At 70.1% G+C, this 55,543-nt stretch carries 55 protein-coding genes (2 of these 55 only partly in view); 15 read left to right on the forward strand and 40 right to left on the reverse strand.

Annotated features, from left to right (window positions below):
* Positions 1-874: the 3' portion of a RimK family alpha-L-glutamate ligase gene (locus C1N74_RS15525; protein ID WP_137750870.1), read on the forward strand. Its footprint begins 83 nt before the window's first position; the window shows 874 of its 957 coding nt (coding positions 84-957); its start codon lies beyond the left edge, outside the window; the stop codon is at positions 872-874.
* A 64-nt stretch (positions 875-938) separates the two neighbouring features.
* Here the strand turns inward: C1N74_RS15525 and C1N74_RS15530 are convergent, their stop codons facing one another.
* A complete protein-coding gene (locus C1N74_RS15530; protein WP_052007666.1) occupies positions 939-1,478 on the reverse strand; it encodes a hypothetical protein in 540 nt (179 codons plus the stop codon).
* 171 nt (positions 1,479-1,649) lie between these two features.
* Here C1N74_RS15530 and C1N74_RS15535 point away from each other — a divergent pair, with 171 nt between their 5' ends.
* The 7 genes from C1N74_RS15535 (at position 1,650) to C1N74_RS15565 (ending at position 9,601) form a co-directional block, all read left to right on the forward strand.
* The gene (locus C1N74_RS15535) at positions 1,650-3,206 is read left to right on the forward strand and encodes a cryptochrome/photolyase family protein (protein WP_219994746.1); all 1,557 of its coding nucleotides are present in this window, start codon (positions 1,650-1,652) and stop codon (positions 3,204-3,206) included.
* Positions 3,203-3,955 (forward strand): SDR family NAD(P)-dependent oxidoreductase, encoded by a 753-nt coding sequence (locus C1N74_RS15540; RefSeq protein ID WP_064955813.1) that lies wholly within the window; start codon positions 3,203-3,205, stop codon positions 3,953-3,955. Before C1N74_RS15535 ends, C1N74_RS15540 begins: the two co-directional genes overlap by 4 nt.
* Positions 3,956-3,981: 26 nt before the next feature.
* Positions 3,982-4,911: a hypothetical protein gene (locus tag C1N74_RS15545; protein ID WP_137750872.1), complete on the forward strand. Its 930-nt coding sequence runs from the start codon at positions 3,982-3,984 to the stop codon at positions 4,909-4,911.
* Between the two features lie 66 nt (positions 4,912-4,977).
* A complete protein-coding gene (locus C1N74_RS15550) occupies positions 4,978-5,826 on the forward strand; it encodes a UbiA family prenyltransferase (protein ID WP_137750873.1) in 849 nt (282 codons plus the stop codon).
* Complete coding sequence (locus C1N74_RS15555) at positions 5,823-7,235, forward strand: NAD(P)/FAD-dependent oxidoreductase (RefSeq protein ID WP_137750874.1); 1,413 nt, start codon at positions 5,823-5,825, stop codon at positions 7,233-7,235. Before C1N74_RS15550 ends, C1N74_RS15555 begins: the two co-directional genes overlap by 4 nt.
* Before the next feature lie 129 nt (positions 7,236-7,364).
* Positions 7,365-8,855 (forward strand): ABC transporter permease, encoded by a 1,491-nt coding sequence (locus tag C1N74_RS15560; protein ID WP_137750875.1) that lies wholly within the window; start codon positions 7,365-7,367, stop codon positions 8,853-8,855.
* A 35-nt stretch (positions 8,856-8,890) separates the two neighbouring features.
* Positions 8,891-9,601 (forward strand): ABC transporter ATP-binding protein, encoded by a 711-nt coding sequence (locus C1N74_RS15565; protein ID WP_023953559.1) that lies wholly within the window; start codon positions 8,891-8,893, stop codon positions 9,599-9,601.
* Between the two features lie 47 nt (positions 9,602-9,648).
* Here the strand turns inward: C1N74_RS15565 and C1N74_RS15570 are convergent, their stop codons facing one another.
* Both C1N74_RS15570 and C1N74_RS15575 read right to left on the reverse strand, forming a co-directional pair.
* Positions 9,649-9,840 (reverse strand): hypothetical protein, encoded by a 192-nt coding sequence (locus C1N74_RS15570; protein WP_137750876.1) that lies wholly within the window; start codon positions 9,838-9,840, stop codon positions 9,649-9,651.
* Between the two features lie 82 nt (positions 9,841-9,922).
* Entirely contained in the window at positions 9,923-11,263 is a 1,341-nt protein-coding gene (locus C1N74_RS15575) for an APC family permease (protein WP_137750877.1), read from the reverse strand.
* Positions 11,264-11,351: 88 nt separating this feature from the next.
* Here C1N74_RS15575 and C1N74_RS15580 point away from each other — a divergent pair, with 88 nt between their 5' ends.
* Positions 11,352-12,455 (forward strand): epoxide hydrolase family protein, encoded by a 1,104-nt coding sequence (locus tag C1N74_RS15580; RefSeq protein ID WP_023953556.1) that lies wholly within the window; start codon positions 11,352-11,354, stop codon positions 12,453-12,455.
* A 1-nt stretch (position 12,456) separates the two neighbouring features.
* Here the strand turns inward: C1N74_RS15580 and C1N74_RS15585 are convergent, their stop codons facing one another.
* The 4 genes from C1N74_RS15585 to dnaB all read right to left on the reverse strand — a co-directional run bounded on the left by C1N74_RS15585 (position 12,457) and on the right by dnaB (position 15,534).
* On the reverse strand, positions 12,457-12,750 hold the full coding sequence (locus C1N74_RS15585; protein WP_023953555.1) for a hypothetical protein: 294 nt from the start codon (positions 12,748-12,750) through the stop codon (positions 12,457-12,459).
* 93 nt (positions 12,751-12,843) lie between these two features.
* Positions 12,844-13,746 (reverse strand): ATP-grasp fold amidoligase family protein, encoded by a 903-nt coding sequence (locus C1N74_RS15590; RefSeq protein ID WP_258317947.1) that lies wholly within the window; start codon positions 13,744-13,746, stop codon positions 12,844-12,846.
* Positions 13,743-14,090 carry a hypothetical protein gene (locus tag C1N74_RS15595; RefSeq protein WP_137750878.1) on the reverse strand — a complete coding sequence of 116 codons (348 nt, stop codon included), beginning with the start codon at positions 14,088-14,090 and terminating at the stop codon, positions 13,743-13,745. Before C1N74_RS15595 ends, C1N74_RS15590 begins: the two co-directional genes overlap by 4 nt.
* A 73-nt stretch (positions 14,091-14,163) precedes the next feature.
* Positions 14,164-15,534 (reverse strand): replicative DNA helicase, encoded by a 1,371-nt coding sequence (dnaB, locus tag C1N74_RS15600; protein ID WP_036304736.1) that lies wholly within the window; start codon positions 15,532-15,534, stop codon positions 14,164-14,166.
* Between the two features lie 463 nt (positions 15,535-15,997).
* Between dnaB and C1N74_RS15605 the strand changes: the two genes are divergently transcribed.
* Positions 15,998-17,116, forward strand: a complete 1,119-nt coding sequence (locus tag C1N74_RS15605; protein ID WP_137750879.1) for a hypothetical protein — start codon at positions 15,998-16,000, stop codon at positions 17,114-17,116.
* Positions 17,117-17,196: 80 nt separating this feature from the next.
* On the forward strand, positions 17,197-18,987 hold the full coding sequence (locus tag C1N74_RS15610; protein WP_137750880.1) for a chaplin family protein: 1,791 nt from the start codon (positions 17,197-17,199) through the stop codon (positions 18,985-18,987).
* A gap of 261 nt (positions 18,988-19,248) precedes the next feature.
* On the opposite strand, the gene rplI is transcribed toward C1N74_RS15610, so the two are convergent.
* From rplI to rpsF, 4 genes are read right to left on the reverse strand one after another with little or no spacing between them, the layout of a single operon-like run.
* Positions 19,249-19,701: a 50S ribosomal protein L9 gene (rplI, locus tag C1N74_RS15615; protein WP_137750881.1), complete on the reverse strand. Its 453-nt coding sequence runs from the start codon at positions 19,699-19,701 to the stop codon at positions 19,249-19,251.
* Between the two features lie 11 nt (positions 19,702-19,712).
* Positions 19,713-19,967, reverse strand: coding sequence for a 30S ribosomal protein S18 (rpsR, locus tag C1N74_RS15620; protein ID WP_023953545.1), 255 nt, complete (start codon positions 19,965-19,967; stop codon positions 19,713-19,715).
* A gap of 59 nt (positions 19,968-20,026) precedes the next feature.
* On the reverse strand, positions 20,027-20,557 hold the full coding sequence (locus C1N74_RS15625; protein ID WP_023953543.1) for a single-stranded DNA-binding protein: 531 nt from the start codon (positions 20,555-20,557) through the stop codon (positions 20,027-20,029).
* 5 nt (positions 20,558-20,562) lie between these two features.
* Positions 20,563-20,919: a 30S ribosomal protein S6 gene (gene rpsF / locus C1N74_RS15630; protein WP_036305492.1), complete on the reverse strand. Its 357-nt coding sequence runs from the start codon at positions 20,917-20,919 to the stop codon at positions 20,563-20,565.
* Between the two features lie 175 nt (positions 20,920-21,094).
* On the opposite strand from rpsF, the gene C1N74_RS15635 reads away from it, so the two are divergent.
* Together C1N74_RS15635 and C1N74_RS15640 are read left to right on the forward strand one after the other, a co-directional pair.
* Positions 21,095-22,081, forward strand: coding sequence for a hypothetical protein (locus C1N74_RS15635; protein ID WP_137750882.1), 987 nt, complete (start codon positions 21,095-21,097; stop codon positions 22,079-22,081).
* A complete protein-coding gene (locus tag C1N74_RS15640) occupies positions 22,078-23,301 on the forward strand; it encodes a hypothetical protein (protein ID WP_137750883.1) in 1,224 nt (407 codons plus the stop codon). The genes C1N74_RS15635 and C1N74_RS15640 overlap by 4 nt, the downstream gene beginning before the upstream one ends.
* Positions 23,302-23,413: 112 nt before the next feature.
* Here C1N74_RS15640 and C1N74_RS15645 read toward each other — a convergent pair whose 3' ends face one another.
* Genes C1N74_RS15645 through C1N74_RS15690 form a run of 11 tightly spaced genes read right to left on the reverse strand, consistent with a single transcriptional unit; the run spans position 23,414 to position 34,671 of the window.
* Positions 23,414-24,538 carry a hypothetical protein gene (locus tag C1N74_RS15645; RefSeq protein WP_137750884.1) on the reverse strand — a complete coding sequence of 375 codons (1,125 nt, stop codon included), beginning with the start codon at positions 24,536-24,538 and terminating at the stop codon, positions 23,414-23,416.
* Positions 24,535-25,968, reverse strand: coding sequence for an MFS transporter (locus C1N74_RS15650; RefSeq protein WP_181405555.1), 1,434 nt, complete (start codon positions 25,966-25,968; stop codon positions 24,535-24,537). The genes C1N74_RS15645 and C1N74_RS15650 overlap by 4 nt, the downstream gene beginning before the upstream one ends.
* Entirely contained in the window at positions 25,965-26,888 is a 924-nt protein-coding gene (locus C1N74_RS16475; protein ID WP_181405556.1) for a hypothetical protein, read from the reverse strand. Before C1N74_RS16475 ends, C1N74_RS15650 begins: the two co-directional genes overlap by 4 nt.
* Positions 26,885-27,838, reverse strand: coding sequence for a polysaccharide deacetylase family protein (locus tag C1N74_RS15655; protein WP_023953536.1), 954 nt, complete (start codon positions 27,836-27,838; stop codon positions 26,885-26,887). The genes C1N74_RS16475 and C1N74_RS15655 overlap by 4 nt, the downstream gene beginning before the upstream one ends.
* Positions 27,835-28,524, reverse strand: coding sequence for a cysteine hydrolase family protein (locus tag C1N74_RS15660; protein WP_064955322.1), 690 nt, complete (start codon positions 28,522-28,524; stop codon positions 27,835-27,837). The genes C1N74_RS15655 and C1N74_RS15660 overlap by 4 nt, the downstream gene beginning before the upstream one ends.
* Positions 28,521-29,891, reverse strand: coding sequence for an MmgE/PrpD family protein (locus tag C1N74_RS15665; protein WP_137750886.1), 1,371 nt, complete (start codon positions 29,889-29,891; stop codon positions 28,521-28,523). Before C1N74_RS15665 ends, C1N74_RS15660 begins: the two co-directional genes overlap by 4 nt.
* A 2-nt stretch (positions 29,892-29,893) precedes the next feature.
* Positions 29,894-30,595, reverse strand: a complete 702-nt coding sequence (locus C1N74_RS15670) for an ABC transporter ATP-binding protein (RefSeq protein ID WP_023953530.1) — start codon at positions 30,593-30,595, stop codon at positions 29,894-29,896.
* On the reverse strand, positions 30,585-31,319 hold the full coding sequence (locus C1N74_RS15675) for an ABC transporter ATP-binding protein (protein ID WP_114598291.1): 735 nt from the start codon (positions 31,317-31,319) through the stop codon (positions 30,585-30,587). Before C1N74_RS15675 ends, C1N74_RS15670 begins: the two co-directional genes overlap by 11 nt.
* Positions 31,316-32,395, reverse strand: a complete 1,080-nt coding sequence (locus tag C1N74_RS15680; RefSeq protein WP_084670373.1) for a branched-chain amino acid ABC transporter permease — start codon at positions 32,393-32,395, stop codon at positions 31,316-31,318. Before C1N74_RS15680 ends, C1N74_RS15675 begins: the two co-directional genes overlap by 4 nt.
* Positions 32,392-33,402, reverse strand: coding sequence for a branched-chain amino acid ABC transporter permease (locus tag C1N74_RS15685; RefSeq protein WP_064955319.1), 1,011 nt, complete (start codon positions 33,400-33,402; stop codon positions 32,392-32,394). The genes C1N74_RS15680 and C1N74_RS15685 overlap by 4 nt, the downstream gene beginning before the upstream one ends.
* A gap of 18 nt (positions 33,403-33,420) precedes the next feature.
* On the reverse strand, positions 33,421-34,671 hold the full coding sequence (locus C1N74_RS15690) for an ABC transporter substrate-binding protein (RefSeq protein WP_064955318.1): 1,251 nt from the start codon (positions 34,669-34,671) through the stop codon (positions 33,421-33,423).
* Between the two features lie 244 nt (positions 34,672-34,915).
* Here C1N74_RS15690 and C1N74_RS15695 point away from each other — a divergent pair, with 244 nt between their 5' ends.
* The gene (locus C1N74_RS15695; protein WP_023953521.1) at positions 34,916-35,668 is read left to right on the forward strand and encodes an IclR family transcriptional regulator; all 753 of its coding nucleotides are present in this window, start codon (positions 34,916-34,918) and stop codon (positions 35,666-35,668) included.
* 81 nt (positions 35,669-35,749) lie between these two features.
* Here C1N74_RS15695 and C1N74_RS15700 read toward each other — a convergent pair whose 3' ends face one another.
* The 13 genes from C1N74_RS15700 to C1N74_RS15760 form a co-directional block, all read right to left on the reverse strand.
* Entirely contained in the window at positions 35,750-36,460 is a 711-nt protein-coding gene (locus C1N74_RS15700; RefSeq protein WP_137750887.1) for a DUF1028 domain-containing protein, read from the reverse strand.
* A gap of 22 nt (positions 36,461-36,482) precedes the next feature.
* On the reverse strand, positions 36,483-37,304 hold the full coding sequence (locus C1N74_RS15705) for an ABC transporter permease (RefSeq protein ID WP_023953517.1): 822 nt from the start codon (positions 37,302-37,304) through the stop codon (positions 36,483-36,485).
* Positions 37,301-38,059 (reverse strand): ABC transporter ATP-binding protein, encoded by a 759-nt coding sequence (locus tag C1N74_RS15710; RefSeq protein ID WP_064955316.1) that lies wholly within the window; start codon positions 38,057-38,059, stop codon positions 37,301-37,303. The genes C1N74_RS15705 and C1N74_RS15710 overlap by 4 nt, the downstream gene beginning before the upstream one ends.
* Positions 38,056-39,393 (reverse strand): amidohydrolase family protein, encoded by a 1,338-nt coding sequence (locus C1N74_RS15715; protein ID WP_137750888.1) that lies wholly within the window; start codon positions 39,391-39,393, stop codon positions 38,056-38,058. The genes C1N74_RS15710 and C1N74_RS15715 overlap by 4 nt, the downstream gene beginning before the upstream one ends.
* Positions 39,390-40,481, reverse strand: coding sequence for an ABC transporter substrate-binding protein (locus C1N74_RS15720; protein ID WP_181405557.1), 1,092 nt, complete (start codon positions 40,479-40,481; stop codon positions 39,390-39,392). Before C1N74_RS15720 ends, C1N74_RS15715 begins: the two co-directional genes overlap by 4 nt.
* A 161-nt stretch (positions 40,482-40,642) precedes the next feature.
* Positions 40,643-41,209 (reverse strand): helix-turn-helix domain-containing protein, encoded by a 567-nt coding sequence (locus C1N74_RS15725; protein WP_064955313.1) that lies wholly within the window; start codon positions 41,207-41,209, stop codon positions 40,643-40,645.
* A gap of 190 nt (positions 41,210-41,399) precedes the next feature.
* Complete coding sequence (locus tag C1N74_RS15730) at positions 41,400-42,137, reverse strand: SDR family oxidoreductase (RefSeq protein WP_137750891.1); 738 nt, start codon at positions 42,135-42,137, stop codon at positions 41,400-41,402.
* Positions 42,134-42,928, reverse strand: coding sequence for an SDR family NAD(P)-dependent oxidoreductase (locus C1N74_RS15735; protein ID WP_137750892.1), 795 nt, complete (start codon positions 42,926-42,928; stop codon positions 42,134-42,136). The genes C1N74_RS15730 and C1N74_RS15735 overlap by 4 nt, the downstream gene beginning before the upstream one ends.
* A 27-nt stretch (positions 42,929-42,955) precedes the next feature.
* The gene (locus tag C1N74_RS15740; protein ID WP_103841862.1) at positions 42,956-43,579 is read right to left on the reverse strand and encodes a hypothetical protein; all 624 of its coding nucleotides are present in this window, start codon (positions 43,577-43,579) and stop codon (positions 42,956-42,958) included.
* Positions 43,576-44,499 (reverse strand): carbohydrate ABC transporter permease, encoded by a 924-nt coding sequence (locus C1N74_RS15745; protein ID WP_023953506.1) that lies wholly within the window; start codon positions 44,497-44,499, stop codon positions 43,576-43,578. Before C1N74_RS15745 ends, C1N74_RS15740 begins: the two co-directional genes overlap by 4 nt.
* A complete protein-coding gene (locus C1N74_RS15750) occupies positions 44,496-45,434 on the reverse strand; it encodes a carbohydrate ABC transporter permease (protein WP_023953505.1) in 939 nt (312 codons plus the stop codon). The genes C1N74_RS15745 and C1N74_RS15750 overlap by 4 nt, the downstream gene beginning before the upstream one ends.
* Before the next feature lie 61 nt (positions 45,435-45,495).
* Entirely contained in the window at positions 45,496-46,806 is a 1,311-nt protein-coding gene (locus C1N74_RS15755) for an ABC transporter substrate-binding protein (protein WP_023953503.1), read from the reverse strand.
* Between the two features lie 71 nt (positions 46,807-46,877).
* The gene (locus C1N74_RS15760; RefSeq protein WP_137750893.1) at positions 46,878-48,761 is read right to left on the reverse strand and encodes a glycoside hydrolase family 2 protein; all 1,884 of its coding nucleotides are present in this window, start codon (positions 48,759-48,761) and stop codon (positions 46,878-46,880) included.
* Between the two features lie 133 nt (positions 48,762-48,894).
* Between C1N74_RS15760 and C1N74_RS15765 the strand changes: the two genes are divergently transcribed.
* Positions 48,895-49,887 carry a LacI family DNA-binding transcriptional regulator gene (locus C1N74_RS15765; protein ID WP_071918861.1) on the forward strand — a complete coding sequence of 331 codons (993 nt, stop codon included), beginning with the start codon at positions 48,895-48,897 and terminating at the stop codon, positions 49,885-49,887.
* Positions 49,888-49,992: 105 nt separating this feature from the next.
* Here C1N74_RS15765 and C1N74_RS15770 read toward each other — a convergent pair whose 3' ends face one another.
* The 5 genes in view from C1N74_RS15770 to C1N74_RS15790 are tightly spaced (each overlapping or abutting the next) and all read right to left on the reverse strand, a layout consistent with a single transcriptional unit that may run on beyond the window.
* Complete coding sequence (locus tag C1N74_RS15770) at positions 49,993-50,835, reverse strand: CoA ester lyase (RefSeq protein ID WP_137750894.1); 843 nt, start codon at positions 50,833-50,835, stop codon at positions 49,993-49,995.
* Positions 50,832-52,019: a CaiB/BaiF CoA-transferase family protein gene (locus tag C1N74_RS15775; protein ID WP_181405558.1), complete on the reverse strand. Its 1,188-nt coding sequence runs from the start codon at positions 52,017-52,019 to the stop codon at positions 50,832-50,834. Before C1N74_RS15775 ends, C1N74_RS15770 begins: the two co-directional genes overlap by 4 nt.
* On the reverse strand, positions 52,016-53,971 hold the full coding sequence (locus C1N74_RS15780) for an SUMF1/EgtB/PvdO family nonheme iron enzyme (RefSeq protein ID WP_137750895.1): 1,956 nt from the start codon (positions 53,969-53,971) through the stop codon (positions 52,016-52,018). Before C1N74_RS15780 ends, C1N74_RS15775 begins: the two co-directional genes overlap by 4 nt.
* Positions 53,968-54,900, reverse strand: coding sequence for a ribokinase (locus C1N74_RS15785; RefSeq protein WP_137750896.1), 933 nt, complete (start codon positions 54,898-54,900; stop codon positions 53,968-53,970). The genes C1N74_RS15780 and C1N74_RS15785 overlap by 4 nt, the downstream gene beginning before the upstream one ends.
* On the reverse strand, positions 54,897-55,543 hold the 3' end of the coding sequence (locus tag C1N74_RS15790; protein WP_137750897.1) for an ADP-ribosylglycohydrolase family protein. 724 nt of this gene lie beyond the right edge of the window; only the last 647 of its 1,371 coding nucleotides appear in the window; the start codon falls outside the window, past its right edge; it ends in the stop codon at positions 54,897-54,899. Before C1N74_RS15790 ends, C1N74_RS15785 begins: the two co-directional genes overlap by 4 nt.

Raw genomic sequence — 55,543 nt, forward strand, 5'->3', positions numbered from 1 at the left:
CGTGCCCGCCGAGCAGTGGCTGCTCACCGACGGCTCGATCGACCTGTCGGCCGAACCGCCGCAGGGCGTGTTCTGGTCGCGACTGTCGGCATCGGCGCACACGCGCGACCACGCGCAGTCGAAGGAGTACGGCCGGGCGGTGCTGCGGTGGCTCGAGTCGTGGGGCCGCACGGTGATCGGCGGCAGCCACGTCCTCGAGTTCGAGGTCAGCAAGGTCGCCCAGCACGCCGCCCTGCGGGCGAGCGGCATCGACGTCCCGCACACCGTCGCCGTCTTCGGTACCGGTGACCTGAAGGAGCGCGCGCGCGAGTTCCCGGTGCCGTTCATCAGCAAGCACAACCAGGGCGGCAAGGGTCTCGGCGTCCGCCGCTGGGACTCCCACGACGAGTTCGACGCCTGGGTCGACGGGCCCGACTTCGAGGCATCCCCCGACGGCATCACGCTCATCCAGGAGTTCCTGTTCGCACGCGAACCGTTCGTCACGCGCGCCGAGTACGTGGCGGGCGAGTTCGTCTACGCGGTGCGTGTCGACACGAGCGCGGGCAGCTTCGAGCTGTGCCCCGCCGACGCGTGCGTCGTCGACCCCGCCGCGGGAACGGGCGCTACCCCGGCCTATCCGCCCTTCGCGCTGCGCGACGAGATCACCGCCGACCACCCCCTGGTCGTGCAGCACCGCGACTTCCTCCGCGCCGTCGACGTCCGCATCGCCGGGATCGAGTTCGTCGAGACGATCGACGGGCGACTCGTCACCTACGACCTCAACACGAACACGAACTACAACCCCGACGTCGAGGCCTCGGCTCACGCATCCGGACCCGGTGAGATCGCCCGGTTCCTCGGCGGACTGCTCTCGTCGTCCTCCTCCGCGGCCTGAGCCGCCGCGATCATCGCGTCGTAGCGCGCGCATCGGCTCGCCCACAAGACGGTCGCGTAGACCATCACTCCACGCCCCCGGCGTTCAGACCCTTTGCGAGAGTCGGATGGGGGCGCACGTCGCCGACCGACAGGGCACCAGGACAGGGCACGGCGATGACATCACCGCAGCCCGTATCGGCGGGCAGGACGACCGCGACCCCCGGCAGCCGTTCGCCGTCGGCCCCGCAGACGGCGAACCGGTGATCGTGGGCGCTCGAGACGCGGGCAAGCAGCCGGGCCTCGCTCCACACCGCGTACGCCGCCGCAACGAGGTCGGCGTCGACGGCGAGCGCCGTCCCGCCGTCGACGCCTCCAGCCGCCATCACGCGCAGAAGCAGCACGGTCGTCGTGGCTGTCGATGACGACATCCCGCCCGACACCGGAATGACCGCCGGTGCCGTCATGACCGCCGGCAGCCCGCAGAGCTCGACGAAGCGGTTCACGGAGATACCGCCGACGACGATGTCGTCACACGTGACGACGGTGCGCGCTGGCCACACATCCCGCGAGTGGGGCGACGGGATGCTGCGACGCAGGGTCGGGAGGATGGAGGTGAGAGTCATGGCTCAGGTCTACGCTCGACGCACCCTCCCGGCGATGTCCCCTCACGCCATCCATACGACGGACGGATGGATACTCACGGCTTCGGCGTCGCGTCGACGCACGCGACTAGCGCAGCCCGGGCTCACGCACAAGCGATAGGACGCACCCGGGGCCGTTCCTACGCTGACACCGTGCTCCGAAACCTCGTGATCGTCCTGGGCGACCAGCTCGACCCCGACGCGAGCGCCTTCGACGACTTCGACCCGGCGCAGGATGCCGTCTGGATGGCCGAGGTCACCGAAGAGTCCACCCACGTCTGGAGCTCGAAGCCGCGCACCGCGGTGTTCCTCGCGGCGATGCGCCACTTCGCCGCCGATCAGCGCGACGCCGGACACACCCTGCATTACACGGAGCTCGATGCGCGGGGGAACAAGGGCACTCTCGCCGACCAGCTCGCCGCCGACCTGGAGAAGCTGAAGCCCGAGGCGCTCGCGATGACCGAGCCCGGCGAGTGGCGCGTGCGCGAAGCGCTGCAGCAGACCGCGGATGCCACCGGCATCCCTCTCGACATCCGCGTCGACCGGCACTTCTTCTCGACCGTCGCCGAGTTCGCCGCGCACGCCGAAGGCCGGGCGTCGCTTCGAATGGAGTACTTCTACCGCGAGATGCGCAAGCGGCACAGCATCCTCATGACCACCCGAGGACAGCCCGTCGGCGGCCAGTGGAACTACGACGCCGACAACCGCAAGCCGTTCCCCAAGCAGGGACCCGGGCTCGTCCCGCCACGGGCGACCTTTCCGCCCGATGAGATCACGCGTGAGGTGATCGAGCTTGTCGAGAAGGAGTTCGGCGAGCACCCCGGTTCGCTCGACTCGTTCGCCTGGCCGGTCACCCGTGCGCAAGCGCTCGAGGCGCTCGACCTCTTCATCGACGAACGACTGCCCGGCTTCGGCGACGCTCAGGATGCGATGTGGCCGGGCGAACCCTGGCTGTGGCACGCGCACCTGTCGTCGTCGATGAACCTCAAGCTGCTGCATCCGCGTGAGGTCGTGGCCGCCGCCGAGGAGGCGTACCGCTCGAAGCGCGCGCCCCTGTCGGCAGTCGAGGGATTCATCCGGCAGATCCTCGGCTGGCGCGAGTACGTGCGCGGGATCTACTGGACGCAGATGCCCGGCTACGTCCAGCGGAACGCTTTCGAGGCGTTCGAGCCGCTGCCCGACTGGTACTGGACGGGCGACACCCCGATGGCATGCCTGAAGGATGCCGTCGGCACGACGCTCGAGAACGGGTACGCGCACCACATCCAGCGCCTCATGGTCACGGGTCTCTACGCGATGCTGCTCGGCGTCGACCCGCGCGAGGTGCACGCCTGGTACCTCGCCGTGTACGTCGACGCGGTCGAGTGGGCCGAGCTGCCGAACACCCTCGGCATGAGTCAGTACGCCGACGGCGGGCTCATGGGAAGCAAGCCCTACGCAGCGACGGGCAAGTACATCGACCGGATGAGCCCGTACTGCAAGACGTGCCCGTTCGACCCGGCGAAGCGGGTCGGCGAGGACGCTTGCCCCTTCACGACCCTGTACTGGGACTACCTCATCCGGCACGAGCAGCCCCTCGCCGAGAACCACCGCATGGCGCTGCAGGTGAAGAACCTCGACCGCCTCGACGATGACGAGATCGCCGCGATCCGGGGCCGCGCCGACGCCATCCGGCGCGGCGACGTGACCGCACCGGAAGGAGCCCGATGACCGACGGCAACGCCGCACAGAACGACATCGCGCTCGTCACCGGCGCCCGGGGCGGGGTGGGCCGAGCGCTCGTCGCACGCCTGCGCGCTCGCGGCGTGCGTGTCGCCGCCGTCGGCCGGGACGCCGCATCGCTCGCGGACGTCGACGCCGACGCGCACATCGAAACCGACGTCACGACGCCCGACGGCGCAGCGACCGCGTTCGCGGAGTGCCGCACCGCGCTCGGCGGCCCGCCCGCGCTGCTCGCTCACGCGGTGGGCAGCACGCTCATCACGCCACTGCACCGCACGAAGACCGACGAGGCTCGCGACGTGCTGCGCGTCAATCTCGAGAGCAGCCTCTGGATCCTGCACGCCTGGCTCGACGCGACGGGCAAGGCGCCGGGCGCCGCGGTCTTCGCGAGCTCGGTCGTCGCCCGTATCGGCGTCGCGAACCACGAGGTGATCGCCGCGGCGAAGGGCGGTGTCGAGGCTCTCGTGCGCAGCGCCGCCGCGACCTACGCCGCGCGCGGCATCCGGGTGAACGCGGTCGCTCCCGGCATGACCGACACACCTCTGACCGCGGGCATGCTCGCCGCACCCATGCTGCGCGAGAGTGCCGAGAAGCAGTATCCGCTCGGCGGTGTGCAGTCCGCCGACGAGGTCGCCGTGGTCATGGACTGGCTGCTCTCCCCCGACGCCTCCCGCATCACCGGCCAGGTGATCCCGGTCGACGGCGGATTCACGACCATCCGGCCATCGGTGAAGTAGCCGTCCGGTGTCGATAGTCTGCGCGGGTGAGCAGCATCCACCGCCCCCCTTTGTCCGGCGCCGTCTGGGTCCTCGTCGGGGCCGGGAGCGCGGTCGCGGGTCTGCTGCCCTGGCTGATCACCGGCGCGCGGCTCCCCCTGCAGAATCTCGCCGCAGATCAGACCGACCTGACGACGCCGTTCTCCCTGCTGCCGTTCAGCCAGTACTTCCTCACGACGATCGTCTCACTGCTCGTCGTCGGGGGCGCCGTCGCGGGCCTCTCGGCACGCACGCTGCGCCACCGCCGCCCCCGCCACGCGACAGGCCTGCTCGTGCTCGGGGTAGCCGTGATCCAGGTCATCGCGGTCGTGCAGTCGTCGGTCGTGACGGTATCGATGCTCGAGGACTCGAGCCGCCGCGTCCTCTATGCGGCGGCCGTGATCGCGGTCATGGTCGTCTCGCTGCTGATGAGCATGCTCGTGCTGCTTCTCACCGCGCGAGGCCCCGTCCCCGGCGCCGCGATCGCTCTGTCGCTCACGGCGATCACCGTCCCCGGGTGGATCGGACTGCCGTTGCAGAGCTATCTCTCGCTCACGAACGACCCGGCTACCTCGGCTGTTCTGTTGCTGCTGCGGTGGCTTCCTGCCGTTCTCGTCGGCGCCGTCATCGCATGGTGCGGGTTCCGCACGGCCGGGCGGGTCGCGGCCGTCGTCGTCAGCCTGGCCGCGTTGTGGGTCGGACCGGCCTTCTTCACCGCCGTCTCGTCCGCCGCGGGGACGCGCGTGCTGGCGCCCTACCCGGCGGAGATGGCCGACTATGGCATCGGGGTCTTCGTGATGGCGCTGACCGCCGTCGATCTCGCCGTGCCGCCGCTGATCATGGCGGCGTGCATCGGCGCAGTCGGCGCGCTGATCTCAACCGCTCTTCGTCGCCGAACCCGCGTCGAGAGCAGCGGAGCTGCGCCCCTTCGTCGCTGAGGTACCGTGAGACGTGAGCATCCGCGTGAACGATGACATGCCGCGTCTGGATCGGACGGACCTCGGATGACCACGATCGCGCGCCTCGTCCACATCTCGCGGCCCGTTCTGTGGATCAACACGATCGGCACGGGCGCGCTCGGCATGTGGCTGACCGGTCAGCTCATCGACGTCGCCGCGATTCCGCTGCTGATCTGGCTGACGCTGCCGTTCAACCTGCTGATCTATGGCGTGAACGACATCTTCGATCAGGACACGGATGCGCTGAACCCGCGCAAGGGGTCGATCGAGGGTGCGCGAATCGAGCCCCGCGAGGTGAAGCTGATCGCATGGGCAGTGGCCATCACCAACGTCCCGTTCCTCGTCTACTTCGTCATCGCGCTGCCCATCGCGGCGGTCGGTCTGATTCTGCTCTACGCGGGCGTGTTCGTCTTCTACTCTGCTCCGCCGCTGCGGTTCAAGGCGCGACCGTTCCTCGACTCGCTGAGCAACGCCGCATACGGCCTGCCGTTGCTGATCATGCCGGTCGCTCTCGAGGCGCCGCCGGTCTGGCCCGCCGTCGTCGGACTGCTGGCCTGGAGCGTCGCGAAGCACGCCTACGACGCCGTGCAGGACATCGACGAAGACCGCGAGGCCGGCATCACCACGACCGCCGTCCTGCTCGGCCCGCGTGGGACGGCCCTGTGGAGCGGGGCGTGGTGGCTGGTCTCGACGGTGCTGTTCGCGCTCGTCAGCCTGCCCGTCGCCCTCGTCAACCTCGCCCTTGCCGGTACCCTCGTCGTCTGGATGCTGCTGCGCCCCACGCCCGCCACCGGTCGCAGGCTCTACCCGCTGTCGATCGCGTTCCCGTACATCGCGGGCTCGGTCGCCAGCGGGCTGCTGCTCGCAGCCATGTTCCTGGGGGTCTATCCATGAGCCGCATCGTCGTCGTCGGGGCGGGCCTCGGCGGGCTCGCAGCATCCGCCCTGCTCGCCCACGCCGGTCACCGCGTGACCTTGCTCGAAGCGGCCGAGACCGTCGGCGGCAAGAGCCGACGCATCGAACTCGACGGCGAGCGCATCGACACGGGCCCATCGCTCGTCACGTTCCCGTCCGTCTGGGACGAGCTGCTGCGCCGGTTGGGCGCGGGGTCGCGAACGGGCACGGATGCCGGTGGGCTCGACCTCGTGCGTCTGGATGAGGTGGGCCGCTACTACTACCGGGGCGAAGAGGTCTCGCTGCCCGTGCCCGAAGGGCACCCCTGGCACTCCGCGTGGAAGCGTTTCAGCGACGAGCACGCATCCCTCGCGGACGACGTCGCCGCGCTGCTCGTCGCCGACCCGCTCGATCGCGCGTCGCTGCCCGCACTGCGTCGGCTGCTCGCCGTATACGGACGGCGCCTCAGCACCCGGGCCTACCTCGACAGCCTGACCTGGATGCCCGAGGGCCTGCGCGAGATCATCGCGATCCACACCCTCAACGCGGGGGTCTCCCCCTCCCGCACTCCCGCGCTCTACGCGAGCATGCCCGCCGTCATGGCCGCCGATGGGGTGTGGGTGCCGCGCGGTGGGGTGTTCGAGATCGTCCTCGCGCTGCAGCGGCTGGCGGATGCCGCGGGCGTCGAGATCCGCACCGGCGAGCGCGTCACGCGCATCGAGCGCGGACGCGTCACGACCGAGCGCGGTGTGCACGACGCGGATGTCGTCGTGAGCGGTCTCGACGCGTCACGGCTCGACGGACTGCTGGGGCGGCGCCGCGTGGTTCCCGGCTCGCCGCAGCTGTCGTGCTCGGCGGTCGCGATCTACGGCGTGCTCGAGACGCCCCTCCCCGAGCGGATTGCCGCGCACAGCGTCATCCTGCCCACGAAGCCCGACGCCCTGCACCGCAGTCTCGCCGCCGGCGATGAGCCCGCCGACACGATGGCGTTCGTCAACCACTACCGGGCCGGCGAGATCTACCCGAACGACCGCGGCACGCTCGCCGTCCTGCTGACGAGCCCCGCCGACGGCCAGGGCTACTCGCTCGACCACCCGTTCGTGAGGCGCGAGATCGAGCGCATCTCGGGCGTCATGGGCCTCGATGGACTCCTCACCGACGGGATGACCGAGACGACCGTGCTCGACCCCCGCTATTTCGGATCGTTCGGCGAACCCCACGGCGCCCTCTACGGGGCGTCGCGACCGCTGTGGATGAGCGGCCCGCTGCACCAGCCCGCGCAGCACGACCTCCGCGCACCCTGGCTCTGGCGGGTCGGCGCCTCGGTTCACCCGGGCGGCGGCGTCCCCGCCGTGCTCGGCGGCGCGATGATCGTGGCAGCGAAGCTGCTCAAGCGGCATCCGGCCTGAGCGCGTTCGCGGTTCCACGCCGCACGGCCCCGGTTACATAAGTCGTAGATAAGAAAAGCCAACGCTCGTCATCGGCGGGCCGCTTAGTTTCTCGTTCGTCGGCGCTCTGTGCGCCCCGAAGGAGAGCCCATGTACCTGACTTATCTGCGCCGGGAGTTGTCCGGCCGAAGGAAGCAGACCGCCATCGTCGCAGCCGGCCTCGCGATCGCGATCGCGCTGGTCATCATCGTCAACGCCCTCGCGGCAGGCGTGAAGGACGCTCAGTCGTCGGCCCTCGCAGCCGTGTACGGCGTCGGCACAGACCTGACCGTGTCCGGCGCCGAGTCGGAACCGGGGCAGGGGGGCGGACCGAGCTTCGAGTTCGGCGGCGGTGACGCGCAGACCGGCGAGGACGGGGCCACCAACCTGAGTCAGTCGAGACTGATGACCGACTTCCGGCGCGGCACCCTCGACGGCAGCACGGTCGACGCCGTTGCGGGAACCGAGGGCGTCGCAGCGGCCGTCGGCGCACTGAGTCTCACCAACACGAACTTCGACGGGGAGCTGCCGCAGGCTCCGAGAGACGGCGTTGCGGACGACGTTCAAGGCGACGGCGAGGCCTCGGCGCAGCAGCGCGTTCCCGGCGAGGGCCAGGGTGGTCCGGGTGGAGGCTTCGGCGGCGGCTCGTTCGACATCGATTCGTTCACCGTTCTCGGCGTCTCCACCGACGCGTCGGGCATCGGGCCGCTGTCGGCCGTCGAGGTCACCGACGGCCGAGCCCTGGCAGCATCCGATGACGGCCAGACGCGGGCCGTCATCGATGCGACCTACGCCACCAGCGAGAACCTGGCGGTCCGAGACACGATCGACGTCGGCGGCACGAATGTCGAGATCGTGGGCATCGTCGCGTCGGCCACCGCTGATGCCGACACCGCGGCCGACGTGTACCTGCCTCTGGCGACGGCACAGGAGATCTCCGGTGCGGGGGATGTCGTCTCGACGGTCTACGTCCAAGCGGAGTCCGCGGACTCGATCGAGGCGGTGAAGACCGCATTGGAGGCGGAACTGCCGGACGCGACCGTCAACTCGCAGTCGGACCTGGCTTCGAGCGTGTCGTCCTCGCTGTCGAGCGCCAGCGCCCTCATCTCCGGGCTCGGCACCTGGCTCTCGGTCATCCTGCTCGTCGTCGCCGTCGCCCTCGCGGTCCTCTTCACGATCTCCGGAGTCTCGCGTCGCACGAGGGAAATCGGGACGCTGAAGGCGATCGGATGGTCCAACCGTCGCGTCGTCGGCCAGGTCGCCGGCGAGTCGATCGTCCAGGGTGCGATCGGCGGTGTCATCGGCACCGTGGTCGGCCTGGTGGGCGCGTTCATCATCACCGCGGTCGCACCCACCGTCTCCGTCGCCGCCGAATCGGGCCCCGCAGGGTCGGCGGGCTTCCCGGGCGGAATGGGCGGCCCCGGGTCGATGTCGGAGCAGGCGACGGTCGCGGGAGACATCGTGCTGACGGCGCCGATCGCTCCGTCGATCGTGCTGCTCGCGCTCGCGCTGGCCCTGGCTGGCGGCCTCGTCGCCGGGATCCTCGGCGGCTGGCGTGCCGCGCGACTCCGGCCCGCCGAGGCCCTGCGAGCTGTCGCATGAGCATCGACGACCCGCGTTCACCCGAAGGAGAGACCATGACCGACACCCCCATCACGACGCCGACACGGACCGCCGGCTACCGGATCGAGAACGTGACGAAGGAGTATTCCCGCGGCGGGCGCTCTGTTCGCGCTCTCGCCGGCGTGAACCTGGAGATCGAAGCAGGCGATTTCGTGACGATCCAGGGCCCGACGGGCGGAGGCAAGTCGACGCTCCTGCAACTGCTGGGGGCACTCGATCGCCCGACGAGCGGCACCGTCCAGCTCGGTGACGCTGACCTCGCATCGGCATCCGACCGCGCTCTCGGCGCCATCCGTGCTCGTGACATCGGCTTCGTCTTCCAGGGCTTCAACCTCATACCGACGTTGACCGCATCGGAGAACGTCGACATGGGACTCGAGCCGCTCGGCCTGCCGCGCGAGGAGCGCCGGACGCGGGTGGCTGAAGCGCTCGCGCGCGTCGGCCTCGCGGAACGCGCCGACCACCTGCCCGGCGAGCTCTCCGGCGGTCAGCAGCAACGGGTGGCGATCGCGCGAGCCATCGCGAAGCGTCCGCGCGTCCTGCTGGCCGACGAGCCCACCGGCAACCTCGACGAATCGATGCGCGACGACATCCTTCGAGTGCTCGACTCGCTGCACGCCGAGGGCCTCACCCTGATCGTCGTCACCCACGATTCCGCCGTCGCCGCGCGTGCCGGCCGACGGCTACGGCTCGCGGCCGGCGTCGTCAGCGAGTCGCACCGGTAGCCACCGGCAGCCGCAGACAGCCACCGGCAGCACGCGCCGCGAATGTCTCAGCGCGTGCTGCCGTCGCTGCGCTCCTCACCACGGTGCTCGACCGCGGCGATGAGGAACGGGATGCCGACGGCCGCCGACGTGACCAGCAGCCCTCCGGTGAAGACGAGGCCGGGGAACTCCGCGACGTTGAAAGCGGCACCCATCAGGTACATGCCACCGAGGAACAGAACCAAGAACAGCACGAACACGCTGACGCCCTCCTTCTCGTGGATATCGTTAGGCTACTAACGATATGCCCACGAAGCATCTCGGACGGCGGTGGCTACCGCATCATCGAGATGCTGCCTGCTCCTGCTCCCGCTCCCCGCGACCACGCGCCCAACGGGCCACGAAGTAGAGTCCCACGCCGACCACGATGAGGATGGCGCCGAAGATCCACACCCGCAGGGTCTGCTGGCTGAGCAGGAGCAGGCACGACGCGACGCCGAGCACGGGAACGAACGTCCACACGCGGAAGTGATCGTGATCGACGCGGTCGCGGCGCAGCACGAGCACCGAGATGTTCGCGCTCAGGAAGACGAAGAGCAGCAGCAGGACGACCGTCTCGGCGAGCAGCGCCAGGTCGCCCACGAGCGTCAGCAGCATCGCGACGAGCGTCGTGGCGAGGATCGCCACCCACGGCGTCTGGCGCCCGGGCAGCACCCGCGACAGAGCACGCGGCAGCAGCCCCTGCTCTGCCATGCCGTACGTGAGGCGGCTCGCCATGATCATCGTCAGCAGTCCACCGTTGGCGACGGCGATGAGCGCGATGAGGCTGAATAGCCACGAGGGGATGGCGACACCGCTCGCCTCGACCACCGCGAGGAGCGGTCCGCTCGAGCTCGACAGCTCTTCGGGCGGCAGCGCGATGCTGCTCGCGAGGCCGACCAGCACGTAGACCAGCCCGGCTGCACCGAGAGCGGCGAACAGCGCGCGCGGGTACATCTTCGAGGGTTCCTTGACCTCCTCGATCATGTTCGCCGACGTCTCGAAGCCCACGAACGAGTAGTACGCGATGATCGCTCCGGCGAGCACGGCCGACGCGACACCGGTGCCCTCGGGAACCTGCGTGACGCGTGAGACATCCCCGCCTCCGCCGGCGAGGAGGAAACCGACCACGACCACGACGATCACCAGCCCCGAGACCTCGATGGCGGTCATGACGAAGTTCGCACCCATCGATTCCCGGATGCCGCGGGCATTGAGCGCCGCGAGCACGGCCAGGAACACGATCGCTACCGGCACCACGGGAACCTCGACGAACGTCTGCAGGTACTGACCGGCGAAGGCGATCGACAGCCCCGCTGCGCTCACGACGCCCGCGGCAAGCATGCAGAAGCCGACGAGGAACGACACGAGCTTGTTCTTGAACGCGCGCTCGGCGAAGACGGCCGCACCGCCGGCCCGGGGGTACTTCGTCACGAGCTCCGCGTACGACCCGGCGGTGAGCAGCGCCAGCACGAGGGCGGCGAGCAAGGGCGCCCACAGCATCCCGCCCACGCGCTCGGCCAGCACCCCCATGAGCGCGTAGACACCCGCACCCAGAACGTCACCGAGGATGAAGGCGAACAGCAGCGGTCCGCCCATTCCTCGCCAGAGGCGGGTAGGTGCAGGGGTATCGGTCTTGCTCATTCCGCGAACGCTAGGTCGCGGCATCCCGAAACCCGTAGCGGCTTGACAAGCTTCTGCGGTGCGGCGACGCGAGCGGGATACTCGGGGCATGACCAACGAGCACCACGCCCCCGATCGTGTCAGCGACGAGGCGATCGCCGACCTGCATGCGCGTCTCAGCCGTCGGCGTCGGTTCGCCGCGCTCCTCGGCGGGCAACCCCCGGCCGGTGTCGATCTGGATTGGCTCGACACGCTCGTCGCGCGATGGACGGACGGGTTCGACTGGCGCACGCAGGAGGACCGGATCCTCGCCCTGCCGTGGGAGCTCGTCGACGCGCCACACCCGCTTCGCGTGATCCACCAGAAGGCGGAACCGGACGCCCCCGTGGTTCTCCTCCTCCATGGATGGCCCGATTCGGTGCTGCGGTTCGAGAAGGTGCTGCCACTGCTCCGGCACGTCACGGTGGTCGCGCCCGCGCTGCCCGGCTATCCGTTCAGCGTCGACGCGCCGGCCGAGGGGATGTCGGCGAACGAGATGGCCGACGTCGTCGCCGCCGGCATGCACCGACTCGGGTACACACGTTTCGTGGTCAGCGGCGGCGACATCGGATGCAACGTCGCCGAGGCGCTGATGCGCAATCACCCCTCGATGGTCGCGGCGGCACACCTGACCGACGTGTCGCAGAGACACCTCGCCGGCGGCATCCCCGATGACCTCAGTCCAACGGAGCGCGACTACGTCGACCGCTGGAACCGGTGGCAGACCACCGAGGCCGCATACAGCCTCGAACACGCGACGAAACCCGCCACCATCGCCGCCGCGCTCACCGACTCCCCCACCGGACTGCTCGCCTGGATCGGAGAGAAGCTCTGGACCTGGACCGACCACGGCGATGACATCACCAGCGTCTTCTCGCACGACGAGGTTCTCACTTGGGTATCGGCATACTGGTTCACCAGCGCGATCGGCTCGTCGTTCGGCCCCTATGCACTGCGGACCGCGCCGCCGAACACGAAGATACCCGGCCGCATCCCGGTCGTGCTCTCGATCTTCCCGGACGACCTCGTCAACGCCCCGCGCGACTTCGCCGAGCGCCTCTTCGACCTCGAGGCCTTCGAGGAGCACCCGGTGGGCGGTCATTTTCCCTCGTGGGAGCAACCCGAGGCATACGTCCGCGACCTCGACCGCGCCATCGCGGCCGCGCTCGACTGAGTCAGCTACGGAGCCGACGAGTGCGGGGGTGGCGGGCCCGCACCACGCCGAGCTGACGCAACCGCGCGGTGATGCCGACGAGGCCCGTACTCCCGGCCACGGCGACCGCCGCCGCTCCCGAGGTCGCCGCGATGACGCCCGCAGGCGATCCGCTCACGCCCGCGACGATCGCCCAAACGATGAGGGCCAGCAGGGCGATGGCCGATCCGACCGGCAGCCAGGTCCTCGCCATCTGCAGGCAAGACGCCTCTCGCGTCGCACGGTCGGTGGGCTGGTTCGCGGTGGCGGTGCTCATGGATACGACGCTATGCAGGCGCGGTTCGTCGCGCCTCCGCCGTGCGAAGGAATTCGGACGCGCCGGCATCCGGCGCACGGGTGAGGCACGGCGTCAGCGGTAGCGCCGCGGCACCGTCCAGGGGCGGCCGAACTCGGTGTTGTACGACTCCGGATCGAACGGGCTGTCGCCGCCGGCGGGAAAGCTCGTGAGCTCGCCGAAGACGACGCGACCGTCGACGTCGTACAGATCGACGCGCACGAAGTCGGTGCCCTCGCCGAGCCGCTCGGCGATGCTGATCATCTCGTCGAGATGCGCCGGCCGCGAGCGCTCGGGATCAGCCCAGGGCGGGCCGCCGCTCATAGGGATGCGGCTCCAGTCGGGTCGGAAGAAGTCCTGCGTGCGACCGCCGAAGCGTCCGCCGTCGACCTGGATGAAGTGGCATCGCTCATGGAAGACGAAGAATTTGTAGTCGTCCGGTATGCCGCCGTCGGCACCGACCAGGAACTCCTCGACGATGACTCGGCGCGGCACCTGCCCGTAGACCCACTCGCGATTCGGGCCCTGACCGTACAGCTTGGTGAGCCAGCCCGCGGCGATCGCCGCGAGGTCGTGCGGGTTCGCGAACTCCGGGCGCACGTGCCGATAGACCCACCCCCAGCGCGCTTCCGGAAGCCGGGCATCCGCGGAGGCGGCGGCCGACATGACGATCGCAGCGCCGCTCCCGTGCGTCGGCTTCACGACGTAGGCATCGGGCCAGTCGAGGTCCAGCAGGCTCTGCGGATCTTCGACGATCGCGTACGCGCGAGGCAGGTACTGCTCGCCGATGACCGCGGCGACGTGGTCGCGCACGGCGGCCTTGTCGGCGAAGGTGACGATGAGGCTGCGGCGGTCGCGCAGCATCTTGTACCGCACCTTCTCACGGAACGTCGTCGGATTGCGTGTGCGCCACAGGCGCAGCATCCGGACCAGCCGACTGCGCTCGCGCCAGCGGACGCCATGATGGCGAGGTGTCACGACTCGTCGAGGTCGTCTTCCTCGTGACCGATCGACTTCGCCTCGAGGAACGCGCAGAGCTCGGCGGCGACGTTGAATTCTGCGGCGAGCGAGTGCATCTGGAAGCTGCTGAGAATGGTGAAGTCGGGCTGCGGTTCGATGGTGATCCGCCAGCGGGCATCACCGATCTCGATGGGCTCCATGAACACCGACACGGAAGAGTTCGCGAGGGGCACGACGACGAGCCCCGTGTCCGATCCCTCCGAACCGTCCTGCACGAGGACGCGGATGAGCTCACCCGCTCCCCGCTGCTCGTGGAACTCGCCGAGCCAGCGCTCGAGCGACTCCTTACTGCGGAACGGCATCAGGCTCCCAACGGGCCGAGGGCGGATGCGCGTGATCGCGCGCACTGGACTACAACGGTCGTCGGCTGACCGTTCAGTCCATCCCCACGGCCATATCCGTGAAGCGCGAGAAGTGACCCTGGAACGCCACGGTCACCGTGTCGGTCGGACCGTTACGGTGCTTGGCGACGATCAGGTCGGCCTCGCCGGCGCGCGGGCTGTCCTTCTCGTAGGCGGCCTCGCGGTGCAGCAGGATGACGATGTCGGCGTCCTGCTCGATCGAGCCCGACTCACGAAGGTCGCTGATCGCCGGCTTCTTGTCGGCACGCTGCTCGGCACCACGGTTCAGCTGCGACAGCGCGATGACGGGAACCTGCAGCTCCTTGGCGAGCAGCTTCAGGGCACGGGAGAACTCCGAGACCTCCTGCTGGCGCGACTCGACGCGCTTACCGCTCGTCATCAGCTGCAGGTAGTCGATCACGACCATCTTGAGGCCCACACGCTGCTTGAGCCGTCGGCACTTCGCCCGGATCTCGACGAGCGTCATGTTCGGGCTGTCGTCGATGTAGAGGGGCGCGTCGTTGATACGGCCGCGCGTCGCGGCGACGGTCGTCCAGTCGCGCGAGTCGAGCGTTCCCTTGCGCATCGACTGCAGCGGCACGGCGCCTTCGGCGCTCATCAGGCGCATCGCGATCTCGCTGCGCCCCATCTCGAGAGAGAAGAAGATCGTGGGCGAGTTGTTCTTGATCGCGGCAGCGCGGGCGAAGTCGAGCGCGAGGGTCGACTTACCCATGGCGGGACGCGCCGCGACGACGATCATCTGGCCGGGGTGGAGACCGTTCGTCAGCTGATCGAGCCCCGAGAAGCCGGTCGGGATGCCGGTCATCTGGCCGTCGCGACCACGGGCGGCCTCGATGTCGTCGATGGCCGCGGTGACCGCGACCTCGAGGGGCACGTAGTCTTCGGCCTTCTCGGCGCCGGTGACCGAGTAGATCTCGGCCTGTGCGTTGTTGACGAGGTCGACCGCGTCGCCCTGGCCGTTGTAGCCCATCTGGACGATGCGGGTTCCGGCCTCGACGAGGCGGCGCAGCAGGGCGCGCTCGTTGACGATCGTCGCGTAGTAACCCGCGTTCGCCGCGGTCGGCACGATCGAGGTGAGCGTGTGCAGGTAGTCGGCGCCGCCGGCGCGCTGTAGCTCGCCGTTCTTGATGAGCTCGTCGGTGACGGCCACGACATCGGTCGGCTCACCGTGGGAGTACAGCGAGAGGAGCGCCTCGTAGATGAGCTCGTGCTTGGGCACGTAGAAGTCGGTGCCCCGGAGCGTCTCGATGACGTCGGCGACGGCATCCTTCGACAGCAGCATGCCGCCGAGCGTGCTCTGCTCGGCGAGCATGTCGTGCGGCGGGGTGCGATCGGGTTCGCGCCGTCCGCCGAGCCTGTCGTCAGAGATGTCCGCGATCGACATCCGCACCCCCGCATCCTGGCCTGTGACCGAGCCGGAGTACACGGTATGGAGGGCGTCCGACACCCGCAAACCGGCCTGTGGATAACTCTGTGGAGAGGATGCGGGAAACGCCGCGACGGTTGTGAAGAAGTCCTGTGGAAAACGCCCGGGGATACGTGGAAAGTCCACGAGTAAGTAGGCATTGATCAGGGGTTTAAGTTTCCCCAACCTGTGGATGAAGATCGTGGTTGAAGTCTCACTTGAAGGTTGTTCATCTGGGGACTCACTTGTGTAAAACGCCCGCCTTGTCAAGTCGACTCGGCGCCCCCGGCGCGGCATCCTCAGGACGGGCTCATGACGAACTCAGTGGAACCCTAGACAGTTGCCCGAGACAGGAGTATCTTTCTTCGCCAAGCAGTACCCGACGGCATGGGGTCTCCCGTGCGAACGATGTCGACGCTCTCGGGGGAGGTGATCGCTCGTCATGGCCCAGCACCGCCGTGCCCCTCGCTGGGTGCCGATCCTCGGCACCGGCGTCGGTCTCGCCTTCGCCTGGACGGCGCTCTCCCTCGCACTCGCGCCCGCGAGCCACGCGGCCGACGAAGAGACTGGGCCTCTGCAGGGCATCGTCTCCGCCGTCACCGATCCGGTCGACCGTGCCGTCGAAGACGTCGTCGCGCCCGTGCTCGAGTCCGTGGTCCAGCCCGTGGCCCGCGTCGCAGAGCCCGTCGTCCAGGCTGTCGCCCCTGTCGTCCAGTCCGCTCCTCCCGCCGTCGTTCCGGTCGTCGACCCGGTCGTTCGCGAGGTGGTCGAGCCCGTCGCGCAGAACGTCGTCGCCCCGGCCGTGCAGCCGGCTGCAGGCGTGGTCGAGCCGGTCGCCGACACCGTGGCTCCCGTCATCGAGCCCGTTTCGGATGTCGCGGCGCCCGTCACGGAGAACCTCGCGCCTGTCGTCGCACCGATCGTCGGCTCACTGTCTCCGGTGACCGATGCCGTCGGCGCCCCCGTGATTCCCGTGCTCGGCATCCTCGACGGCGCCCTGGCACCCGTCGTGGCGGTGCTCGCTCCGGTGACCGATGCCCTCGCGCCCGTCACGGACGCACTCACTCCCGTCATCGTCCCGATCACGGATGCCGTTGTACCCGGCGGCTCGCAGCCGCTCGTCCCCCTGCTTCCCGGCGAGACGCCGGAGCCCGGAATCGCCACCAGCTCGCCGCTGGACGCGCTCTCCACCGTCGCCCTCGGTCTGGCACGCGACCTGGCTACGTCCACGTCGACCGACGGCCCATTCGGCATTTTCGGCGTCCTGGCGACGTCGGCCGAGGTTCTCGCGCCCTCATCCGAACTGTTCGCCGCGGCGGCCAGCGAGGCACCCGCCGTCGCGGGTCATGCGCTCGCTCTGGGCGCACCGGCGTCGGGTGGCCTCGCCGTCAGCGCTCCGGGCGCGGCCTCGGCCGGCGCCGCCGCTGCCGGAGGCGGTATCGCCGCAGCCCTGTTCGCATTCGCCGGAGCAGCGTTCCTGCTCCCCGGACGCCGCGGACGCCTCACGAACTCGACGGGCCCGATCTCGCCCGTCTACCCCACCGACGTCTCTCCTGACTAACGAACGGCCGGCCGCGCTCGAGCGGCACGACCATCGGCGCGCAGCGCCATCCATTCGTCATTCTCAAGGAGAGAACAATCATGAACACCATCGTCTCGCGTGCCATCTGGGGCACGCTCGTCGCCGGGGGGATCACGATCCTCGGCGCATCGGTCGCCCACGCGGCCGACACCACGGGAGAGGACGGGTTGCTCTCGGGCACCCAAGGCATCATCTCCGTCGACGCTCCGATCACGGTCAGCGGGACGTCCGTCGCCGTCCTCGGCGACGCGGACAGCTCGACGTCAGGCTCGAGCGCACCGGAGTCGGCACCGGCGCCCAGCGGCTCGACGAGCGGCTCGGATGGCGTCGGCTCGGGGTCGCAGGCGCTCATCAGCGTCTCCGTGCCCGTGACCGTCGAGGGCACCTCCGTCGCCGTCGTCGGCGACAGCACGTCGTCGACGGACAGCGGCAGCACACCCGCCGAGCCGGCTCCTGCTCCGGCGCAGACCGCTCCGGCACCCGCTGCAGAAACGGACGGGTCGGATGGCGTCGCCTCGGGCACCCAGGTCGTCGCTCCGGTGACGGCGCCGATCGAGGTCAGCGGCACCGCCGTCTCGGTCATCGGAGACGCCACCAACGACACCACCACCGGTGACAACGGCGCTGGCAACGGCGGCACGACGGGCACCGCGCCCGAGGCAACCACCGACGGCACCGACGGCATCCTCGGCGGCACCCAGGTCGTCGCACCGGTCACCGCACCGATCGACCTCACCGGCACCGCCGTCTCCGTCATCGGGGACGCCACCACCGACACCACCACCGGCAGCAACACGGCCGGCAACGGCGGCGGCACCACGGGCACCACGCCCGAGGCAACCACCGACGGCACCGACGGCATCCTCGGCGGCACCCAGGTGCTCGCACCCGTGACGGCACCGATCGACCTGACCGGCACCGCCGTCTCGGTCATCGGAGACGCCACCACCGACACCACCGGCGGCAGCAACACCGCTGGCAACGGCGGCTCCGCGGCTGACGCGTCGACCGGCGGCTCGGACAGCGTCCTCGGCGGCACCCAGGTCGTCGCACCCGTGACGGCACCGATCGACCTGACCGGCACCGCCGTTTCGGTCATCGGAGACGCCACCACCGACACCACCGGCGGCAGCAACACCGCTGGCAACGGCGGCTCCGCGGCTGACGCGTCGACCGACGGCACCGACGGCATCCTCGGCGGCACCCAGGTCGTCGCCCCGGTCACCGCACCGATCGACCTCACCGGAACCGCCGTCTCGGTCATCGGCGACGCCACCAGCAACACCACCACCGGTGGTAACGGCGGCACGACGGGCACCACGAGCGGCGCGTCGACCAGCGGCTCGGACAGCATCCTCGGCGGCACCCAGCTGGTGCTCCCGATCACTGCCCCGATCTCGCTGACCGGAACCGCGATCTCGGTGATCGGCGATTCGACCACCGAGGTCGTCACCCCGGCCGGCCCGGGAACCGACCCGGGCACGGACCCCGGAACCGACCCCGGAACCGACCCGGGCACCGACCCCGGAACCGACCCGGGCACCGACCCCGGAACGGACCCGGGCACCGACCCCGGAACCGACCCGGGCACCGACCCCGGAACCGACCCGGGCACCGACCCCGGAACCACGCCCAGCACGGACGGCAACGGCGGAGCCCCCGCGGTTCCGACCGCGTCGAGCACGACGGACACCGCTGTGGTCGGCACGACGGCCTCGGCAGCGTCGGCTCGCCCGCTGATGCTCGCCAAGACCGGCGGTGAGGCTCCGATGGCTCTCGGCATCGGCGCCCTGGCGCTGACGCTGATGGGGCTCGTCCTCGTCGCTCTGCGCCGCCGCGCGACGGTCTGATCCCGACAGGAGTCAGTCTCGGATACAGCGGATGCCGCGGGCCTCGGCCTGCGGCATCCGCTCCGGCCTGCCCAGGGGTCACGCCATCGACGGGCACGCCACCGCGCCGGGATGCAAGGGATCTGCACCGACACCCCGGGGCTCGGCATCCGCTCGCGGGGTGTCGGCCCAGAAATCTTGCATCCCGGCCCGCGGCACACCCCGGAAACGACGGATGCCCCGAACCCGAAGGTCCGCGGCATCCGTACGGTGCGCCAGGGATTACTTGGCGGCGACCACCTGCAGGGTGATCACAGCGGTGAGGTCGTCACGCAGGCGAATGGTCGCCTCGTGCTCGCCCACGGCCTTGATCGGCGAGGAGATGTGGATCTTGCGCTTGTCGAGGTCGCCCAGACCAGCGGTCTTGACGGCGTCAGCCACGTCGGCGGGCTTGACTGCACCGAACAGACGGCCTTCGGCGCCGGCCTTGACCGACAGCTTGACCTTGTTCGACTCGAGGTTGTTCTTGAGGGCCACGGCCTCTTCGTGGTCGTGGATCGCGCGGGCGTCGCGAGCGGCGCGGATGGACGCCACCTGCTTCTCGCCACCGCGGGTCCAGGCCACAGCGAAGCCCTGGGGGATGAGGTAGTTGCGGGCGTACCCGTTCTTGACCTCGATGACGTCACCGGCGCTTCCGAGCCCGGCGACCTCGTTCGTGAGAATCAGCTTTGCCATGTCGGTGCTCCTTACCGGCCAGCGCCGGCGTAAGGCAGGAGCGCCATTTCGCGCGCGTTCTTGATCGCCTTGGCGATCAGACGCTGCTCCTGCACCGAGACACCGGTGATACGACGGGCGCGGATCTTCCCACGCTCCGAGATGAACTTGCGGAGCGTCGAAACGTCCTTGTAGTCGATGACGCCGACGCGGATCGCCTTCGCGGGGGCCGCGTTCTTCGCGCCCTTCCGCGGCTTGCGGCGGTCGCCGGTTGCCTTTCCAGCCATTGTTTTTCCTTACGAGAGTGATGATCGGATGCCGCTGCGCGCAGCATCCGGAATCCGATTCAGAACGGGGTGTCGTCGCCGTAGGAGGCGCCGCTGGTACCCGGTGCGCTCCACGCGTCGGGAGCCGAAGAACCCGGGGTCGCCCACGGCTCCTCCTGCACCTGCTGCTGCGGGCGCGACTGCTGACCGCCGCCGAAGCTTCCGCCGCCACCACCACCGGAGCCGGATGCGGCGCGCGTGACCTGTGCGGTCGCGTAGCGCAGCGAGGGGCCGATCTCGTCGACCTCCAGCTCGATCGCGGTGCGGTTCTGGCCCTCACGGTCCTGGTAGGAGCGCTGACGCAGGCGGCCGGTCGCGACGACCCGCATGCCCTTGGTCAGCGAACCCGCCACGTGCTCGGCGAAGTCACGCCACACGGACGCGCGGAGGAACAGCGCTTCGCCGTCCTTCCACTCGTTCGCCTGACGGTCGAAGGTGCGAGGAGTCGAGGCGATCGTGAAGTTCGCCACCGGCAGGCCGTTCTGCGTGTAACGCAGCTCGGGGTCTGCCGTGAGGTTGCCCACGACGGTGATGACGGTCTCGCCGGCCATGAGCCTTACGCCTTCGCAGCCTTAGCGGGGGCGGCAGCCTTGCGGGCGGCCTTCGCCTCGGAGCGCGCCTTCTCGGCGGCGACCTGTGCGATGGCCTCCTCGGCGCGCAGGACCTTGGTGCGCATGATCGACTCGCTCAGCTTCAGCTGGCGGTCGAGCTCCTGCGTGGTCTCGCTCGTCGCGGTGAAGTTGACGACGGCGTAGATGCCCTCGTTCTTCTTCTGGATCTCGTACGCCAGGCGGCGACGGCCCCAGATGTCGATGTTCTCGATGGTTCCGCCGTCATTCGTGATGACCTTGAGGAACTTGTCAAGGTTGGGAGCAACCTGACGCTCATCGATCTCGGGCTGGAGAATCACCATGAGCTCGTACTGGTACGTGTGCGTCACTGACCCACCTCCTTCGGACTAGAACGGCTCCCGGGCGTTTCCCGGAAGCAGGAGGGTGTGTAGCACGTGCCCAACCGAGGTCGGACAACCACAACAGCTTACCTGATCGCGCGTGATGCCGCCGACCGGTCACCGGTAGCGTGGGCGCATGGAGTGGACCGCGTACGTCTCGACCGGCGACTGGCTGCGCGAGCGCATCGACGATCCGTGGCGGGGGACGGTCCACGACGTGGTGCCGCGGGGCTTCGAGGCGTACGCGCGCATCCTGCATCCGGCATCCGTTCAGTCGCGTGCGGACGGCGCGCCACTCCCCCCGTTCGATGCGTGGGTCGAGATGCCGTGGCAGCAGTCGCAGCAGGTGGCGGCAGACCTCGTCACCGATCCCGCCACATGGGCCGAGACCGCCGCCGCGTTCGGGACGACACTGCATCCGCTGGCGCAGTGGGATTCGATCGTGCGCTCGCCCGAGTTCGGCTCGAACCAGACGGCGTCCCCCGACGGCCGCTGGTTCGTCGCGCCCGCGCAGGGCGAGCTCGACCCGCACCACATGGCGGTTCTCGCCCGCGAGCTGATCGGGCACACGTCGACACCGGATGACGTGACCGCGGGCCTCTGGGAAGGCCGGGGCGGCCTGCTCGGGCACCTCGGACGCGCCCCGTCGCGCACGGTCTTCCAGCCCGGCGACCCCGACGACGCGACCCTCGCCCGCCACAACCGCATGCTCGGGTCGTCGATCGGCGACCGCTTCAACAGCGTCTTCCGCAAACCCACCTGGCAGGAGGGCATCCTCTCGCGCGAGATCTCGGAAGGACCACGGCTGAGGCTGCCGGAGCGGGCGTTCGTCCTGTTCCGCGGCGCTGTCGACGAGTTCGCCGACGACGACTGGGAGCTGCGGATGCCGTGGCGCGACCTCGCCGCCGAGGCGATGGGAGCCGTGCCGACGTCGCAGAGCCCGAGCCTGCTCTGGCCCGCGGACCGCGCCTGGGTCATGGTCTCGGAAGTCGACTTCGACTCGACGATCGTCGGCGGCTCGAGGGAGCTCGTCGACGCGATCTGCCGCTCCCCCGAGCTCGAAGCCCTGCCCCTGCCGGCCGACGCATCCCTGTCGTGGGGAGCAGACGAGGTGAATCGATGAGCGTCCCGTTCGACCCCCGGCCCCTGCTCGAGCCGGTGTCGCCCGCCACCGCACGTGCGTTCCGGAAGCATCTGGCCGACAGCGGCCGGCTTCCCGGCGGGTCGGGCACCGCCGGCGTGATCATCGCGATCGTCGTCATCGTCTTCGTGGTGCTGGTGTTCGGCGGCGTCCTGTCGGCCATGGTCGGCGGCCTGGTGTTCGCCATCGGGACGCAGTCGGGTTCCGGCGCGGTGGTCTCGCTGGCGCCCGTCATCCCCCTCGTCATCCTGATCGCGCTCGCGGCGCTCATCCCGTTCTTCGTCCGCCGACAGCGCGCTGCGCAAGCCGCGGTCTGGTACCGGCTCGACGGGTTCGCGCGGGCCAACGGCATGAGCTTCGAGCCGCAGCGGCCCCAGCCCCCGCTGCCGGGCATGATCTTCTCGCAGGGGTCGGGGCGGATGGCATCCAATCTCGTCCGCGGCGACCAGCCGCGTTTCGTCGAGTTCGCGAACTACCGCTACACGACCGGGTCGGGCAAGAACCAGCAGACGCACACGTGGGGCTACGTCGCGGTGCACCTGTCGACTCCCCTGCCGCACATCGTGCTCGACGCGCTCGGCAACAACGGGCTGTTCGGCTCGAACCTCCCCGTCGCGTTCGACCGCGACCAGCACCTGAGCCTCGAGGGCGACTTCGACCGGTACTTCCGCCTCTACTGCCCGCGCGGATACGAACGCGACGCGCTGTACCTCTTCACGCCCGACATCATGGCGCGGTTCGTCGACAACGCCGCGGCACTGGATGTCGAGATCGTCGACGACTGGCTCTTCTTCTACGGAAAGCGCGACTTCTCGACCCTCGACCCGGCCACCTGGTCGTGGCTGTTCGGCGCCGTCGGCGCGATGATCGACAAGTTCGCACAGTGGGAGCGCTGGCGCGACGACCGGCTGGCGGCGCCGGCGGCATCCGGTGTGGGGGCGGCGCCGGGCGGTGCCGCGGAGGCCGCGACCGCTGGGCCGGCTGCGGCAGGACCGGGTGCGGCTGCCGGCGCCGCACCCGCGCTGCCCGTCATGCCGCCGCCGGGACTGCTGCGGCCGCCGCCCGGTGTCGCGGCCCCCGGCCAGCGGCTGAAGAAGAGCGTGCCGTGGATGGCAGTGGTCGTGGTGCTGCTCATCGTCACCGTCGGTGCCATCGGCCCAGTCATCGCCTTCATCGGCGGGATCTTCGCCGCCGTGCGCTGACCCGCCGGCGCGGCACCCGTGTCGGTCGGTCGAGGTCCCATCTGGGCCGGGAATCACCCCCCGATACCCGGCCGAACTGGGACCTCGCCGAGCACCGCCGGGCGAATCCGTGTCAGAGGTAGGCGCGGTGGTAGCGAGGCTCGAGCGACGCCGCGCCCGTGAGAGCGAGCTCGGCACGGCGGGCCCAGTGGGGGTCGCGGAGCATCTCGCGGCCGAGGAGGACGAGGTCGGCGTCGCCGTCGGCGACGATCCGGTCGGCATGCCGCGGGTCGGTGATGAGACCGACGGCGGCGGTCGGAACCCCGGCGGCTCGAACCACGGCTGATCCCGGCACCTGATAGCCGGGCGACGGGGAGTACTCTGCACCGGCGACGAGTCCCCCCGACGAGCAGTCGACGAGATCGACCCCGGCTGTGTGCAGGCGCCGCGCGAGCTCAGCACTGTCGGCGGCCTGCGACCCGCCCGGAGCGACGTCGTCGACCGACAGCCGCACGATGAGCGGCATCCCCTCGGGCACCTCCGCCCGCACCGCGGCGACCGTCGCGAGCAGGAGGGCCGCCCGGTCGGCGCCCCACCGGTCGTCGCGGCGGTTCGTCACCGGTGAGAGGAACTCGTGCAGCAGGTACCCGTGCGCGCCGTGGAGCTCGATCGCGTCGAACCCCGCGGCGACCGAGCGACGCGCGGCTGCGGCGAACTCCGCGACGACGGCGTCCACCTGGTCGGCATCGAGGCGCGCGGGTTCTGCGAAGCGCCCGAAAGGCTCGCCCGATGCGCCGAGCGTGCGCCATCCGCCGGCGCTCTCGGGAACCGATCCACGGTGCTCCGGCGGGTCGCCCGGCAACCCGGCGTACTTGCTGCCCTTGCGTCCGGCGTGCGCGAGCTGCACCGCGATGCGCCCGCCGGCGCGGTGCACGGCGTCGGTGACGCGTCGCCAGGCGGCGATGTGCCGGTCGTCCCACATGCCAGAGTCGTCGGGGGTCACCCGGCCGAGCGGTGACACCGCGGTCGCCTCGGTGATGATGAGCCCCGCGCCGCCGAGGGCGAACTGTCCGTAGTGGACGACGTGCCAGTCGTCGACGACGCCGTCGGGCATTGGAGCGGCATACATGCACATCGGCGAGACCCCGATGCGGTTGCGCAGGGTCAGGTCGCGCAGCCGCATCGGTCGGAGCAGCGCCGGGCGGTCCGCCTCGTCGGCGGCTCCTTTCCCGGCAGGACGAGAAGAGATCAGGGTCATGCTCCTGCTTCCTTTCGGCGGAGACGGATGACGGCGACGACGGTCGCGAGCAGCAGGGCGAGCCCCAGCCCGGCGATCGTCAGCCCGACGTCGCGGATGCCGCCGGCGACGGCGCCCGCGTCGAGCAGGTGCGCCACGACGACGGCGGCGAGCGCGGCGCCGACATACTGCGCGGTGCGGTAGATCCCGGTGGAGGCACCGGCAGCCCCGGCGGGCACCGCGTGATGGAGCAGGAGCTGGTTGCCCAGGTTGTTGAACCCGTTGGGCACGCCGAGCAGGGCGCAGACGATGGCGAGGACCCAGAGCGGCATGTCGGCCGCACCGGTGAGCGCGAGGAGCGTGCCGGCCAGGACCATCGCCGAGGTGCCGACGGCGAGCAGAGCACGCGGGTGCCAAGTGCGCCCGAGGCGGGTGGCGAGGACGGTCGAGAGGGCCCCGACCCCGAACACCGGCAGCATGAGCAGTCCCGTCACGGCCGGTCCGAGGTCGCGGGTCGCCTGCATCCACTGCGGGAGTCCGTAGAAGATGACGTAGAACGAGATGAACGTCGCGATCGCCCGCAGGCAGGTGAGGCCGAACTGCGGGTACCGGCCCAGCAGGCGCACGTCGACGAAAGGCCGTTCCGCGCGCAGCTCTCGCCAGACGAACCCGGCGGCCAGAGGCGCGGTCACCGCAGCGGAGACCACCGCGACCGTCGGCGCCGAGTCGATGCTGAGCAGCGCCACCATGAGCGCGACGAGCGTGCCGATCATGAGGACCATGCCGGCGGGGTCGAGCGCCCGCCAGGTCTGCGCTGCGCTCGCCCGAGGGCCGCGTGCGTCGGCGGGGACGAAGACCAGCACGAGCGTCGCGCAGAGGATCACCATCGGGATGTTGATCCAGAAGATGCCCGGCCACCCCCACACCACCACGACGAGACCGCCGACGGTGGGGCCGAGAGCTGCCGTCGTCTGCCCGCACAGCGCGATGATGCCGATCGCGCCGGTGGGCGCCGCGCGCGCGAGGTCGGCCTGGCGGCGGATGATCGCCATCGCCGCGGGGAACTGGGCGGCCGCACCCAGCCCGAGCACGACCCGGTCGACGATCATCCAGGCGCTGTCGGTGATGAAGGGGCCGGCGACCGAGGCCACCAGGATGAGCGCCAGGCCCAGGAGGTAGACGCGTCGCGGTCCGTACAGGTCGGCGAGGCGTCCTGCCGTGGGCGACCCGACCGCAGCAGCGATGTAGAGCGCGCTGATGATCCATGCGGTCGCGCTCGTGGCGACGGCCGCGTCTCCCCCGAACGACGCCACCATCGGGACGAGCGCGACCGCGATGATCGACGAGTTCAGCCCGAGGAGGATCGTGCCGCTGCCGAGCGACCACGGCAGCCGCAGCGGCAGCGAGCGGCGGCCGTCCGGGCCGCCCGCCGCCGCGGGTTCCGGCGTCACTCGGCGAGCTCCGCCACCCCGCCCGGTGTCGCGAGGAGCACATCGGGGTGGGCGGCGAGCATCCGGAAGGTGCGCTCGACGACGTCGGCGAAGCACGCCTGACCCGAGACCCAGCCGAAGAGGCTGAGTCCGAGGTGGCGGGCGCCGACGATGTCCGCGTCGGCGATCAGCTGGTCGACCGTCGCGGTGAGCAGCTCCTCGTAGTCGGCGGCGACGATCCCCCGGGCGTAGAGCTCGAACACGTCCTCCGTCTCCAGCGGATGCGGCACGGCGACGAGGCCGTCTGAGGCGCCGGCCAGCATCACCGGACGCTCGTCGATCGGCCAATCCCCGAACCAGCCGAACCCCGCCTCGCGCAGCAGGGCGGTGGTCCGCGAGGTGCCGGCGCGTTCGGGGCCGAACCATCCGGTGGCCTCGCGCCCGGTCAGGCGCTGGACGATGTCGCGTGCGCTCTCGATGTACGAGCGCTCGGTGGCGGCATCCATCTCAGGAGACAGGATGACGTTCGCGCCGGCACCTCGCACGACGATCTCATCGGCTCGTGCCGCGACGCCGCGGGCGAGCCCCGGCACAGTACGGGCACCGAACTCGTCGAGCGCGACGGCGACGGGAACGCCCGCCCGGTCGGCGATGTCGAGCAGCCGCCAGATGCCGGTCGTCAGGCCGAAGTCCCACTGCGACAGTCGGGCGACCTGTCCGTGCCGGGGCTCGGAGGTGTCGCGGCCCACACCGCCCTGCATCGACGTCGGCGAGAACGCTCCCGCGGGAAGGTCGTCCTGGTACGAGGGAGCGTGCAGCAGCACCGAGACCACGAGCTTCTTCGCGCCCGGCAGCGCCCACGCCGGACGGTGCGCGTCGTAGGCGCGCGGCAGGTCGGGGGCGAACACGGTCGCGTCCGCGGGGTGGGAGATGAGGCTCATGCGCCGACCTCCGTCAGAAGAGCCGCGTGTTCGTCGGCGAGCGTGCGAGCGAAGTCGACCTGCGCGTCGTAGTGGTGGGCGAGGTAGTGGTCGCTGATCGCGCCGGCCGTCGTGGCCCAGATGCGCTCGTCGGCGCGAACGTGCGCGAACAGCTCTCGGAGAGCCCCGGCGAACCACGGCTGCCCGGCGAGGAAGGGGTGCGTCGCGAGGCAGACCACCCGCCCCTGCCCGTCGCGTTCGCTGTCGGCCAGCGAGCGGTCGATCTGCGCTTTCGCCAGGGCGATGAAGTCGGATGCCGAGAGGCTCCGCACGTGCACCATGGGGACGTCGTTGAGCATGAAGCTGTACGGCATCGACACGATCGGGGCGTCGCCGACCGTCCGCAGCGGACGGGGCTGCTCATCGTGGATGAAGTCGGCGAAGTACTGCATGCCGTGCGCGGCCATGAGGTCGACGGTGTTGTCGGTTCCCGAGATCTTCGGGCCCAGCATCCCCTTGATGCGCCGGCCGCCGTAGTAGGTCTCGCTCAGCCGCTGCGAGAGCGCGTAGAAGGCGTCCTCCTCGTCGTAGGGCATGTCGTAGATCGGCCGCAGGTTCGAGATGCCGTGGCTCATGATCTCCCACCCCCGCTCGAACATGGCGTCGCGAACCTCGGGCTGCTCCTCGAGCAGCGACAGGCTGAGCGACACGGTCGACGGCATCTCGAACTCATCGACGATGCGCAGCATCCGCCACAGGCCGACACGGTTGCCGCTGTCGCGGTGCATGTAGTGCTGCGCGTCGGGGAAGGCGATCCGGCCCTGCGGTGAGCCGCCCCCGGGCGCGATCCAGTCGTAGTGCTCGACGTTCGGCGCGTGCCAGAACGCGAGCAGCTTGCCGCCCGGCCACTCCACGCGTGGCCGGGTCGCCATCGGGGCGTACCAGAGGCGCTCGTTGTTGCGGATCGTCATGCGAGCTCCGCGGCGGCCTCGGCCGGCGCCTCGGCATCGGCACCGCGCATCGCCGCGAATCGGTCGAGGACCCACTGCTTGGTCACGACGTCGCCGAAGCGGTCCTGCATGTCCCACAGCGACACCTCGCCCGACACCGTGCGGAAGTCGTCGCAGCACTCCTCGACGATGCTGATGTGGAAGCTGCGGTAGGCGGCGTCGACGACGCTCGCCCGGACGCATCCGCTGGTGGAGGTGCCCGTGAAGATCAGCTCGTCGACGCCGAGCTCGGCGAGCAGGTCGTCGAGGCGGGTGCGGTAGAACGCCGACGCGACGGTCTTCTCGACGATGTGGTCGGTCGGAGCCGGCGGAACGGCAGCGCTGATCTCGGTCCACGGGTTGCCGCGTTCGCAGCGCTCGGTCAGGCTCGAGCGCACCCGCTGTGCCAGCATCCGGTCGTCGAGCGAGTCGAGGATCATCACCGCGTAGATGACGGGAACGCCCGCGGCCCGCGCCGCCTCGAGCAGCTCGTTCGTGTGCGCGAGCGCCACCGCCGTCCCGGGGCCGATCTTCTCGTGCTCGGTGAACGCGCGCTGGAAGTCGATGACGATCACGGCGGGTGACGTTCCCGGTCCGACCTTCGTGCGCCGGGCGCGCAGGTCTCGGATCGTGTCGATCTCGACGTTCCAGTCGATCGTGTCGTTCATGCGAGGTCTCCTTCGGAGGGTGGGGCGAGTCGGCCGAGAGCGCGAGTGAGCGCTCCGGGGTCGGGGTCGTGGAAGTCGTGGACGGCGCGATGGATGTCGGGGGCGCCCAAGCCCGTCGGGCGCAGCGCCTCGGTGAGCAGCGCGTCGATCCGCGCATCCGAGAAAGGAGTATCGACGGCGTCGCCCTGCGGGTGCCTGACGGATGCCGTGTGGGCGGTGCCGTCGGCGAGGTGCACGGTGACCCGCGCGGGACGCGAGGTCGCGGTATCGGGCCGCAGGTCGGCCGTGGCATCCGTTACCGCCACCACGGCGGCGATGCGCGCCAGTTGCGGGTGCGGAGGCACATCGGCCCGCTCGGCCGACACGTCACCGAACCACAGTGCGCTGGCGACGGCGAACGGGACGGAGAAGTACGCGCCGTGCCGCGAATCCCACGATGTGGCGGGCAAGGATGCCGCCGAGGCCACCCCCTCGACGCGCACCGAGACGATGTCGGCGAGGTCGACGCCCGCCGCGACCATGCGAGCGCGAACGAGGAGCGCCGCGTCGGCGGGACCGTGCGTGTAGGCGCATGCGGAGTGCTGCTTGAGGTAGCTGGTGGTGACGAGGCTCTCGTCACCGAGGCCGCGGATCACGGCATCCGGGTCGATCGTCCCGAGACCGCCGAGATCGGCGGCGAGCCCGTCGGGGTCGGCGGCGAGCCCGGCGGCCGAGAAGCGCGCCGCCGCGAGTCCGGCCAGGGCCCCCTGGCCGACCCACTGATCGCGCGCCGCCGAACCGCGCAGCACGGGCTGCCACGACGTCGCGGGAGCCATCGCGGCGCCGGTGCCGACGGCGCGCGCGACGCCGTCGGCATCCGCACCCAGGAGCACCGCGCACGCCGCCGCCGCGCCGACGGCGCCGAGGGGTCCGTGGGTGTGCACGTCGGGCCGGAAGGTCGTCGCCCGCCCGATGCGCGCGGCGACCTCGTAACCGACGTAGAGGGCGTCCCACAGCCGCTCGCCCGCGATGTCCTGCGCCTCCGCGAGCGCGAGCACGGCCGGCACGGTCTGCGCCGCGGGGTGCCCCTTGCTGTACCGGTTGCCTTCGTCGCGCTCGGTCGAGACCCCGGCCACTCCGTTGAGCCACACAGCTGATTCGACGGCGACGCGGCGCGGGGATCCGACGAGGGTCGCGGGCCCGGGGCTCGGCGTCCAGGCACGCCGCAGCCGCTGCATCTCGGGCATCGCGGCGGCTCCGACGGTGACCGCGAGCAGGTTCTCGACGGCGCGGACGAGCGAACGCTTCGCATCATCGGAGGCCGTTGCGAACGGCGCCGACGCGGCCCACTCGCCGAGAATCCGAGACGCTTCGCGGTGAGTCGTCATGCTCAGTGGCCCAGGTAGGCGGCCTGGACGCGCTCGTCCGAGGCGAGCGCCGAGGCGGTGCCGTCGAGCGCGACGCTGCCCGATTCGAGCACGTAGGCGCGGTCGGCGAGCTGCAGCACCTGGTGGGCGTTCTGCTCGACGATCAGCACGCCCACACCGCGATCGCGGATGGCGTTGACGGCGTGGAAGACGTCCCAGGTGAGCTTCGGCGAGAGCCCGGTCGAGGGTTCGTCGAGCATGAGCAGACGTGGCGCTCCCATGAGAGCGCGGGCGATGGCGAGCATCTGCTGCTGACCGCCCGACATCGTCTCGGCAAGCTGCTGGCGTCGCTCGCGCAGGATCGGGAACAGGTCGAGGATCTCGTCCTCCGAGAACCCCGTGCGCCCCTTCTTGCCCCAAGCGCCCATGCGCAGGTTGTCCTCGACGGTGAGCGAGCCGAAGAGCGCGCGGTGCTCGGGCACGAGCATCAGGCCGCGCTGCGCGACCAGGTGGCTGCGTCCGTAGCCGACGGCGCCGCCGTCGAAGCGGACCGAGCCGCCCTGCTGCTTCACCTCGCCGGCGATGGTCTTCAGCGTCGTCGACTTGCCGGCGCCGTTCGCCCCGACGATCGCGACGACCTCTCCGGCGTCGACCGAGAGCGAGATCCCGTGGAGGATCTCCAGTCCGTGGTAACCCGCACGCAGGTCGTCGATCTCAAGCAGCATCGCCGTACTCCTTACCGAGGTAGGCCTCGATGACTCGGGGATCGTGCAGAACGTCGTCGACCGAGCCCCGCGCGATGACGGCTCCCTGGTCCATCATCACGACGCGGTCGCTGAGTCGGCGGACGGCGGTCATGATGTGCTCGATGAAGAGCATCGTCACGCCCTCCTCGCGCCGCAGCTCGTCGAGCAGGTCGAGCACGGGAGTGCGCTCGGACGGCACCAGACCAGCCAGCACCTCGTCGAGCAGCAGCACTCGCGGACGCATCGCGAGGGCGCGGGTGAGCTCGAGACGCTTCTGGACCGCCGTCGGGAGCGAGCCCGACTCGGCATCCGCCCACGACCACAGGCCAGTGCGATCGAGGAGCGTCGCCGCCTCGTCACGCGCCGAGCGCTCGGGCCGCACCCCGCGGCTCTGCACCGCGATCGTGACGTTCTCGAGGGTGGTCATCGTGTGGAAGGGCCGCATCAGCTGGAACGTCCGCACGAGCCCCGAGCGTGCGAGCACGTGCATCTTCGCGCCGGTGATGTCGCGCCCGTCGAGCGTGACCCGCCCCGAGTCGGGCGGGAAGGCGCCCGTCACGCAGTTGAACAGCGTCGTCTTGCCGGCGCCGTTCGCGCCGATGATCCCGACGATCTCGCCCTCGTCGACGGAGATATCGACGTCGCGCAGCGCGTGCAGGCCGCGGAACGACTTGTTGATGCCCTGAATCTCGAGAAGGGTCACTTCTTCTTCACCACCCAGTTCTTGACGGTGCCGTAGACGCCCTTGGGGAGAAGCAGGACGCAGGCGATGAGGATGACGGCGTAGATGAGGATGTCGAGACCGCCGTGGCCCTGGAGGAACGACAGCGCCTCGGGAGGGTGACGGAGGAAAGCGGCGACGGCATCCGAGAGCGGCGCCATGACGACGGCTCCGATGACGGGACCCCAGACGGTCGCGACCCCGCCCACGACGGCCGTGATGATCGCGTTGTTCGAGACGTGGGCGCCGAACGCGAGCTCGGGATCGATGAACATGTAGTACTGCAGGTAGAGCGTGCCCGCCGCGGCCGTGATGGCGGCGGAGAGAGCGACGGTGGTCAGCTTGTACCGCAGCACGTTGACGCCGATGGCCGCCGCCGCCAGGTCGTCGTCGCGCGATGCCAGGGTGAAACGACCCGTGCGGCGACGCAGGAACTCGATGACGGCGACGAGTGCCAGCACGACCATGCCCACGCCGATCCACCAGTAGTTCGGCGAGCCGACGGGGAACTGGAACATCGCCCAGTCGTCGCCGCGCAGCACGGGGACGGTGAAGCCGACCGTGCGGTTGAGCGCGTCGTTGCCGACGACGAACAGTCGCAGCATCTCGGCGAAGGCGAACGTCGACAGCGCGTAATAGGCACCGGTCAGCTTGTAGCGCAGGGCGAGGAAGCTGATGCCCACGGCTGCCGCTGCTGCCAGGGCCATCCCGGCGATCAGGCCGATCCACGGACTCACACCGAAGTCGACGAGCAGCACGGCCGTGACGTACGAGCCGATGCCGAAGTAGGCGGCGTGACCGAAGCTGAACATCCCGCCGAAGCCGCTCATCATGTTCCAGCCGATCCCCATGAGGGCGAAGATCAGCACGCGCATGGCGACGGCGAGCTCCGCAGCGGGAAGGACGAAGGGCAGGGCGACCCCGACGACCGCCAGCACCCCGAGGGCGACGTAGTGACGGAAGGTCGTGCGACGGTGCAGAGGGATACGCGGTGCGAGCAGGTGAGCACCCGTGGTGAAGTCGGGCGCCGTCGGGCGCGCGGGGGTGGCGACGGTCATGCGGTCCTCCCGAAGATTCCGCGGGGCTTGGCGAAGAGCACGATGAGGAAGACGACGAACACGGCCAGCAGCGGTGACTGGCCGGGCAGGATCAGCCCGCCCAGCTGCTCGGTGAGGCCGACGATCAGCCCGCCGACGAGCGCACCGGGGACGTTGCCCATGCCGCCAAGGACCACGACGACGAACGCCGTCAGGTTGAACACCGACCCGGCTGTCGGTTCGATCGTGGTGAAGGGAGCAACCAGCGTGCCGGCGGCTCCGGCTGCGGCGGCGCCGAGCGCGAAGGTGAGGATGTAGATCCCCTTGATGTCGATGCCCACCAGGCGGGCGCCCTCGGGGTTCGCGGCGACCGATCGGACCGCCGTGCCGACCGGGGTGCGCTGCAGGATGAGCCACAGGGCCGCGACGAGGACCAGCGCACCGACGAAGGCGTAGATGCGGCTCAGGTCGACCGTAGCGCCGAGGATCGGAACACCGGTGTTGCCGGGCAGCTGGACCGAGAGCGGGTTGGGGCCGAACACGAGCAACAGGATGTTCTCGATCGCCAGCGCCAAGCCGATCGTGATGAGCAGCTGGGTGTGGATGGGGGCGCGCATGATCGGGTTCAGCAGACCCGCCTGCGTCACCGCGCCGAGCAGGAACATCGTCGGAACGGTGATCAGCAGCGTCGCGTAGGGGTGCATCCCGGTGAGGTTCACCAGCACGTACGTGAGGTACATCGCCAGAGCGACCATGGCCCCGTTGGCGAAGTTGATGATGTGGAGCACCCCGTAGACGAGGGTGAGTCCCATGGCGACCAGGCTGTAGATGCCTCCGGTCAGCAGTCCCGTCACGAGCGCCTGCGCCAGCACGGTCGGGCTGCCCGAGATGAACCCGGCCACCACGGCCGCGAGGGCGAGCACCCCGAGGGTCACGACCAGAGCGCGCGGCGAGGGGCCGTTGTAGCGGCGGTTGCGGACGGGCTTCTCGCCGGCCGGGGCGGTGGGCGGGGACGCCTGGATCGTCATGAGACTCACTCCTCGCTGTCAGCGGACGGGGGCCGGGTAGACGAGCGGCTGCTGAGCCAGGGCCGCCGGGTAGACCTGGGTGACTGCGCCGCCGAGCACCTGCATCGTGACGACCGAGGCGTTGACGTTCTGTCCCGTCTCATCGAACGAGACGGGACCGTCGTTGACGACGTGCGGCTCGTACGTCGTCGCGGCGATCGCATCACGGATGTCGGCGGGGTCGGCGCTCCCGGCGGCGTCGATCGCTTCGGCGATGAGCGTCACGGCGTCGTAGGTGAGCATCGCGCTCGTCCGCATCGGCTCGCCGAACTCGGCTTCGAACGCCTCGGCGACCGCGACCGCCTCATCGTTGGTGGCATCCCACCGGTAGTTCGCGTCGAAGTAGTTCTCACCCCCGTTGGGGGCGTCGGCGGTGAACTGCACCTGGTCGTATCCGCCGTTGGCGACACCGAACACGGCGTCGAGATCGGGGGCGATGGAGCTGACAGCGCGAGCGATCGCGAGGCTGTCGTTGTAGTAGCCCGAGACGGCGAGCACGTCGGCGCCGGCGGCTGCCACCTGCTGCACCTGGGTCGACAGGTCGCTCGACGAGGGGTCGTAGCTGATCGCCGGTTCGACCGTGATGCCGTACTCCTGGGCCTTCGCAGCGAACGCCTCGTAAGCCGAGGCGCCGAAGTTCCCCTGCTCGTAGAGGTAGCCGACCTTGGTCACCGGGGTGCCCGCGGCCTCGGCGATCTCGGACAGATAGGTCGCGCTCTGCTCGCCCATCATGCTCGCCGACGGCTGGATGCGAAACGAGTTGGTGTAACCCTGCTCCAGGATCGAGTCGAGTGCCGACACGTCCATGACGAACGGCACGCCGTTGCGCTCGGCGACCGAGGCGATGTTCGCGCTCGTCGCGCTCTGGTACGAACCGACGAGCGCCGCGGCGCCCTCCTGGATGAGACGCGTCGCCTCGCTCTGCCCGGTCTCCGGCTCGCCGCGGGTGTCGGCCGCCTCGAGGACGAGCTTCGCGCCGCCGAGGGATTCGATGCCGCCGGCGTCGTTGATCGCGTCGACGGCCATCTGTGCGGCGTTGCTCATCTGCTGGCCGTCGACCGCGTTCGAACCGCTGAGCGGGTGGAGGGCTCCGATGACGATCTCCTCGGGTGCCTCGCCCGAGGATGCTGCCTGGCTTGCTCCGACGGCGGATCCGGCACAGGCCGCGAGCGTGACGCTGCCGACGGCGAGAGCGGTCACGGCGAGCGTGAAGCGACTCGTGGTTTTCAACTCGACTCCTTGGAGGGTGGTGTTCCGTCTGATGGAGCTGTTTCGGTGACCGGAACGTTCGGGTTAGTCCCTGACTGGGATGTATGCGACGGTATGCCTCGGATATGCGGCGCCAGTTGCCCGCGTGTATCCGGAATGTTTCGTCTCGCCCGAATCGGGCATCTGGCGTTCCGTTCAGTGAAACGTGGCCGTACGCTTCTGCGCAGAGCGTGCCGGACGCTCATCCACGCGAGGAGAGTGCGCCATGGCCGATACTGCCCCGTCGACGACATCCCGGGTCGCCGAGGTGCTGATGTCGTTCACCGACGCGACCGCGCCGCTGGGCGTCTCGCAGATCGCGAGGTCGTGCGACCTGAGCAAGGCGGTGGTTCACCGCATCCTGCAGTCCCTCGTCGCATCGGGACTCGTCGACTACCTGCCCGACACTCGCCGCTACTGCCTCGGCCCAGCGGCGGTCGCCCTGGGTCAGACGGCAGCCGCGGGCAGCCGGCTGTACTCCGCGGGGATGCCGGCGATCTCGCACCTGGCCAATCAGACCGGCGAGACCACGACGCTGACGGCCCGCCACGGACATGGACGGCACTACATCGGCCTCGTGGAGAGCATCAACCCGATCCGCATCAGCGTGCGCATGAGAGACCATGTTCCGCTGTGGTCGGGAGCGAGCGGCATCAGCATCCTGGCGTTCATGGACCCGGTCGACATCGACTACGTCCTGAGCCAGGAGCGGCACGCGTACACCGAGGCGACCGTCATCGACGAGACGATGATCCGAGACCGTCTGGCCGAGACCCGCGAGCGCGGGTGGGCGCATACCGCGGGCGAGCGCGTGCGGATGTCGAGCAGCGTCGCGGCCCCGATCTTCGACCGTGATGGCAGCCCGGCCGGTTCTCTCTCGGTCGCCTACCTCGTCGACCGACTCGGCGACACCCAGCACCACGACCTCGCGCAGCTCGTGCTGGCCGCCGCCCGCGACGCGACCGCCAGACTCCAGTAACCCCCGCCTGTTCGCGGCGGCGAGGGTGCGCATCTGCACGGTCCGGGGCGGCCCGCACCGTGCAGATGCGCGTTCTCGGCGTCAGCGAGAGGACGAGACGGCGGGCTGGCGGGCGAGCCAGTCGTCCATGCTCGTCTCGGGGTGATCGAGCCAGTGGTCGCCGTAGTAGTCGGCGAAGGGCAGGTACTCGTCGAGGATGCGGCGCAGCTCCGAAATCGCGTCGAGCCCCTCGGGAGCGATGTCGACGCGCAGGTCGACGTGCGCGCGCCGTTGACCGCGTGCCGTCGTGATGATCGACGACGACAGGTGCCGGCGCCCCTCACCTCCGGCGGCGAGGCCGGCCTCGAGCGCCCGCATGAGACGCTCCTCGAAGAGCCCGGCGGTGTCGTTCTCGTACGACGCGGCCATCGCCTCGAGCACGCCCGCACCGATGAGCGTGTTCCCGAGCACGGCGAAGCCGTCGCCGACGAGGTGCCCCGCGTACTGCGACTCGATCACGACGTCGCCGGTGTGGGCGGCGACGCGACCGTCGTCGAGCACGATGCCCAGCTGCCGGTACCGGAACGACTCGTCGGTCTCGGCGAGCGCCGCGATGATCGTCTCGGGCGCCAGACCCGTCGTCCCGAGGTCGAGGGCGCGCTGGCCGAGCCGCCAGTCGGAGTGCCACTGGCTCGTCACCGCGACCCCTCCCGCAACATGGGGGCACCGCGAGGCGAGCGCGATCGACCCCGTGCCCTGGCAGACCCCGACCGCACCCGTGCTCGGATCGGTGGCGATGATGCTGAACGTCATCGTGTTCTCCTTCCGGGCGCGCTCAGCGCGCCGTCATTTCCCAGCGGATGACCACGCGGCGGAGAACCCGCACGACGAGGTTGAGGACGATGCCGAGCACCGAGAGGATGATGAGCAGCGCGAAGACCGCCGCCGTCTCCATCCGGCCCTGCGCCTGCAGGATCAGCACGCCGAGGCCCTTCTGCGCCCCGACGAACTCCGCGACGATCGCGCCGATCATCGAATTGGCGACGGCGAGCTCGAGCCCGGAGAAGATCTGCGGGAGCGCCGCGGGCAGCATCAGGCGCGTCTGGATCTGAAGCGGCTTCGCGCCGTTGACCCGGAACAGGTCGACTTGGTCGCGGTCGACGCCGCGGAACCCGTGCAGCGCGTTGACGAGCATCGGGAAGAACGCCAGCAGCACGACCACGACGACCTTCGAGGGCATCCCGAACCCGAACCAGATGATGAACAGCGGCGCGACAGCCACCTTCGGGATCGACTCGATCGCGACGATGTAGGGAAACACCACGGCGTAGACGGTCGGGAACTGCGCGAGCACGATCGCGAGCACGAGGCCCGCGACGACTCCGATGCCGAGGCCCGTGAGCACGATCGACATGGTGGATGCCGTGTTCTCGAGGTAACGCGGGAACGCGTTCGGGTCGAACAGCGCCTTCAGCACATCGCTGAGCGGCGGCACGACGTAGACGGGGGTGTTCGTCCAGCCGGGGACGAACTGCCAGCCCAGCAGCAGCAGGCCCAGCAGAGCCAGCGAGGCGATGACCCGCTTGGCGGGCGTGTTCACGACGCGTCGCGTGACGAGCCGGGTCGTGACGGGGCGGGTCCGGACGGAAGTGCTCATGCGTTCACCTCGAAGTGACGACGGATGTGGGCGGTGAGGGCCGCGAACTCGGGATCGCCGAGGAGCTCGGGGGTGCGCGTCTTTCCGAACGGGATGTCGATGATCTCGGCGATGCGTCCGGGGCGCGGGGTCATGACGACCACGCGCTCGGCGAGGAAGACTGCTTCGCTGATGCTGTGCGTGATGAGGACGGCGGTGGTGCCGGTCTCGCGCCAGATGCGGTTGACCTCGACGTTCAGGGCGTCGCGAGTCATCGCGTCCAACGCCCCGAAGGGCTCGTCCATCAGCAGCACGGCGGGATCGTGCACCAGCGCCCGGCAGATCGCGGCGCGCTGCTGCATCCCGCCCGACAGCTCGTGCGGGTGCTTGGTGGTGAAGTCCTCGAGACCCACCATCGTCAGCAGCGTCCGCGCGTGGGTGCGATCGGCGCCGGTCACCCGTCGGCGCAGGCTGAGGGGCAGCAGGACGTTGTCGAGGATGTTCAGCCACGGCAGCAGGGTCGCCTTCTGGAACACCATGCCGGCCTCGCCCCGGGGGGCGCCGATCGGCACATCGGCGATCGTGGCCGTGCCGGCGGTGTGTCCCTCGAGACCCGCGAGGATGCGCAGCAGGGTCGTCTTGCCGCATCCGCTCGGCCCCAGAACCGAGACGAACTCGCCCTCCGCGATCCCGAGGTCGACGTGCGAGAGCGCCGTGACGTCGCCCGTGCGGGTCTGATAGGTCTTCGAGAGGTCGGAGATCTCGATCAGGCTCATGGCTTCTCCAGTCCGTAGACGCGGCAGAGGTTCTCGTTGAGCACGCGCGAGGCGAGCCACTCGGCCTGAGATGTCGTCCACAGGCGGTCGGCGACCCCGGCAGTGAGCGCGCGGTCGAGCGCGAGCCGGCCGCGGGCCGTCGAGGCGACGTGGAACTCGGGCTGCCCCGTGTCGGTGCCGAACATCACGCGGTCGGCGGGAAGCAGCTCGAGCCACTCCTGCAGCATCCGTTCGAGGGCGTGGTGGTGGAGGTACGGCATCCACGAGTAGTCGAGGAAGACGTTGCCGTGCGCCTGACTGAGCGCCGGGAGCAGCGACGTGTACGGGTAGCCGCCGTGGATGAGGATGATGCGCAGCCGGTTCAGCGCCGGATCCGACAGCAGGGGCTCGAGGTTGCGCGGATCGGCGCCGCTGAGCAGCAGACCGGGCTCGGCGTGGCCCATGCCGGTGTGGATCTGCACCGGCAGCTCGCGCTCCACCGCGAGCTCGGCGATCGCGAACACGAGGTAGTCGGCGAGCGCCGTGTACGCGGGGGTCTCCAGCGACGCCGGGTCGGACCGGAGTGCGGCGTAGGCCGCCTCGGCCTCGTCACGGGAGCGACGCCGGAAGTCGAGCGACCGGACGTACGCCGACGCGATCTTGAGGCCGACGAAGCCCGACTCCTGACGGCGGATGATCGAGTCCCGTACGAACGCGACGTACTCGCCCAGCGTCGCCGGCGGGGCGTCGAGGCCGGCGGTCTTCAGCAGACCCTCGAGCACCGTGGCGAACACGCGCCGGAAGCGGGGCGTGTCGGAGCCGCGGCGGCGGAAGGCGGGGTGACCGAACGGGTAGAGGTAGGGGTCGATGCGGCCGATCGGCTTGTAGCGCTCGGGCGTCCAGGCGTCCGCGTCGATCCACGGCAGGTCGGTCAGCACCGCCGCCGTGCCCGAGATGTCGAGCGCCTCGCCGTACAGACCCGCGAAGTCGGCACGTCTGCGGTCGCGGCTCATCCGCACGATCTCGTCGTGACCCAGGTCGCCGTAGAGCGCGCGGCTGCCCTCGACGAGCGATACGCCGTGCACGCTCGTCGACTGGAACCGGATGCTCTCGTCGAAGAGCTTCTCGATGCCGTGGGCCGCGTCGAGCCGGGCGAGCTCGTCGCGGTCGCCGCGGCCGCGGGCGGCGACGAACTCGTCGAACACACCGACGGGGAGGTTGGCCTCGACATGGCCGGCCGCGTTCTCGCGTTCGAGCGCATCGATGCCTTCGAGCTCCTCGCCGGGCCGGACGTAGCCGGCGTGGGAGTGGTGGTCGATCGCCGGGACGCCGTCGGTGTAGGTGAGGGAGGTCATTCGGCGCTCCAGTTCTGAGCCTCGGCGACGACGGCATCCGCGTCGAAGTCGTTGTACGCCTCGACGAAGGTGTTCGGGGCGGCCGCGACCGTGTCGACCTCGGAGTCGATGATTCCCGAGTCGAGCGCGAAGGTGCCCCACGCGGCGAGAGCCGACTCGCTGTACGCACCCCACGACGCGGTGTCCTGCGGGTCGTCGGCGGTGAGCAGCTCGAGGCGGCGGTTGAGCGCGACGAGGTCGATCGCCAGCTGGTCGTCGATCGAGTTGCCGGCGACGAGCGTGTCGGGGTACTCCTCGTACATGATCCGCAGGGCGGCCTCGGGGTTCGTCGCGGTGAAGAGGGTGGCCTTCGCCATCGCCCGGCCGAAGGCCTCGATCGTCTCGGCGTTGTCGGCCGCGTAGTCGCTGCTCGTGAAATAGGTCGTCGAGAAGAGCGATGCGGCTTCGTCGGTGGTGAAGTAGCGCAGCGGGGTGCCCTGAGCCTCGAACGCGGCGTACTCGGTGTCCCACAGCGACAGGGCGTCGACCTGACCGGTCGCGAGCGCCTGCAGCGCTGCGGCACCCGTCCCGACCGCGAGGTGGCTGTAGTCCACGTCGGGCGTGAGGTCGGCCGACGCGAGGATGCCCTCGGACAGCAGCATGTTCGACGTGCCCAGGCTGCTCTGGCCGATGACGGCACCCTCGAAGTCGCCGAGCGAGGTGATGGGGCTGTCGTCGAGGACGGCGAGCGATCCGGTCTGCTTGCGGATGTAGTTGTAGACCAGCTGCAGCTGGCTGCCCTTCGTCATCGCCTGCCAGATCGGCTCGGGCGGGGTGCTCCCGATGTCGAGCGAGCCGGAGTCGATGCCCTGGACGATCGAGGTGGAATCGCCCGTCACGACGATGTCGACCTTCAGCCCCTCGTCCTCGAAATACCCCATCGCCTGGGCGACGGCCATCGGCGAGTTGTTCGCGCCCATGTTCGTGGGGATGCCGAACTCGACGGTGGTCGTGCCGTCGGCGGATCCGGCGTCTTCACCGGCGCAGCCGGCGATGGTGAGAGCGAGGGCGGCGGTCACGGTGACCGCAGCGGTACGGGTGAACTTCATGGTGTCTCCTAGCGCGGGTGGTTCGCGGATCGGGTCGATCCGGCGATGTGGGTGGAGCTCAGGGACAGTGGTGCGATGCCTGCGCGCAGGCGTTTTCGGCATGGCCGAACACCGGTGCCGTCCGTCGGGAGCAGGACGGCACCGGGAGCTGAGGGACGGGGTCAGTCCGTCCGGGGCGGATTCTCCGAGGGTGGCGTCACGACCCAGAGGGCCTCGCCCACCGCATCGCCGATGTTGACGATGCTGTGCGGCGTGGAGGTGCGGTAGTCGATGCTGTCGCCGGCGGTGAGCTCGAACTCCTGATCGCCGAGCCGGAACCGGAAGTCGCCGCGGAGGATGACGCACACCTCCTGCGAATCGCCGTGCGTGTAGCTGTCGCTTCCCTCACCGTGGCCGGGCTCGTACTCCGACACGAGCACCTCGACGTTGCCGAGCGGGGGCTGCGTGATGCGGAAGTGCCGCACGTCGTTGCCCGCGGCCAGCATGGGGCGCTCCTCCTTGCGGAGCATCGTGCCGAGGGTGGGCTGAGCGCTGAAGAGCTCGGTCCACGGGATGCTGAACGCCCCGGCGATCCTGCGGACGACGTCCAGGCTGGTGTTGGCCTGACCGTTCTCGATCTGGCTCACATAACCGGCGCTGATCGATGCGCGTCGTGCGAGCTCGCGCGTCGACATCTTGCGCAGGGCGCGCAGTTCCCGCACGCGGGGGCCGAGATTCGCGTCGTCCATCGCTCTCCCTGGGTTTCGGTAATCACACTGATCGGTGTCAGTAAGCAGAGCGTATACCGGGCGAGCGCGTCGGAAATTGCTGATGTGTTTCGTGTGTGTAACCGAGTTCCGGCCGCCACATACAGCAGTGTGGGTGCGCATCCGCACAGTCCGGAGCCCCCGACACCGTGCAGACGTGCACCCTCGCGGCTCAGGGCCGCGCGACCGGGCTGATCACCAACTCGTCGATACGCACGTGCGGGGGCGCATCGATGATGAAGCGCACCGTTCGCCCGATGTCGTCGGGAGTCAACATCCGCTCGCGGGCGTCCGCATCCGGCACTTCGGGCCGGAGGCTCAAGAACTCCGTGTCGACGTCGCCCGGGCACAGGTGGCACGCGCGGATGCCGGCGGCAGCCTCCTGCGCGTTCAAGGTCTCGCAGACAGCGGCGAGCGCGCGCTTGCTGGCGCTGTAGGCGACACCCGCGACGGGCGAGAAGCGCCAGGCTGCGATCGACGACACCACGACGACGACGGCCGAACCGGATGCCCGGAGGTCCGGGAGCGCTGCGTCGATCACGTGGATGACGCCGTGGAGGTTCGTGTCGATGACCTGTTCGACCTCGCCGACCGACTGGTTCTCCCACGTCCGCCGCGGCGAGTTGAGGCCGGCGGCGAGGACGAGCTCGTCGATGCGGCCCCACCGATGACGGATCTCGTCACGCGCCGCACTCACCGCGCCCGTGTCCCGGGCGTCGAACGGCAGCACGATCGCCTCGCCGCCCGCATCCGCGACCTCGCGCGCCGTCTGGGCGAGCATGTCGTGGCGCCGTCCGCTGAGCGCGAGGCGCCGGTCGGGGGCCAGGGCCAGCGCGGCGGCGCGGCCCATCCCGCTGCCGGCGCCGGTGATCCATGCGACGCGTCGCTGGGAGGCGATGGTGGAGGTCATGCCCGGGCCGCCATCTCGTACGCGCGCTGGGGGAACTGGGTCGCGAACTTGCCGCCGCTCACATCGAGCAGCGTGCCCGTGACGTAGCGCGAGGCATCGCTCGCGAGGAAGCAGACGGCGTCCGCCACCTCGCCCGGGTCACCCCAGCGCCGCAGCGTGAGCGTGTCGAGCAGGCGACGCTGGTCATCGTGCGGCTTGTCGGCGAAGCCGTTCATGTCGGTGGGGATCATGCCCGGAGCGTACGCGTTGGCAGTGATCCCCCAGGGGCCCAGTTCTCCCGCGAGTGTTCTGGTGAACTGGACGACAGCGGCCTTGGATGCCGCATAGGCCGCACCGCCGACACTGGGGATGATGGCCGCGAACGAGGCCGCGTTGACGATGCGGCCCCCGCCCTGCCGCTTCATCGCGGGGATGACCGCATGGCAGGTGCGGAACGTGCCGGTGACGTTGACGTCGAAGACGCGGTTCCAGGTCTCGGCATCGGCGTCCTCGATGAGCCCGTCACCCAGGATGCCGGCGTTGTTCACCAGCACGTCGACGCGTCCGAACCGGCTCAGCGCAGCATCCACGGCCTGCCGCACCGAAGCGGACGACCGCACGTCGCACGCCAGCGAGGCACCGTCGAGTTCCGCGTCGCGGCGTGCGTCGTCGGCCCAGGCCACCGCATCTTCGGCGATGTCCGTCGCGACAACGACGGCGCGCTCACGCATGAATGTCTCGGCGATGGCGCGGCCGATGCCGCGACCCGCTCCGGTGACGACGACGACCTTGCCGTCGAGATCCCACTGCATCGTGCTCTCCTCCGATCGGGGCCGCGCCTACGCGGCTCTCCTCGATGATGTCGCAGCGCGGCGGCGTTCGGCACCGACGAGCGACACGACGACGAGCCCGGGCGCGATCACGATGAGGGGCGGCAGCATCCATACGACGGTCGTGCTCACCCCGAGGCCCACCAGCACCAGCGATGTTCCGATCGGGTCGTCAACGACGATGCCGCGCCCCTCCCGCCAGAGGTCGATCCACCGCGCACCCGGCGTCCAGAGCGCCGCGGTTCGCAGCATCGCGACGGCGACCACGACCGCCAGTCCGCCGCTGATGATCGCGAAGACCGTCCCGCCGGGAAGCGCCCCCTGTGCCGCCCCGACCGCGTTCAGGGCGAGGAGCGCGATGACCACGGCGCAGGCCGCACCGAACCACCAGCCCGAACGCACTGCCTGGAGGCCGCGCAGAGCGAAGAGTCGGATCGAGTCGGGCTCGTCGTCGAGGTGTGCGCGGAAGTGCTGCACCCCTGCGCCGAAGGCCGGAGCCAGGGTCACGAGCGGCAGCGACAGGAGCGTCACCCCGATGCCGACCACGAACATCTCGCCGAACCCGGCGACGCCCGAGCCGCCGAAGACCGCGCGGCTCTCGGGCGATCCGTCTGTCCTGCGCGCGGAGGTCATCCCTTGAGCCCCTCCGTCGCGACGCCCGCCACCAGGTACCGCTGGAAGGCGAGGAAGAACAGCACCACGGGCACCAGGGCGAGGATCGCCATAGCCATCTGTGCGCCGTAGTCGCTGGTCGAGGTCTGGTCGACGTAAAGGCGCAGAGCCAGCGGCATCGTGTACATGCCCGGATCCTTGAGGTACAGGAGCGGCCCGAAGAAGTCGTTCCACGACCAGATGAACGCGAAGATCGAGCTCGTGACGAGCGCGGGTCGCATGAGGGGCAGGATGACGGCGGTGAAGGTGCGCGCATGGCCGGCGCCGTCGATGCGCGCGGCCTCGTCGAGATCGCGCGGCAGACCCCGGATGAACTGGATCATGAGGAACACGAAGAAGGCGTCGGCCGCGAGGAACTTCCCCAGCAGCAGCGGCCAGTAGGTGTTGATCATGTCGAGCTGATTGAACACGATGTACTGCGGAATGATCACGACGTGGAACGGCAGGAGCATCGTCGCGATCATGCACAGGAAGAAGACCTTGCTGCCGCGGAAACGGATGCGGGCGAACGCGTACGCCGTGACCGAGCACGAGAGCACGACCCCGACGACCGAGGCGACCGCGAGGATGAGGGAGTTCACGACGAACGTCCAGAACGAGACTCCCCCGATGCCGGCGAAGGCGGTCGCGTAGTTCTCGAGGGAGAAGCTCTCCGGCACGAGACTCACCGAGCCGATGATCTCGTTGCCCGGCTTGAACGACGACATCACCATCCACGCCGCCGGATAGAGGATGACGACGAGCACGGCGATCGCGAGCACGTGGAAGACCGCTGCGCTCCCCCGCGTGCGCCAACCCCGCCCTCCCGCGTGCTCGCGGCCGCGTCGCCGCGACGACGAGTCGGTCGTGATGAGCTCGGTCTGGGTGATCGTGTTCGTCATCGTTCGTCCCCCGCATAGTGAACCCACGCCCGCGATGTGCGGAACAGCATGAGCGTGACCAGCCCGACGGCGATCACGAGCACCCAGGCCATCGCCGAGGCGTAGCCCATCTGGAAATCTCGGAATCCCCGCAGGTAGAGGTAGAGCGTGTAGAAGAGCGTCGATCCGGCCGGCCCACCGCTGCCGTTGGAGATGATGTAGGCCGAGTTGAACACCTGGAAGGCGTGGATCGTCTCGAGGAGCAGATTGAAGAAGAGCACGGGCGACAGCATCGGGATCGTGATCGAGAGGAACCGGCGCACCGGTCCGGCGCCGTCGACGGAGGCCGCCTCGTACAGCTCGGGCGGCACCTGCTTCAACCCCGCGAGGAAGATCACCATCGGCGCGCCGAACTGCCACACCGTCAGCAGGATGAGCAGCGGCAGCGTGCGCGCCGGGTCGCCCACCCATCCGCCCTCCGAGGCGGGTGGCCCGCCGAAGAACGAGCCGATCTGCGCGACGATGCCGTCGTCGATGAACATCGCCTTCCACACGATCGCGATCGAGACGCTGCCGCCGATCAGCGAGGGCAGGTAGAACGCCGACCGGTAGAACCCCTGGCCCCGGCGCGGTGCGTTCAGCAGCAGCGCCACACCGAGCGCGGCAACGAGCTTCAGCGGCGTACCGACCAGCACGTAGATCCCGGTGACCTTGACCGCCTGCAGGAAGTTCGGGTCGGAGAACATGCGCGTGTAGTTGTCCACGCCGATGAACTCGGGATCGTTGAACAGGTTGTAGTCGGTGAACGACAGCACGAGCGAGGCGACCATCGGCCCCGCGGTCAGGGCGAAGAACCCGATGAGCCACGGGCTCAGGAAGAGATAGCCGGCACGCGTCTCGCGTCGAGCCCGCACGGTCGAGCCCGCACGAACCGGGACGACGGCTGCAGCAGTCATGGCTTGTTCCTTTCTCCTGCGAACCGGCGTCTCGGCCGTACGGCAGGGTCGTGCGGAGCGGTCAGGAGCCGAGCACCAACGAGATCTCCGAGAACAGCTCCTGCGCGAACTGCTTCGTGGTCAGGTCGCCGTACCTCAGCTGCTCGTGCAGCTCTCCCCACTTGGCCTCGATGGTGCCGTAGCCCGCGGGGAGGATCGGGTAGCTCGCCGTCAGCTCATCGTCGATGGATGCGAGGTAGTCGAGGTTGACGGTGTCGGCTGCGGTCTGATCGATCGCATCACGTCCAGCCTCCGTGGGCGGTGTGCCGAGCGACGTACCGAAGATCGTCGCGACCTCGGGCGAGGTGGTGAGGAAGTTCACGAAGGCAGCAGCGGCCTGCTGCTGGTCGGAGTTCTTCGCCACGCTCAGCAGCATGCTCGGCTTGGGCGCGAGCACATGCTCGTCCTGGCCCTTCTCGAGCGGCGGCTGCACCATGCCGATGTTCTCGGTGCCGGCATCCGTCATGCCCTGCAGCACCGTCGTCGAGAAGTTGAACCAGATCGCCGTCTCACCGGCGAGGAAGCCCCCGCTGGGCGAGAGGGCGACGCTGCGCTCGACGGGGTAGAAGTCGCCGTCGTCGCGGAGGTCGGCGGCAGAGTCGAGGTACTCGATCACATCGTTCTCGTCGAACGCGGGCGCACCGTTCTCCTCGAAGACCGGGTTGCCGTCCTGCATGAGGTGGTAGATGAAGTTCGGGAGGCCGCCCGTGTAGTCCTCCGCCCCGTAGATCCGGGGTTCGGATGACGCTCCCGCCGCGTTGACCTCGAGGACGAAGTCGTTGAACTCGTCCCAGGTCATGTCGTCGGTGGGATAGTCGATGCCGAACGAGTCGAGGATGTCCTTGTTGTACATCATCGACCAGGCGTTCGTGCCCAGCGGGACGCCGACGAGTTCGTCGTCGACCGTTCCCGATCCCAGCACCTGATCGTTGACGCCGTCGAGCGGGAGCAGTGAGTCGCGGTAGGGCGAGAGATCGGCGAGCAGACCCTTGCTGGCGTATTCGCCGAGGTAGCCGGCATCCATCATCACCACGTCGGGAAGCGACTTTCCCGCCGCCTCGGTGTTGCGCGCAGTCCAGTAGTCGCCCCAGGCGTTGAAGTTGCGCACCACCTCGACGTTCGGGTACTGCTCGTTGAAGAGCGCCACGACCTCTTCGAAGCGGGCGGCACGGTCTTCGTTCCCCCACCACGAGAAGCTGATCTTCGCTGCGGTCTGGTCGTCGAAGGTGATCTCCTCGGGGGCGGCGTTCGAGCCGCTTCCCGTGCCGCAGCCGGCGAGCAGAAGTGCTGCGGCTCCGACGAAGGCGAGCGATGCGGGCAGTCTCTTGATCATGGTTCCTCCTCATTGAGCGGGCATGGGCCCGGGGGTGTCGATGGCGGTGGCCGGTCGAGAGCCGGCCGAGGTCAGTCGGTGTCGGTTCCCTGGACGAGTGAGCGGATCGTCTCGACGGGCAGCTTGGGTTCCCGGGCTTCGGTGAGCAGGCCGTTCCGCTCCTGCATGGTGTCGGTGAGCTGCGTCCAGCACCAGCCGGCGAGCCCGTCGGGTCGGCCGGCGAAGCCTCGCGTGCCCGACTGCACCGCGCGGAGGATCGCCGCGACCATCCGGCCGTACTCCTCGGCGCCGCGCGCTTCGGAGTAGCCCCAGGAATCATCCGGGCTCGCATCAGCCGCCCACTTCACCCCGCCGAACTCGGTCAGCATGACCGGCTGTCCGCTGTCGGCCGTTCCGGGCAGACGCACGCGGCGACCGGCCGGGCCGATGCCCGAGACAAGCTTGCGCAGCTCGACCGCGTCGACGTCGTAGCGGCGGGCGAGGATGCCGCCGTCCGCCTCGTAGTCGTGCAGGGTCCACAGGTCGGAGGTACCGAGCTCCCACCCGTCGTTGGAGATGACGGGCCTGGTGGGGTCGAGCGCCTTCGTCAGGTGGAACAGCGCTTCGGCGAAAGCCCGCTGATCCGAGCGCGAGGCGATGTGCTGCACGCCCCAGCTCTCGTTGAGCGGCACCCACGTGATGATGCTGGGGTGCGCCCGGTCGCGGAGCACGGCTTCCGTCCACTCCGCGGTCGTCCGCTGCACGGCTCGCTCGTCGAACGTGTACGTCGCGGCCATCTCGCCCCACACCAGGAGTCCGAGCCGGTCCGCCCAGTACAGGAACCGGTCGTCCTCGACCTTCTGGTGCACGCGCACCGAGTTGAAGCCGAGCTCGGCGATCAACTCGGCCTCGCGTCGCAGTGCGTCGGGCGAGGGGGCCGCGAGGTGAGACTCGGGCCAGTACCCCTGACTGAGAACCGACCGCAGCGTCACCGGGCGGTCGTTGAGCAGCAGCGCGCCGTCGCTCCAGGAGACGCTGCGCAGACCGAGGTAGCTCGCGACGGCATCCGTTCGGCCACCGTCATCCGTCAGTTCGATCCAGGCGTCGAGCAGGGTGGGCCGGTCTGGGCTCCAGAGCAGGCGTTCGTAGTTCTGACCGTTTCGCTGTCCGTCCAGGGCGATCGTCAACGTCGCCCTCGTGCCGCTCGTCCGCATGGTCGCGGCGGCGAGCTCCCGACCTTCGTGCGCGATGCGGACGCTCGCGCTCGCACAGGCAGGCCGGCTCAGTCGGAGCTCGAGGGTCACCGTGCCGTCGGTGAGGTCGTTGGTCCAGTTGAGCGCGGTGATGTGCTGCGGCGCGACGGACTCGAGCCACACCGACTGCCAGATCCCCGTCGTGCGGTGGTACCAGATCGAGTGGGGCTGTTCCTCCCAGTCCTGCTTCCCTCGAGGCTGCGCGAGGTCGTGCGGGTCGTCCTCGGCGCGCACGACGATGACATGCTCGCGAGCGTCACCGTCGAGCGCGTCGGTGATGTCGACGGCGAAGGGGGTGTGGCCGCCCTCGTGGCTGCCGACCATCTGCCCGTCCACCCAGACGGTGGCCCGATAGTCGACGGCACCGAAGCGCACGATCGCACGCTGCTCCGACCGGTGTCCGGCGGCGGCGAGGTCGGCGTCGGTCAGCGTCCGGCGGTACCAGACGATCGGATGGAACCCCGTCTCGCCGACGCCCGAGGCCGGCGACTCGGGCGGGAAAGGCACGAGGATGCCGCCGGCCAGGTCACGGCCGTCGAACCACCGCTCGGCGACGCCTCGGTCGTCATCGTCGTGAGCGAACCCCCACTCCCCGTCGAGCAGGAGGAACGAGTCGCGCACGAGCTGCGGACGCGGCCGCGCCGGTTCGAGCGTGCTCGCACGCACCGTGTCGGGCTCTCGACCGGCATCCTGCTCCACTGCATTGACTCCCTCTGCCGGCATCGATGCCGGCGTTGTCGCTGACCCGCCCGCAGACGGGATGGAAACCGCTTTCCGTTCCACGTTGAACTACACGATAGTTCCACGCTGAACTAGAGTCAACAGCGACCCTAGGAACTGCTCGACAGGAGCCTGCATGACCCGCGTCACACTCGCCGACGTCGCCGCTCGTGTCGGCGTGAGCGCGAAGTCCGTCTCCAACGTCGTGAACGGAACGGGATGGGTCGGCGACGAGATGCGACGGCGCATCCTCGCTGCGATCGACGAGCTGGGGTACCGACCGAACCTCGCCGCACGGCAACTGCGGAACGGGCGCAGCGGACTGATCGCGCTCGTCCTCCCCGATCTGCGAGAGCCCTACTTCGCCGAGTTCGCGTCGCAGTTCGTCACCACCGCGCAGACCCGGTCATTGACGGTTCTCATCGCGCAGACGGGCGGCGCCCGTGCCGCGGAGCTGGCGATGATGGCCGGCGAGGGCTTCCCCGCGCTCGACGGGATCGTGATGAGTCCGCTAGCCCTGACCGCCGACGATGTGCGCGACCGGCCGAGCGTTCCTCCGCTCGTGCTGATCGGAGAGCAGGCCGAAGAGCTCGTGAACCCTTCGGTGCATCACGTCGGCATCGACAACGTCTCGGCGGCGGCAGCAGCCACCACGCAGCTCATCGAGCAGGGGCGACGTCGCATCGCCGCGGTAGGCGTGCAGGAAGCCGGGCCCACTGCCACCTCTCGACTCCGATTCGAGGGGTACCGGCGAGCGCTGGCCGCAGCGGGCATCGCCGACGACCCGGCGCTGTACGCCTCGGTCGATCAGTTCAACCGCGCCGAAGGGTCGACGGCAGTCGCACGCCTTCTCGCGAGCGGAACCGATGTCGATGCGTTGTTCTGCTTCAGCGACAGCCTCGCCCTCGGCGCGCTGTACACCCTCGGCACCCACGGCATCTCCGTGCCGGACCGCGTGCAGGTCATGGGCTTCGACGACATCGAAGAGGGGCGCTTCCACATCCCCGCGTTCTCGACCGTCGACCACGGTGTCGAGCAGGCGGCGGCGTCGATCCTCGACATCCTGAGCGACGCGACCACGCAGGCCGGCGTGCACCATCAAGTGCCGTACCGCGTGATCACCCGCTGATCCCCCACCGAGGTCCCACTTCGGCCGGGAATTCCGGCTCGGTAACCGGCCCAACCGGGACCTCGCATGCGAAGGATGCAGGGGGCCCGGCGGATGCAGCGAGGGTCAGGGCGCGGCGTCGAGGGTGCGCTGGGCGGCCTTCACCATCGCGATGTCGATGAAGGTGCCGTCGTCGAGCACGAACGCGCCCGTCCCGTCGGCGGCCGCCGTGCGCACCCGCTCGACGATACGCTGCGCTCGCTCGACCTCGTCCGGACCGGGGGTGAAGACCCGCCGGATCACCTCGATCTGCCGCGGATGGATGGCCGTCCGCCCCGCGTAGCCGAGCGCACGACCGACCCGGCAGCTCGCCTCCAGGCCCTCGAGGTCGGCGACGTCCGCCCACACCGCCATGAGCGGCAGCGGCAGACCGGCCGCCGCCACGGCGTTCACGACCCGCGCGCGCGACCACGCGAGCCCGGGCTCCCCCTCACGCCCGGCGGGCACGCCGATCTCCGCGCGCAGGTCGGCCTCGCCCACCGCGACCGACGCGACCCCGGCCTGCGCGATCTCGAACGCCCGCTCGATCGCGAGCGCCGACTCGAGCAGGGCATGGATCTCGCGCCTGGGTGCGGCGGCTCGGACCGCCGCGACGTCATCCGCCGACTGCGTCTTCGGAAGACGGATGCCGAAGGCCGCGGGCAGATCCGCGACAGCAGCGACGTCCTCGTCGTGCGTCCGTGCGCCCCGAGCGTTCACCCTGACCTGCACCGCCGGCGCGGCAGCCCCGAGCGACGCCCACGCCTCGGCGAACTCGGCGAGCGACGCCCGCGCCCGCACCTTGCGCGAGGGCGCGACGGCGTCCTCGAGGTCGACGATGACGGCATCCGCTCCCGCATCCAGCGCCTTCTCGAAGCGCTCGGGGCGGTCGGCGGGCGCATACAGCGCGACCACGATCGGGCGGGTCATGCGACCGATCCCTCGGCACGCATGCGGGCGATGTCGTCGTCGGTGTAGCCGAGCGAAGCGAGCACCTCGGCGGTGTCGGCGCCGTGAGCCCGGCCGGTGAACGCGATCGTCGGCTCGTCGCGCGACATCCGGAACAGCGGCCCCTGCATGGCCATGTCGCCGAGGTCGGGGTCGTGGATGCGGTGGACCGTGCCGAGCGCCCGGAACTGCGGGTCCGCGACGATGTCGGAGGGGTCGTACACCGGGGCGACCGCGGCCTGCGCCGCTTCGAACGCCTCGATCACCTCGTCGCGCGTGCGCTGGGCGATCCAGCTGCCGACGGCCTCGTCGAGCTGGTCGGCATGCTGCGCCCGGCTCGACCCGCTCGCGAACCACGGCTCGGCGGCGAGGTCGGGGCGGCCGACGAGGGTCATGACCCGCTCGGCGATCGACTGCGCGCTCGTCGACACGGCGACCCACGAACCGTCGGCCGTGCGATACGTGTTGCGCGGCGCGTTGTTCGCCGATCGATTGCCGGTGCGGGCCTGCACGGTCGCGAGCTGATCCCAGCGCGTGATCTGCGGGCCGAGCATCGCGAGGATCGGCTCGATGATCGCGACATCCACCACCTGCCCGCGGCCGTCGCGGTCGCGGGCGTGCAGCGCGGTCATGATCGCGTAGGCGGTCGCGAGCGAGGCGATGCCGTCGGCGAGGCCGAACGGCGGAAGGGTCGGCGGCCCGTCGGGCTCGCCCGTCGCGGCGGCGAACCCGCTCATCGCCTCGGCGAGCGTGCCGAATCCGGGGCGACTGCGGTACGGCCCGATCTGCCCGAATCCGGTGACGCGGGCGAGTACGAGGCCCGGGTTCTCGGCAGACAGCTCGTCGTACCCGAGTCCCCAGCGTTCGAGGGTTCCGGGGCGGAAGTTCTCGACGACGACGTCCGCGGTGCGGGCCAGGCGCAGGAACGCCTCGCGCCCGTCGGCGGTGTGCAGGTCGATCGCGACGGTCCGTTTGTTGCGGCCGAGCGTCTTCCACCACAGGTTCTGGCCGTCCTTGCTCGGACCGTGACCACGTGCCGGGTCGGGCTTGGTCGGATGCTCGACCTTGACGACCTCGGCTCCCATATCGCCGAGGTGCATCGCCGCCATCGGGCCGGCGAAGAGGGTCGAGGCGTCGATGACGCGCAGTCCGTCGAGCGGGGTCACGAGCGGTCCTCCCAGCAGACGCGGAATCCGATCGAGGGCGACGCGTCCTGGCCGAGTCCCGGCAGGAGAAGCTTGGCCGAGAACTCCGGCGTCTGCACGCCGCCGTCGAAGTACCAGTCCGAGCCCTCGCTGCGGTGGGCGGTGCCGCCCTTGAGCATGACGAAGCGGGTGCGGCCGTCGGAGTGCTCCGACTCCGTCCAGTTCCATACCTCCGGCGTGCGCCGCCGGAACGACGGATCGGATGCCGCGAGCTGCCACTCGTCCTCGGTGGGGAGACGTCCGCCGACCCATGCCGCGTACTCCCGGGCCCGCGCGAAGGTCACCCGCGTCGCCGGACGCTCGGGGTCACGGGCCTCCGCGTCTTCGCCGATCGCGTCGAGGAACCGCGCGTACTCGGCCTCGGTCACCTCGGCCGCCCCGACGCGCACGGGATGCCGCACCTCGACGACGCGTTCGAGCGTCCGCTGATCGTGCAGGCGGGGCGGCAGCGGCTTCCACTCGTCGACGTAGGGTGCGCCCTCGTACATCCCGGTCTCGCGCGCACGGAACCGCACCGTGAGCAGGTGCGTTCCGGGCGTCACCGTCACCGTCTGGACCTCATCCCGCACGCCGGTGTCGCGCATCGGCCCGGCCCACGCCGGAGCGGTGAGGCGCCGAGCTCGGCGGTGCGGGAACGACCCGTCCGCCACCGGCGGCTCATCGCGCAGCGCGGCCTTCACCTCCGCGACGACCGGCGGCACACGGCTACCCGCGGCATCCTCAGCCAATCGCACCGCGGCGGCGACGCCACCGGCCGGCACCGTCACCGACAACACCCGATCGCCGGGCTCGTGCAGCGGCACCCACCGGCCCCCCGACTCGAGCTCGAACTCGACGTCGGCGCCCGACGTGTTGACGAGGCACAGCAGCGTCACCCCGTCGAGCTCGAACGCCGACCCGAATACCGGCGCGTCGTGCACGGCAAGAGGCGTCCACTCCCCCTCGACCAGCCAGCGGTGCATGCCGCGCTGCACGGGCAGCATCCGCCGAAGGGTCGCGGCGTCGCGGTCGCTCCAGCCGACCCAGACGCCGAAGACGACCTCCCACACCATCACGCCGACGCCGTTGAGCCATGCCGAGCGCAGCTCTTCTGCGTGGTCGCGGTGCCACCGGCGGATGTGGTGCTGCATGTGTCGGCGCTCGAACCACCGGGCGCGCAGCACGCCGGGCGCCTCCGAGTCGGCGAACCACTGCGCCCACGACAGGGTGTGGTCGGCGATGCGCTCGGTCGCGAGCTTCGACTCGCCCTCCAAGCCGATGCCCGGGCGCGCAGCATCCAGGGCCGCGACGAGATCGGGGTCGGCCTTCCGCAGCGTGTCGAGGAAGACGCCGTCTGCGCCGAGGCGCCGCACCGTCGCGGCGAGCTCCGCGGCGTCGCCTCCCGAGCGCCGCGTGCCGACGTCCCACGGGTTGTAGTCGACGAACACGGCCACACCGGCGGCGCGCAGCGCCTCGGCGGCTTCGACGAGCCCCGGCACGGCGTAGAAGTCCCACTGGTTGCGGTCGTCGATGCCGATGACGGGGTAGGCGTGCCACAGCACGATCCCGTCGAGACCGCCGAACCGGCGCTGCGCGTCGGCGATGAAGCGTTCCGGCGTGAAGCGCTGCTCGTCGAAGTCGAAGAACAGCTCGTCCCAGAGCCAGACCTGGGCGGCCGTGAAGCACCGGCTCGCCCACGCGGACTCGGGCTGTTCGTAGCGGGTCGGCACGCCGTGCCGTTCGCGAGCGCCTTCGCGCCACGTCGTCAGCTGGGCACGCCATGCACCGAGGTCGGCCGGATCCGTCGGCGCGACGAAGATCTTCGCGTCGTCGAGCACGACCGCGGCGTCGCCCGAGCGCACGTCGGCATCGAGCGGCACCGGCGTCGGGTGGTCGATCTCGCGCGGGACCAGGGGATCGAATCCGCCGCTCACGGTCGGTTCTCCTTCCGGAAGGCGGCGACCTCGTCGGCTGTGGGCACCGCGTCCTGCGCACCGGGGCGCGTGACGGCAAGGGCGGATGCCGCAGCACCGGCGCGCGCGGCATCCGCGAGCAGACCGAGATCGACGGCGTCGGGGCGGCGTCCGGAGGCGGCGAGCGCGGCGGCCAGCACACCGCAGAAGGTGTCCCCGGCGCCCGTCGTGTCGACCGGCGTCACGACATGGGCCGGCACCTCGGTGCGCTCGTCACCGCAGACGACCAGGCAGCCGCGAGAACCGAGCGTGACGACGAGTCCGCGCACCGTGCGGGCGAGGTCGGCGATGGCCTCGTCGAGGTCTCCGACGCCCGCCGCCTCGAGGGCCTCGTGCTCGTTCACGACCAGCACGTCGGTCGCCGCGAGCAGTTCGTCGCGGCGGGCAGCGAAGGGTGCGGACGGCGCCGCGTTCAGCACGTGCCAGGCTCCCTCGCCCCGGGTCGCTGCGGCGTCGCGTACCAGAGCCACCGGAATCTCGAGCTGCGTGAGCAGAACCGAGGCCGAGGCGACGACGGCGCGTTGCGCGTCGCTCAGGGAATCGCGTGCGGCGTTGGCGCCGGCGGCGACGACGATGGCGTTCTCGCCCGATGCATCGACCGAGATGAGGGCGGTGCCGGTCACGGCGTCGACCTGGATCACCCCCGAGACGTCGATGCCATCGGTCTCGAGCGCCGTGCGCAGCATCTCACCCGCGGCATCCGTTCCCACCGCCCCCACGAAGGCGACCTCCGCGCCCCCGGCGCGCCGGGCGGCGACGGCCTGATTGGCCCCCTTCCCCCCGCCGGTCCGGACGAGCGACGACGCGAGCAGCGTCTCGCCGGGAGCGGGGATGCGGGCGACGCGGGCGACGACGTCCTGGTTGATGCTGCCGACGACGACGACGCTCATGACGTCCCCCTTGCGAGGGCGACCGTCCGCTCGGCGAGCTCGCGGATCGATCGCTGCGGTCCGCCGGGCATCGAGGTCGCGATGCTGCCGTTCAGCGGCGCGGTCCAGGCAGGCCCGACGCCGTCCGCTCCGAGCAGGCCGCCGAGCACCGAGCCGACCGTGGCGCCGACCGAGTCGGTGTCCCAGCCGCCGGCGACGGCGAGAGCGACGGCGGCACCGAAGTCGCGATCGTGGGCCTGCAGCGCACAGGCGGTGAGCGCGGCGTTGTTCAGCGTGTGCACCCAGTGCATCCCGGCGAACTCGCCATGCAGGGCGTCGAGCGCACCCGCCGTCGTGAGCTCGCCCGTGGCGAGCGCTCGGCCGGTCTCGCGCCCGAACCGCACGGCCGCGGCCAGGCGGGAGGCGGGCGGCACGACGGTGTCGGCGGCATCCAGCACGGCATCCGTCGAGTCGGCGACGAGGGATGCCGCGCAGAGAGCGGCCGCCCACATGGCGCCGTACAGGCCGTTGCGGGTGTGGCTGAGCCGCGCATCGATCCACGCCGAGTGGGCCGCGGCCCGGACATCGCCGGGGTGCGCCCACCCGTGCACGTCGGCGCGGATGAGGGCGCCGATCCACTCGCGGAACGGGTTGCGGTGGGTCG

Source organism: Microbacterium sp. SGAir0570 (genome assembly GCF_005491085.2).
In the GTDB taxonomy this organism is placed as follows: domain Bacteria; phylum Actinomycetota; class Actinomycetes; order Actinomycetales; family Microbacteriaceae; genus Microbacterium; species Microbacterium arborescens.

Bases quoted from the DNA above. Each gene is read 5' to 3' on its own strand.
- C1N74_RS15530 (WP_052007666.1), bottom strand. From the start codon at position 1,478: ATGACTCTCACCTCCATCCTCCCGACCCTGCGTCGCAGCATCCCGTCG.
- C1N74_RS15540 (WP_064955813.1), top strand. From the start codon at position 3,203: ATGACCGACGGCAACGCCGCACAGAACGACATCGCGCTCGTCACCGGC.
- C1N74_RS15550 (WP_137750873.1), top strand. From the start codon at position 4,978: ATGACCACGATCGCGCGCCTCGTCCACATCTCGCGGCCCGTTCTGTGG.
- C1N74_RS15555 (WP_137750874.1), top strand. From the start codon at position 5,823: ATGAGCCGCATCGTCGTCGTCGGGGCGGGCCTCGGCGGGCTCGCAGCA.
- C1N74_RS15560 (WP_137750875.1), top strand. From the start codon at position 7,365: ATGTACCTGACTTATCTGCGCCGGGAGTTGTCCGGCCGAAGGAAGCAG.
- C1N74_RS15565 (WP_023953559.1), top strand. From the start codon at position 8,891: ATGACCGACACCCCCATCACGACGCCGACACGGACCGCCGGCTACCGG.
- C1N74_RS15575 (WP_137750877.1), bottom strand. From the start codon at position 11,263: ATGAGCAAGACCGATACCCCTGCACCTACCCGCCTCTGGCGAGGAATG.
- C1N74_RS15580 (WP_023953556.1), top strand. From the start codon at position 11,352: ATGACCAACGAGCACCACGCCCCCGATCGTGTCAGCGACGAGGCGATC.
- C1N74_RS15585 (WP_023953555.1), bottom strand. From the start codon at position 12,750: ATGAGCACCGCCACCGCGAACCAGCCCACCGACCGTGCGACGCGAGAG.
- C1N74_RS15595 (WP_137750878.1), bottom strand. From the start codon at position 14,090: ATGCCGTTCCGCAGTAAGGAGTCGCTCGAGCGCTGGCTCGGCGAGTTC.
- dnaB (WP_036304736.1), bottom strand. From the start codon at position 15,534: ATGTCGATCGCGGACATCTCTGACGACAGGCTCGGCGGACGGCGCGAA.
- C1N74_RS15605 (WP_137750879.1), top strand. From the start codon at position 15,998: ATGGCCCAGCACCGCCGTGCCCCTCGCTGGGTGCCGATCCTCGGCACC.
- C1N74_RS15610 (WP_137750880.1), top strand. From the start codon at position 17,197: ATGAACACCATCGTCTCGCGTGCCATCTGGGGCACGCTCGTCGCCGGG.
- rplI (WP_137750881.1), bottom strand. From the start codon at position 19,701: ATGGCAAAGCTGATTCTCACGAACGAGGTCGCCGGGCTCGGAAGCGCC.
- rpsR (WP_023953545.1), bottom strand. From the start codon at position 19,967: ATGGCTGGAAAGGCAACCGGCGACCGCCGCAAGCCGCGGAAGGGCGCG.
- C1N74_RS15625 (WP_023953543.1), bottom strand. From the start codon at position 20,557: ATGGCCGGCGAGACCGTCATCACCGTCGTGGGCAACCTCACGGCAGAC.
- rpsF (WP_036305492.1), bottom strand. From the start codon at position 20,919: ATGGTGATTCTCCAGCCCGAGATCGATGAGCGTCAGGTTGCTCCCAAC.
- C1N74_RS15635 (WP_137750882.1), top strand. From the start codon at position 21,095: ATGGAGTGGACCGCGTACGTCTCGACCGGCGACTGGCTGCGCGAGCGC.
- C1N74_RS15640 (WP_137750883.1), top strand. From the start codon at position 22,078: ATGAGCGTCCCGTTCGACCCCCGGCCCCTGCTCGAGCCGGTGTCGCCC.
- C1N74_RS15645 (WP_137750884.1), bottom strand. From the start codon at position 24,538: ATGACCCTGATCTCTTCTCGTCCTGCCGGGAAAGGAGCCGCCGACGAG.
- C1N74_RS16475 (WP_181405556.1), bottom strand. From the start codon at position 26,888: ATGAGCCTCATCTCCCACCCCGCGGACGCGACCGTGTTCGCCCCCGAC.
- C1N74_RS15655 (WP_023953536.1), bottom strand. From the start codon at position 27,838: ATGACGATCCGCAACAACGAGCGCCTCTGGTACGCCCCGATGGCGACC.
- C1N74_RS15660 (WP_064955322.1), bottom strand. From the start codon at position 28,524: ATGAACGACACGATCGACTGGAACGTCGAGATCGACACGATCCGAGAC.
- C1N74_RS15665 (WP_137750886.1), bottom strand. From the start codon at position 29,891: ATGACGACTCACCGCGAAGCGTCTCGGATTCTCGGCGAGTGGGCCGCG.
- C1N74_RS15670 (WP_023953530.1), bottom strand. From the start codon at position 30,595: ATGCTGCTTGAGATCGACGACCTGCGTGCGGGTTACCACGGACTGGAG.
- C1N74_RS15680 (WP_084670373.1), bottom strand. From the start codon at position 32,395: ATGACCGTCGCCACCCCCGCGCGCCCGACGGCGCCCGACTTCACCACG.
- C1N74_RS15685 (WP_064955319.1), bottom strand. From the start codon at position 33,402: ATGACGATCCAGGCGTCCCCGCCCACCGCCCCGGCCGGCGAGAAGCCC.
- C1N74_RS15695 (WP_023953521.1), top strand. From the start codon at position 34,916: ATGGCCGATACTGCCCCGTCGACGACATCCCGGGTCGCCGAGGTGCTG.
- C1N74_RS15700 (WP_137750887.1), bottom strand. From the start codon at position 36,460: ATGACGTTCAGCATCATCGCCACCGATCCGAGCACGGGTGCGGTCGGG.
- C1N74_RS15705 (WP_023953517.1), bottom strand. From the start codon at position 37,304: ATGAGCACTTCCGTCCGGACCCGCCCCGTCACGACCCGGCTCGTCACG.
- C1N74_RS15710 (WP_064955316.1), bottom strand. From the start codon at position 38,059: ATGAGCCTGATCGAGATCTCCGACCTCTCGAAGACCTATCAGACCCGC.
- C1N74_RS15715 (WP_137750888.1), bottom strand. From the start codon at position 39,393: ATGACCTCCCTCACCTACACCGACGGCGTCCCGGCGATCGACCACCAC.
- C1N74_RS15720 (WP_181405557.1), bottom strand. From the start codon at position 40,481: ATGAAGTTCACCCGTACCGCTGCGGTCACCGTGACCGCCGCCCTCGCT.
- C1N74_RS15725 (WP_064955313.1), bottom strand. From the start codon at position 41,209: ATGGACGACGCGAATCTCGGCCCCCGCGTGCGGGAACTGCGCGCCCTG.
- C1N74_RS15730 (WP_137750891.1), bottom strand. From the start codon at position 42,137: ATGACCTCCACCATCGCCTCCCAGCGACGCGTCGCATGGATCACCGGC.
- C1N74_RS15735 (WP_137750892.1), bottom strand. From the start codon at position 42,928: ATGCAGTGGGATCTCGACGGCAAGGTCGTCGTCGTCACCGGAGCGGGT.
- C1N74_RS15740 (WP_103841862.1), bottom strand. From the start codon at position 43,579: ATGACCTCCGCGCGCAGGACAGACGGATCGCCCGAGAGCCGCGCGGTC.
- C1N74_RS15745 (WP_023953506.1), bottom strand. From the start codon at position 44,499: ATGACGAACACGATCACCCAGACCGAGCTCATCACGACCGACTCGTCG.
- C1N74_RS15750 (WP_023953505.1), bottom strand. From the start codon at position 45,434: ATGACTGCTGCAGCCGTCGTCCCGGTTCGTGCGGGCTCGACCGTGCGG.
- C1N74_RS15755 (WP_023953503.1), bottom strand. From the start codon at position 46,806: ATGATCAAGAGACTGCCCGCATCGCTCGCCTTCGTCGGAGCCGCAGCA.
- C1N74_RS15760 (WP_137750893.1), bottom strand. From the start codon at position 48,761: ATGCCGGCAGAGGGAGTCAATGCAGTGGAGCAGGATGCCGGTCGAGAG.
- C1N74_RS15765 (WP_071918861.1), top strand. From the start codon at position 48,895: ATGACCCGCGTCACACTCGCCGACGTCGCCGCTCGTGTCGGCGTGAGC.
- C1N74_RS15770 (WP_137750894.1), bottom strand. From the start codon at position 50,835: ATGACCCGCCCGATCGTGGTCGCGCTGTATGCGCCCGCCGACCGCCCC.
- C1N74_RS15785 (WP_137750896.1), bottom strand. From the start codon at position 54,900: ATGAGCGTCGTCGTCGTCGGCAGCATCAACCAGGACGTCGTCGCCCGC.